Origin of the sequence: Clostridium sp. D33t1_170424_F3, assembly GCF_015667585.1 — a bacterium.
Taxonomy (GTDB): Bacteria; Bacillota; Clostridia; order Oscillospirales; family Acutalibacteraceae; genus Anaeromassilibacillus.
This window is the reverse complement of record NZ_JADPEG010000004.1, coordinates 1-57,025: the sequence shown is the minus strand read 5'-3', so window position 1 is coordinate 57,025 and position 57,025 is coordinate 1. Positions and strand designations below refer to the sequence as shown.

Annotated in this window: 56 protein-coding genes (1 of these 56 cut by a window edge); 35 read left to right on the top strand and 21 right to left on the bottom strand. The window is 53.0% G+C overall.

Annotated features, from left to right (window positions below; translation table 11 throughout):
• A protein-coding gene (locus I4V53_RS03645; RefSeq protein WP_195984037.1) for a glycosyltransferase crosses the window boundary here: on the top strand, positions 1-360 show its final stretch. 897 nt of this gene lie to the left of the window's left edge; 360 of the gene's 1,257 nt are visible here — the last part of the coding sequence; its start codon lies off the left edge, out of view; the stop codon is at positions 358-360.
• 149 nt (positions 361-509) lie between these two features.
• On the opposite strand, the gene I4V53_RS03640 is transcribed toward I4V53_RS03645, so the two are convergent.
• Positions 510-926, bottom strand: coding sequence for an SH3 domain-containing protein (locus I4V53_RS03640; RefSeq protein ID WP_195984036.1), 417 nt, complete (start codon positions 924-926; stop codon positions 510-512).
• A 267-nt stretch (positions 927-1,193) separates the two neighbouring features.
• On the opposite strand from I4V53_RS03640, the gene I4V53_RS03635 reads away from it, so the two are divergent.
• Positions 1,194-1,406 (top strand): hypothetical protein, encoded by a 213-nt coding sequence (locus I4V53_RS03635; protein WP_195984035.1) that lies wholly within the window; start codon positions 1,194-1,196, stop codon positions 1,404-1,406.
• A 61-nt stretch (positions 1,407-1,467) separates the two neighbouring features.
• On the opposite strand, the gene I4V53_RS03630 is transcribed toward I4V53_RS03635, so the two are convergent.
• Complete coding sequence (locus I4V53_RS03630; RefSeq protein WP_195984034.1) at positions 1,468-1,722, bottom strand: hypothetical protein; 255 nt, start codon at positions 1,720-1,722, stop codon at positions 1,468-1,470.
• A gap of 65 nt (positions 1,723-1,787) precedes the next feature.
• On the opposite strand from I4V53_RS03630, the gene I4V53_RS03625 reads away from it, so the two are divergent.
• Positions 1,788-1,961 (top strand): hypothetical protein, encoded by a 174-nt coding sequence (locus tag I4V53_RS03625; RefSeq protein ID WP_195984033.1) that lies wholly within the window; start codon positions 1,788-1,790, stop codon positions 1,959-1,961.
• 87 nt (positions 1,962-2,048) lie between these two features.
• On the opposite strand, the gene I4V53_RS03620 is transcribed toward I4V53_RS03625, so the two are convergent.
• Positions 2,049-2,495, bottom strand: coding sequence for a hypothetical protein (locus I4V53_RS03620; RefSeq protein ID WP_195984032.1), 447 nt, complete (start codon positions 2,493-2,495; stop codon positions 2,049-2,051).
• 451 nt (positions 2,496-2,946) lie between these two features.
• Between I4V53_RS03620 and I4V53_RS03615 the strand changes: the two genes are divergently transcribed.
• The 3 genes from I4V53_RS03615 (at position 2,947) to I4V53_RS03605 (ending at position 5,617) form a co-directional block, all read left to right on the top strand.
• Complete coding sequence (locus tag I4V53_RS03615) at positions 2,947-3,678, top strand: hypothetical protein (protein ID WP_195984031.1); 732 nt, start codon at positions 2,947-2,949, stop codon at positions 3,676-3,678.
• A gap of 215 nt (positions 3,679-3,893) precedes the next feature.
• On the top strand, positions 3,894-4,496 hold the full coding sequence (locus tag I4V53_RS03610; protein WP_195984030.1) for a hypothetical protein: 603 nt from the start codon (positions 3,894-3,896) through the stop codon (positions 4,494-4,496).
• Positions 4,496-5,617, top strand: a complete 1,122-nt coding sequence (locus I4V53_RS03605) for a radical SAM/SPASM domain-containing protein (RefSeq protein ID WP_195984029.1) — start codon at positions 4,496-4,498, stop codon at positions 5,615-5,617. Before I4V53_RS03610 ends, I4V53_RS03605 begins: the two co-directional genes overlap by 1 nt.
• Before the next feature lie 401 nt (positions 5,618-6,018).
• Here the strand turns inward: I4V53_RS03605 and feoB (I4V53_RS03600) are convergent, their stop codons facing one another.
• The 4 genes from feoB (I4V53_RS03600) to I4V53_RS03585 form a co-directional block, all read right to left on the bottom strand.
• Positions 6,019-8,022: a ferrous iron transport protein B gene (gene feoB, locus I4V53_RS03600; RefSeq protein ID WP_195984028.1), complete on the bottom strand. Its 2,004-nt coding sequence runs from the start codon at positions 8,020-8,022 to the stop codon at positions 6,019-6,021.
• Positions 8,019-8,249, bottom strand: coding sequence for a FeoA family protein (locus I4V53_RS03595; RefSeq protein ID WP_195984027.1), 231 nt, complete (start codon positions 8,247-8,249; stop codon positions 8,019-8,021). Before I4V53_RS03595 ends, feoB (I4V53_RS03600) begins: the two co-directional genes overlap by 4 nt.
• A gap of 159 nt (positions 8,250-8,408) precedes the next feature.
• Positions 8,409-9,353 carry an L-lactate dehydrogenase gene (locus I4V53_RS03590; protein WP_195984026.1) on the bottom strand — a complete coding sequence of 315 codons (945 nt, stop codon included), beginning with the start codon at positions 9,351-9,353 and terminating at the stop codon, positions 8,409-8,411.
• Positions 9,354-9,380: 27 nt separating this feature from the next.
• Positions 9,381-10,622, bottom strand: a complete 1,242-nt coding sequence (locus tag I4V53_RS03585) for an aminopeptidase (RefSeq protein ID WP_195984025.1) — start codon at positions 10,620-10,622, stop codon at positions 9,381-9,383.
• Positions 10,623-10,916: 294 nt separating this feature from the next.
• Between I4V53_RS03585 and I4V53_RS03580 the strand changes: the two genes are divergently transcribed.
• The 4 genes from I4V53_RS03580 (at position 10,917) to I4V53_RS03565 (ending at position 14,914) form a co-directional block, all read left to right on the top strand.
• Positions 10,917-11,687: a DeoR/GlpR family DNA-binding transcription regulator gene (locus tag I4V53_RS03580; RefSeq protein WP_195984024.1), complete on the top strand. Its 771-nt coding sequence runs from the start codon at positions 10,917-10,919 to the stop codon at positions 11,685-11,687.
• A complete protein-coding gene (pfkB, locus tag I4V53_RS03575; protein WP_195984023.1) occupies positions 11,684-12,586 on the top strand; it encodes a 1-phosphofructokinase in 903 nt (300 codons plus the stop codon). Before I4V53_RS03580 ends, pfkB begins: the two co-directional genes overlap by 4 nt.
• 33 nt (positions 12,587-12,619) lie before the next feature.
• Positions 12,620-14,539 (top strand): PTS fructose transporter subunit IIABC, encoded by a 1,920-nt coding sequence (locus I4V53_RS03570; RefSeq protein WP_195984022.1) that lies wholly within the window; start codon positions 12,620-12,622, stop codon positions 14,537-14,539.
• A 117-nt stretch (positions 14,540-14,656) separates the two neighbouring features.
• Positions 14,657-14,914 carry an HPr family phosphocarrier protein gene (locus tag I4V53_RS03565; RefSeq protein ID WP_195984021.1) on the top strand — a complete coding sequence of 86 codons (258 nt, stop codon included), beginning with the start codon at positions 14,657-14,659 and terminating at the stop codon, positions 14,912-14,914.
• A gap of 63 nt (positions 14,915-14,977) precedes the next feature.
• Here I4V53_RS03565 and I4V53_RS03560 read toward each other — a convergent pair whose 3' ends face one another.
• Positions 14,978-15,505, bottom strand: coding sequence for a GNAT family N-acetyltransferase (locus I4V53_RS03560; RefSeq protein ID WP_195984020.1), 528 nt, complete (start codon positions 15,503-15,505; stop codon positions 14,978-14,980).
• Positions 15,506-15,614: 109 nt separating this feature from the next.
• Entirely contained in the window at positions 15,615-16,022 is a 408-nt protein-coding gene (locus I4V53_RS03555; RefSeq protein ID WP_195984019.1) for a GNAT family N-acetyltransferase, read from the bottom strand.
• A 174-nt stretch (positions 16,023-16,196) separates the two neighbouring features.
• Between I4V53_RS03555 and I4V53_RS03550 the strand changes: the two genes are divergently transcribed.
• From I4V53_RS03550 to I4V53_RS03470, 17 genes are all read left to right on the top strand, one after another.
• Positions 16,197-17,039: an AIM24 family protein gene (locus I4V53_RS03550; RefSeq protein ID WP_195984018.1), complete on the top strand. Its 843-nt coding sequence runs from the start codon at positions 16,197-16,199 to the stop codon at positions 17,037-17,039.
• A gap of 159 nt (positions 17,040-17,198) precedes the next feature.
• The gene (locus I4V53_RS03545) at positions 17,199-19,556 is read left to right on the top strand and encodes a YceG family protein (protein ID WP_195984017.1); all 2,358 of its coding nucleotides are present in this window, start codon (positions 17,199-17,201) and stop codon (positions 19,554-19,556) included.
• Between the two features lie 3 nt (positions 19,557-19,559).
• Positions 19,560-20,696: a toxic anion resistance protein gene (locus tag I4V53_RS03540; protein ID WP_195984016.1), complete on the top strand. Its 1,137-nt coding sequence runs from the start codon at positions 19,560-19,562 to the stop codon at positions 20,694-20,696.
• Positions 20,697-20,756: 60 nt separating this feature from the next.
• A complete protein-coding gene (locus I4V53_RS03535; RefSeq protein WP_195984015.1) occupies positions 20,757-21,335 on the top strand; it encodes a TerD family protein in 579 nt (192 codons plus the stop codon).
• Between the two features lie 25 nt (positions 21,336-21,360).
• Complete coding sequence (locus tag I4V53_RS03530) at positions 21,361-21,969, top strand: TerD family protein (RefSeq protein WP_195984014.1); 609 nt, start codon at positions 21,361-21,363, stop codon at positions 21,967-21,969.
• Positions 21,970-22,013: 44 nt separating this feature from the next.
• Positions 22,014-22,586, top strand: a complete 573-nt coding sequence (locus I4V53_RS03525) for a TerD family protein (protein WP_195984013.1) — start codon at positions 22,014-22,016, stop codon at positions 22,584-22,586.
• A gap of 84 nt (positions 22,587-22,670) precedes the next feature.
• The gene (locus tag I4V53_RS03520; protein WP_195984012.1) at positions 22,671-23,798 is read left to right on the top strand and encodes an HpcH/HpaI aldolase/citrate lyase family protein; all 1,128 of its coding nucleotides are present in this window, start codon (positions 22,671-22,673) and stop codon (positions 23,796-23,798) included.
• Positions 23,795-25,051 carry a phosphoribosyltransferase domain-containing protein gene (locus tag I4V53_RS03515; protein WP_195984011.1) on the top strand — a complete coding sequence of 419 codons (1,257 nt, stop codon included), beginning with the start codon at positions 23,795-23,797 and terminating at the stop codon, positions 25,049-25,051. Before I4V53_RS03520 ends, I4V53_RS03515 begins: the two co-directional genes overlap by 4 nt.
• Positions 25,048-26,157 carry a cysteine protease StiP family protein gene (locus tag I4V53_RS03510; RefSeq protein WP_195984010.1) on the top strand — a complete coding sequence of 370 codons (1,110 nt, stop codon included), beginning with the start codon at positions 25,048-25,050 and terminating at the stop codon, positions 26,155-26,157. Before I4V53_RS03515 ends, I4V53_RS03510 begins: the two co-directional genes overlap by 4 nt.
• On the top strand, positions 26,154-26,939 hold the full coding sequence (locus I4V53_RS03505) for an HAD family hydrolase (protein WP_195984009.1): 786 nt from the start codon (positions 26,154-26,156) through the stop codon (positions 26,937-26,939). Before I4V53_RS03510 ends, I4V53_RS03505 begins: the two co-directional genes overlap by 4 nt.
• Positions 26,926-29,640 (top strand): calcium-translocating P-type ATPase, PMCA-type, encoded by a 2,715-nt coding sequence (locus I4V53_RS03500; protein ID WP_195984008.1) that lies wholly within the window; start codon positions 26,926-26,928, stop codon positions 29,638-29,640. The genes I4V53_RS03505 and I4V53_RS03500 overlap by 14 nt, the downstream gene beginning before the upstream one ends.
• Before the next feature lie 21 nt (positions 29,641-29,661).
• Entirely contained in the window at positions 29,662-31,002 is a 1,341-nt protein-coding gene (locus tag I4V53_RS03495; protein WP_195984007.1) for a VWA domain-containing protein, read from the top strand.
• Between the two features lie 307 nt (positions 31,003-31,309).
• Positions 31,310-31,996, top strand: coding sequence for a response regulator transcription factor (locus I4V53_RS03490; protein ID WP_195984006.1), 687 nt, complete (start codon positions 31,310-31,312; stop codon positions 31,994-31,996).
• Positions 31,983-32,972: a sensor histidine kinase gene (locus tag I4V53_RS03485; RefSeq protein ID WP_195984005.1), complete on the top strand. Its 990-nt coding sequence runs from the start codon at positions 31,983-31,985 to the stop codon at positions 32,970-32,972. The genes I4V53_RS03490 and I4V53_RS03485 overlap by 14 nt, the downstream gene beginning before the upstream one ends.
• Positions 32,973-33,054: 82 nt before the next feature.
• Positions 33,055-33,744, top strand: a complete 690-nt coding sequence (locus I4V53_RS03480) for an ABC transporter ATP-binding protein (protein ID WP_195984004.1) — start codon at positions 33,055-33,057, stop codon at positions 33,742-33,744.
• Positions 33,741-33,926, top strand: coding sequence for a hypothetical protein (locus I4V53_RS03475; protein WP_195984003.1), 186 nt, complete (start codon positions 33,741-33,743; stop codon positions 33,924-33,926). The genes I4V53_RS03480 and I4V53_RS03475 overlap by 4 nt, the downstream gene beginning before the upstream one ends.
• Complete coding sequence (locus I4V53_RS03470; RefSeq protein ID WP_195984002.1) at positions 33,923-36,499, top strand: ABC transporter permease; 2,577 nt, start codon at positions 33,923-33,925, stop codon at positions 36,497-36,499. Before I4V53_RS03475 ends, I4V53_RS03470 begins: the two co-directional genes overlap by 4 nt.
• A gap of 77 nt (positions 36,500-36,576) precedes the next feature.
• Here I4V53_RS03470 and I4V53_RS03465 read toward each other — a convergent pair whose 3' ends face one another.
• The 4 genes from I4V53_RS03465 to I4V53_RS03450 form a co-directional block, all read right to left on the bottom strand.
• Entirely contained in the window at positions 36,577-37,962 is a 1,386-nt protein-coding gene (locus I4V53_RS03465) for a DHHW family protein (RefSeq protein ID WP_195984001.1), read from the bottom strand.
• 14 nt (positions 37,963-37,976) lie between these two features.
• A complete protein-coding gene (locus I4V53_RS03460; protein ID WP_195984000.1) occupies positions 37,977-39,434 on the bottom strand; it encodes an MBOAT family O-acyltransferase in 1,458 nt (485 codons plus the stop codon).
• Positions 39,435-39,677: 243 nt separating this feature from the next.
• The gene (locus tag I4V53_RS03455; protein ID WP_195983999.1) at positions 39,678-40,289 is read right to left on the bottom strand and encodes an HAD family hydrolase; all 612 of its coding nucleotides are present in this window, start codon (positions 40,287-40,289) and stop codon (positions 39,678-39,680) included.
• Between the two features lie 71 nt (positions 40,290-40,360).
• Positions 40,361-40,789, bottom strand: coding sequence for a metal-dependent transcriptional regulator (locus I4V53_RS03450; protein WP_195983998.1), 429 nt, complete (start codon positions 40,787-40,789; stop codon positions 40,361-40,363).
• A 103-nt stretch (positions 40,790-40,892) separates the two neighbouring features.
• Between I4V53_RS03450 and I4V53_RS03445 the strand changes: the two genes are divergently transcribed.
• The 4 genes from I4V53_RS03445 (at position 40,893) to I4V53_RS03430 (ending at position 46,137) form a co-directional block, all read left to right on the top strand.
• Complete coding sequence (locus tag I4V53_RS03445) at positions 40,893-41,129, top strand: FeoA family protein (RefSeq protein WP_050697511.1); 237 nt, start codon at positions 40,893-40,895, stop codon at positions 41,127-41,129.
• A gap of 84 nt (positions 41,130-41,213) precedes the next feature.
• Positions 41,214-43,361, top strand: a complete 2,148-nt coding sequence (feoB, locus tag I4V53_RS03440) for a ferrous iron transport protein B (RefSeq protein ID WP_195983997.1) — start codon at positions 41,214-41,216, stop codon at positions 43,359-43,361.
• A 264-nt stretch (positions 43,362-43,625) separates the two neighbouring features.
• Positions 43,626-45,047, top strand: coding sequence for an NAD(P)/FAD-dependent oxidoreductase (locus I4V53_RS03435; RefSeq protein ID WP_195983996.1), 1,422 nt, complete (start codon positions 43,626-43,628; stop codon positions 45,045-45,047).
• A gap of 76 nt (positions 45,048-45,123) precedes the next feature.
• Entirely contained in the window at positions 45,124-46,137 is a 1,014-nt protein-coding gene (locus tag I4V53_RS03430) for a hypothetical protein (protein ID WP_195983995.1), read from the top strand.
• A gap of 82 nt (positions 46,138-46,219) precedes the next feature.
• Here I4V53_RS03430 and I4V53_RS03425 read toward each other — a convergent pair whose 3' ends face one another.
• The 3 genes from I4V53_RS03425 to I4V53_RS03415 form a co-directional block, all read right to left on the bottom strand.
• Positions 46,220-46,954, bottom strand: a complete 735-nt coding sequence (locus tag I4V53_RS03425; RefSeq protein ID WP_195983994.1) for an SGNH/GDSL hydrolase family protein — start codon at positions 46,952-46,954, stop codon at positions 46,220-46,222.
• A gap of 371 nt (positions 46,955-47,325) precedes the next feature.
• The gene (locus I4V53_RS03420; RefSeq protein ID WP_353616466.1) at positions 47,326-48,714 is read right to left on the bottom strand and encodes an MATE family efflux transporter; all 1,389 of its coding nucleotides are present in this window, start codon (positions 48,712-48,714) and stop codon (positions 47,326-47,328) included.
• Between the two features lie 125 nt (positions 48,715-48,839).
• Positions 48,840-49,274: a YaiI/YqxD family protein gene (locus tag I4V53_RS03415; protein WP_195983993.1), complete on the bottom strand. Its 435-nt coding sequence runs from the start codon at positions 49,272-49,274 to the stop codon at positions 48,840-48,842.
• Positions 49,275-49,423: 149 nt separating this feature from the next.
• On the opposite strand from I4V53_RS03415, the gene I4V53_RS03410 reads away from it, so the two are divergent.
• A complete protein-coding gene (locus I4V53_RS03410; protein ID WP_195983992.1) occupies positions 49,424-50,455 on the top strand; it encodes a threonine aldolase family protein in 1,032 nt (343 codons plus the stop codon).
• A gap of 113 nt (positions 50,456-50,568) precedes the next feature.
• Complete coding sequence (locus I4V53_RS03405; RefSeq protein ID WP_195983991.1) at positions 50,569-51,318, top strand: hypothetical protein; 750 nt, start codon at positions 50,569-50,571, stop codon at positions 51,316-51,318.
• Positions 51,319-51,360: 42 nt separating this feature from the next.
• Here the strand turns inward: I4V53_RS03405 and I4V53_RS03400 are convergent, their stop codons facing one another.
• The 5 genes from I4V53_RS03400 to mnmL form a co-directional block, all read right to left on the bottom strand.
• Positions 51,361-52,524, bottom strand: a complete 1,164-nt coding sequence (locus I4V53_RS03400; RefSeq protein WP_286167010.1) for an alanyl-tRNA editing protein — start codon at positions 52,522-52,524, stop codon at positions 51,361-51,363.
• 20 nt (positions 52,525-52,544) lie between these two features.
• Positions 52,545-53,105: a hydrolase gene (locus I4V53_RS03395; protein WP_195983990.1), complete on the bottom strand. Its 561-nt coding sequence runs from the start codon at positions 53,103-53,105 to the stop codon at positions 52,545-52,547.
• A 19-nt stretch (positions 53,106-53,124) separates the two neighbouring features.
• A complete protein-coding gene (locus tag I4V53_RS03390) occupies positions 53,125-54,186 on the bottom strand; it encodes an alcohol dehydrogenase (RefSeq protein ID WP_195983989.1) in 1,062 nt (353 codons plus the stop codon).
• Between the two features lie 9 nt (positions 54,187-54,195).
• On the bottom strand, positions 54,196-54,417 hold the full coding sequence (locus I4V53_RS03385) for a DUF1653 domain-containing protein (protein WP_195983988.1): 222 nt from the start codon (positions 54,415-54,417) through the stop codon (positions 54,196-54,198).
• Positions 54,418-54,547: 130 nt separating this feature from the next.
• On the bottom strand, positions 54,548-55,495 hold the full coding sequence (mnmL, locus tag I4V53_RS03380; protein ID WP_195983987.1) for a tRNA modification radical SAM protein MnmL/YtqA: 948 nt from the start codon (positions 55,493-55,495) through the stop codon (positions 54,548-54,550).
• A 145-nt stretch (positions 55,496-55,640) separates the two neighbouring features.
• On the opposite strand from mnmL, the gene I4V53_RS03375 reads away from it, so the two are divergent.
• Positions 55,641-56,408 (top strand): TVP38/TMEM64 family protein, encoded by a 768-nt coding sequence (locus I4V53_RS03375; RefSeq protein ID WP_195983986.1) that lies wholly within the window; start codon positions 55,641-55,643, stop codon positions 56,406-56,408.
• Positions 56,409-56,873 carry a divergent PAP2 family protein gene (locus I4V53_RS03370; protein ID WP_050697491.1) on the top strand — a complete coding sequence of 155 codons (465 nt, stop codon included), beginning with the start codon at positions 56,409-56,411 and terminating at the stop codon, positions 56,871-56,873.
• Positions 56,874-57,025 lie beyond the last annotated feature (152 nt).

Here is a 57,025-nt window from a genome sequence, read left to right as displayed (position 1 = left end):
AGCGTAAAAAATACAGAGCTGATGGCGTATTATCAAACGCAGCCTGTTGACCTTTTTATCAACACCAGCAGTTCGGAGGGACTCCCGGTAAGCATCATGGAGGCGTGTTCCTTTGGCATTCCCAGTATCGCAACAAACGTGGGCGGCACATCGGAGATCATTCGTCAGGACGAAACCGGCTACTTGCTGGACTGCGATTTTTCCCCGAAGGAACTGGCGGACCGGATTCTTTCGTTTTCCCGGACGCCCAAGGCCGAACAGGATGTCATGCGCCAAAACTGCCGCCGCATCTGGCAGGAAAACTTCTGCGGAGAAACCAACTTTACGCATTTCGCCGCCAAAATTCAGCCACACGTATAAAAAGCTGCCGTACCCTTCCGGTTTTTGAATGCACTCCGGTTCACCCCAGCAGAAAAAGATCTTTTGTTACGTTCAAAAATTGATAATCTGATGTTCTTAATCATATGAAATAAAAAATCCCTGGAGAGCGCAACTCTCCAGGGATTTTATCATCCAAAAACAATTGAAAAATAGTCTCTAAAAATATAGCCGTCCTGTCCGTTGTAAGAAATTTTTACCCATTCTTCGGTACTGCCAGCCTTGTCCACATAGTACTTATCCGACTGCTGAGCGCGTCCGATCACCTCGTTGTCCTGTCCCGGGCCGCTTCTTACATTGGCATAGCTTCCTTCCACAATATTGACCACCTGCCCAATACAGATTGGTACGGCAGGCAGCGGCGGAGGCGTTTGATTTAAATTGACTTCTACCGGCCCGGACGATTCCGGTTCCGAGGATTCCGGCTGCTCCGATACCTCGGAGGAGCTTGTTCCGGAAGAAGTGCCGTTGTCTTCTTCCGGCTTGCCAAAACATCCGGAAAGCAGCAACAAACTCAGTGCCATTATCACACAAAGGAATTTCTTCATGAAATCCCTCCCCATTTTAATTTTTATCATGATTCCATAAAGAGGCGCAACAACCACCACAACGGAACCATGTTCACTCAGGCGTCAAAATTTTTAATTTTGGTTCCGTCCTTTTGTGAGGTTATTATACCACTTATTTCCGTCCAAGTGCAACAGGATTTATGGATAAATTTCTCATATACTGCTCTTCCGCCATCTTTTTTGATATTTTGCACAGATACGCAGACAATATAAAGAAAAAACACAATGGCAGAAAGGAAGATTGCTATGGATTTAAATCCGGCTGATCTCAACAATATCTGTGAAGCGCTGGAACAAATGGAATTCCGGTGCGCAAGAAACCTCCATTTGATTGAGGAGTTGATCCAAACGACCGGCGACCGAAACGCGCGCCTGGAGCAGGAGCTGCTGCAAAAAAGTCTGGAACGTTACCAAACCACCTTATTCAAAGTAAAGGCCCTGCAAAAAGATTTTGCATAACTGTAATTTCTATTGTCACAACAAACATGCCATGCATAAAATAGAAATAAGAACAGACCCGTCAGTCCTCTTCTGCGCATGCGTTCGCCAACGGCTCCAGCTTCGCCGTCCTGTTTTGAGCATCCCTGCGGGTATCCTGCAACAGGTCCGCGTCATCCGGCAAATTTCCCCAAACCGAATATCTGCCGTCTTCCTGTATAACCACTTCCAGTTCCGTGTACTTTTCATATGTGTGCGGACAGAAGTCCTCTTCCTCTCCAAACAGGATACGGGCGGCGGCAACCCGCTTTTCGCCTCGGAAAAACAAACGCTTCATTTGACTGCTCCTTTCCAATGCAAACTCGAACATACTGAATTTTTATAACGCCAGGAGGTGTGGATATGGTTGTCAAGATGAACATCTATCACTGCATGAATCCGGAGGAAAATTCCAGCCCGCAATGGATGCGCCGGCCCAAGATTGCCGCGCCGCAGCAGGACGATCTGGTAAAGCAGTTCAAAGAATCCCCCGATTCTTTCTTCCCCAGTATGATTCCTCCCGCACGTCCGGAATAAACGCTTGTCCTATACCGCCCTAAGACAGGGCGGTACTTTTTTTGTAAAAAAATAGAGAGCCGTCCAGCTCTCTTTTATAAATGGAGCTTACTGCTCCTTAGAAGAGTAAAAGAATGTCGTACCGTCAACCACCTTGCACCATGCAGAACGTTCCAGCACATCCAGCACATCGTTGCGTTTGACCTTGCCGCCGACCGCCTTCGTTACCTCCGCCATACGAATCAACCGGTCTGGATTATGCTCAAAGAAATCCCTCAGCTGCGCTTCCAGATTCGCCGCCGGCGCGCTGTTTTTTTGTGCCTGTGCCTGATTGACCTTTCGGCTGATTAAAAACGCGTCCGTATGCTGCTTGACATACATCAGGAACATCGTCTTAATCCGGCTGACCAACCGGGGCGGCAGACCTTCCGCGGCAGCCAGCTGATCGAATTTGCACCGCGCCAAATCCGCCATGACCTTGTAATGATGCCGCTCACAGTAGATCAAAAACGGCCGGTATACCTCTCCGCAATAGACACTCTCAATCTCGTCCACAATAACAACCCTTTCCTGTTATGAGTTTAACAAGTCAGTATTATACAGGATTTAGGAAAAATCTTCAAGCCCTGTTTCTGCCGCCGGCACGAACTTTTTCTTCAAAAAAGTCCGATTCAATACGCTTTTTTCCGGACAAACCATCTGAAACCGGTAGCCGCCCTTTTACCAGTTCCCCTTTAAAAAGCACCTGCATCCCGCTTGTTTTTATCCCTGTTAAAATTATTATGTGAAATATTTTGTCTTAATATTGCTATAATCCCAAAAAGTGGTATGCTTTTCTTAAAGATATAATTTTTCCCGACAGACATACAGAAAACATCCCTATATTCAGCTGCAATCGAATTGTAAACTCCGTTTGATCCTCTCTATGGTCTGTGTATTGTTTCACAAAACAACCATATTTTCTTAAAAAGGAAAGCAAATGAACCGTCTGGGAAAGGAGCAAATCATGGATAAGGAAATGCAACTTGCTGCCGTGAAAGCGTATGGCAAACCCGAATATCCTGTCAAAGAAGAAGTTCTGCATTCCCCCGACCTGTTAAAAGCATTGCCAAAACGTTGGCATGCAAAGCCCGTTATCTGCATCCTGCTCGCTTTTACCGCTGCCAGCGGACTTTGCGCCTGTTCGGAGATTCAGCGGCCCAATACAGCGGCTCCCATCTTTGCGCATGGCGACGGGCGCGGCGCCTATGGATGCGTAAGCGTCGCCGCGCCGGTGTTTCTCTCGGAAGAGGAAGCCGCTCAGGTTATCCGCGAGGAAGCGCTGCTGCAAGGCGTGGATTTTTCCGGAACAAAATCCATTTATGGAGAGTTTCCCGCAACCAGCCTCTACAGCTTCCTGGAAGAGGAATCGGACCCCGGCACCTGGAAAGGCACCCTGGAGCTGGACGGGTATGATGAAGCCCTGGGAATCGGCTTTGAATACGTTTCCAAACAGGACGTAATCGACTGGCTAAAGGATGACAAAGCCTTGGCAAGTGTGGAGAGCTACGACATAAAAGGGACGGCGGAACGGCTGGCCGACGCCGTCGATAACATCGCTGTATTTTATGACCCCACCGCCGCTGAAGACTTCGACGGTAGTCTGAGCCGAACGGAGCTAAAAAAACAAATAAAGGAACAGCTGCGCGAGCAGGTCCGCGACTTTCTCTCCTGGCTTGCGGGGGAAGGGCTCATCTGAAAAAGGCCCTAAAGAAAATTACCGAAAAGGAGAACGCTATGGATCAGGAAATAAAAATAACAGCTGTAAGGTCATACCGCATCCCCGAATATCCTGTTAAGGAAGAGGCGGTAAACTCTCCCGACTTGCTGAAATCACTGCCTAAGCATTGGCGTACAAAACCCGCAATCTGTTTAGCGCTGGCCTTTACGATTTCAAGCGGGCTTTGCGCCTGTATGAATCGCAGCGAGGGACCGGGACTGCAAATTCCGATCTTTGAACACGGCGCCGGACGCGGTTCCTACGGGTGCGACAGCGTTGCTTCCCCCATATATCTATCCGAAGAGGAAGCCGCCCAGGTCATCCGTGAGGAAGCGCTGCTGCAGGGTGTGGATTTTTCCGGAAACAAGTCCATACACGGAGAGTTCCCCGCAACCAACCTCTACAGTTTTATCGAGGGGCACGTCGTTCCCGGCACCTGGAAGGGCGACCTGAAACTGGATGGATACGATCCGCATCTGGGCATCGGTTTTGAATATATCTCCGAACAGGATGTCAGCGCCTGGTTGGAGAACCGCAATCCCGTCGCCACGGTTGCCTGCTATGATATGAAGGGAACGGCAGAGCGAATGGCCGATATGGTGTCAGACGTTGCCGTGTTTTACGATCCCACCGCCGATTTTGGAGATTTTGATTGGAGCCAAATAGGAGCGGAAACCGAAACGTATCAGGCATACCTCGCGCAATTTGAAGAGGAACAAAAAGAAAAAATGAAGGAACAGCTGCGCGAGCAGGTCCGCGACTTCCTCTCCTGGCTTGCGGGAGAAGGGGTGATCTGATGCATTTTACACTTCATCTTACCGACGCATGCAATCTTGCCTGCCGCTACTGCTATGTAAATCAGAATACACACTACATGAGCGAAGAGGTCGCGCGTGCGGCCGTCAACCTGGCGGCCGGAACAGGGGATCATTGCGGCATCATTTTTTTCGGCGGCGAACCACTTTTGTGCCGGGAACGAATCGTCCAGACAATCCGCTATGCGGAAGGTCTGCAAAAGGACGGAAAAGGCCCTTTTCATTACAAGATCACCACAAACGGCACGCTTCTTGACGAACGCTTTTTGCGCTACTCGGCGGAGCATGAGGTATTCATCGCACTGTCTCACGATGGGATACAGCCCGCCCATGATTTAAACCGCATTCGTCCGGATGGGACGGGCACATTCGCCGATTTGGAGGCAAGGGCAAAGCTGCTTCTTAAATACCGCCCGTATGCGCCGGTCATGATGACAGTACCGCCAAACGCCGTGTCTTATTACCTTGAAGGCGTGGAATACCTTTACAGCCTTGGGTTTCGCTATCTGATCTGCACCATCGACTACGCGGGCGCATGGACCAGAGACACGCTGGAGGAATTGGAACGTCAATACCAATTGCTCGCCAAATGGTATAAAGAAAAAACACTCGCAGAAGAAAAATTCTATCTTTCTCCTTTTGAAGTGAAAATCTCTTCGTGGATTCACCGGACACACTATCGCGCCGAGCGCTGCGAGCTTGGAAAAAAGCAGATTTCCGTCGCACCGGACGGAAACCTCTATCCATGCGTGCAATTTGTAGGCGAAGAAGCGTACTGCATCGGCAATGTCTTCAGCGGAATCGACGAGACGCGCAGACAAAATCTCTATCTGCTCAATGAAGAGGAGCGCGAACCCTGTTCCGGCTGCGCAATTCGGAACCGCTGCAACCACCATTGCGCCTGCCTGAACAAACAGGCCACCGGCAGCTTTCAAACCGTTTCCCCGGTCCTTTGCGCCCATGAGCGTATTTTGACGCCTATCGCGGACCGGCTTGCGGAAAAACTGTATAAAAAGCGGGCCGCTATGTTTATCCAAAAGCAATACAATGATATGTTTCCCTTGTTGTCCCTTGCGGAAGACAAATTGTTTTATACAAAATAAGCTGAGTTTTTCCGATTCCTGAAATTATCCGGTTAACCCGGTATAAACGATTTTTGTTACGATCAAAGGTGGAAAATCTAGGATTATTTTGATGCAATAGAATAGCGACACGGATATGAGCGCATAAATATAAAAAAACGGCACAGCTTTTACACCGTGCTGCAATCCATCTGACAAATACATTTAAAAAGCCCGGCTCGAAGGCCGGGCTTTTCCAGTTTACTTTGAAAGCGTATGCTTTTCGCAGCTTTTACAGGCTTCCTTTTTTGCGCAGCCTTCACAGCCGGAACAGCCGCCGCAGGAACCTCTGTGCCGCCACGAATACCGCGCCGCAAAGAAAGCCGCTGCGAATAAAACCGCCAGAATACCATAATCCAAAACCTGCATAAACAAATCCTTTCTTACACAAACAGGGAACCAATCTGATAGACAAGGAACGCCGCAGCCCATGCGACCGCCGATTGGAAAAAGGCGACTGCCAGCGCCGCTTTTCCGCTGTTCATCTCCCGGCGCACCGCGCTGACCGCCGCCACACAGGGCGTGTAAAGCAGCGTAAAAACGAGGAACGACAACGCCGCCAGCGGAGAAAAGATTCCCGCCAGTGCGACGGGCAGATTCGCCGTGTTGGTGCCCGTGAGGACTGCAAAAGTGCTTACGACCGCTTCCTTGGCGGTAAAACCTGTCAGCAATGCGGTGGAAGCCCGCCAATCACCAAAGCCGAGCGGCGCGAAAACCGGCGCGATAAACCGGCCGATGCCGGCCAGCATGCCGGCATCTCCATCCGTCACCGGATTGAGCCGAGTGTCAAAGCTCTGCAGGAACCAAATGATGATGGTCGCCACAAAGATCACCGTAAAGGCACGGGTTAAAAAATCCTTTGCCTTATCCCACAGCAGCATACAGACGCTTTTAGGGCTGGGCAGCCGGTAATTGGGCAGTTCCATTACAAACGGGACCGGCTTCCCATGAAACAGCGTCCCTTTGAGAATCAGGCCGCTGACGATCCCCATCAGCATCCCGAACACATACAGGCCGATCATCACCAGCGCGCGGTACTTGGGGAAAAACGCCATGGTGAACATGCCGTAGATCGGCAGCTTGGCGGAACAGCTCATAAACGGCGTCAGTAAAATAGTCATTTTGCGGTCGCGCTCGCTGGAGAGGGTTCGGGTCGCCATGATGGCGGGCACCGAACAGCCGAAGCCGATCAGCATCGGCACAAAGCTGCGCCCGGAAAGCCCGATTTTACGCAGCAGCTTGTCCATCACAAAGGCGACGCGCGCCATATAACCGCTGTCCTCCAGGATGGAGAGAAAGAAAAACAAAACGACAATTGTCGGCAAGAACGAAAGGACGCTGCCGACGCCGGCAAACACGCCGTCGATCAGCAGAGAATGCACCACCGGATTGATCCCGTAAGCAATCAGCGCCGTGCTGACGGCATCGGTCACAAGCGCGATCCCCTCTGAAAGCAGATCGCTGAGAAACGCGCCAATCACACCGAAGGTCAGCCAGAAAATAACCATCATAATCGCCAGGAATATGGGAATCGCCAGATATTTATGCGTGAGGAAATTGTCAATCCGCACGCTGCGGGCATGCTCTTTGCTCTCTCCGCTTTTGACTACGGAATCCGCGCACAGGCGGTCGATGAAGGTATACCGCATATCGGCCAGCGCCGCTTCGCGGTCCGTGCCCAGTTCCTGCTCCATCTCCGTGACGCTGTGCTCCACCATGTCCTTTTCGTTTTCAGAAAGCTGCAATTTCTCCAGCATCGGCGTATCGCCTTCCACCAGCTTCGTCGCCGCAAAGCGCGGCGGTACATGGATGCGGTCCGCGTGGTCTTCCACCAGATGTGCGATGGAGTGGATGGCTCTATGTACCGCACCGGAGCAGAAATCCTGCCTTCGGGGCCGCTGCCTGTGGCGCGCGGTCTTGACGGCAATCTCGATCAGCTCGTCGATGCCTTCGTTTTTGCTGGCGGAGATCGGCACCACCGGCACGCCCAGCTCGCTCTGTAGATCGGCAATTTTAATGGTGCCGCCGTTGGCACGCACTTCGTCCATCATGTTCAGCGCGATTACCATCGGGATATTCAGCTCGATCAGCTGCATGCTCAGATAGAGGTTTCGCTCGATATTGGTCGCGTCAACGATATTGATAATGCCGTCCGGATTCTGGTTTAACAGAAAATCCCGCGTGACAATCTCCTCATTTGTGTACGGCGAAAGGGAGTAAATACCCGGAAGGTCCACGACGGTATCATCCTTATAGCCGCGGATCACGCCCTCCTTGCTCTCCACCGTGACGCCCGGAAAATTCCCCACGTGCTGGTTGGAACCGGTCAGCTGGTTGAACAGCGTTGTTTTTCCGCAATTCTGGTTGCCCGCCAACGCAAACATCATAGCGATTCTTCCTCCACTTCTATGTTCCTTGCATCGTCGGCGCGAAGCGTTAATTCATAGCCGCGCAGGTGCAGTTCGATCGGGTCTCCCATCGGCGCCACCTTGCGCACCATGACCTCTGTGTGAGGCGTCAGCCCCATATCCAACAGACGGCGGCGCAGCGCGCCCTGCCCGTTAACCGCTACAATTTTCGTCCTGTGGCCGATCTTTACTTCGTCAAGCGTCATTTCCCAAAATCCCCTTCCTCAAAGCCGCCGAAAAGTTAGCCTATGCTATCTATCGGTATTATAGACCTGCCCCCATATTTTGTCAAGAACAAGTTAGCCTTTGCAAACAAAAATCCCCTCTCAGAAAGATACTGAGAGGGGATTGCAAATATGACTGGATTACAGTTCCATTCCATCCAGAACCTTGCGCAGCGCCTCCGCCGAGGCCATCAGCTTGCGCTGCTCCAATCCGCTGAGCGGAATATCCAGCACCGTCTCCGCGCCGTTGCGCCCCACCACGGTGGGCACGCCCATACAGACGTCTCCCAGTCCGTAATGGCCGCAGATCAGGCTGGAAACCGGCAGAATGGAGTGCTCGTCGCGCACAATGCTCTCGCAGATGCGCCGCACCGCCATAGCGATGCCGTAATAGGTAGCGCCCTTCTTTTCGATGATCTCATAGGCGCTGTCGCGTACATCGGTATAGATGCGCTCCATCGCCTCCATGTGGTTGTAGTGGCCGCGCAGCTCGCAGAAGTGATTCAGGTCCACGCCGGAGACATTCGCGCTGCTCCATACGGCCAGCTCGCTGTCGCCGTGTTCGCCGATGATAAACGCATGGATGCTGCGGCTGTCCACATGCAGATGTTCTCCCAGCAGGTATTTCAGCCGCGCCGTATCCAGCACCGTACCGGAGCCGATGACCCGGTTCGCCGGGAATCCGGAAAGCTTCAGGGTCACATAGGTAAGGATGTCTACCGGATTGGAAACCACCAGCAGGATACCTTCCGTATTGCGCTTAACAATCTCCGGGATGATACTTTTAAAGATCTCCACATTTTTATTGACCAGATCGATGCGGGTTTCATCCGGCTTCTGCGCCGCGCCCGCCGTGATGATAATTAAAAAACAATCCGCCAGATCATCGTAGGTACCGGCATAAACCTTCATCGGCCGCGCAAACGGAAGGCCGTGGTTGAGGTCCATCGCCTCCCCTTCCGCCTTCTCCTGATTGGCGTCGATCAGAACCAGTTCGGAAAACAAACCGCTCTGCACCAGGCTGAAAGCCGACGTTGCGCCGACCGCACCGCAGCCGATCATCGCCGCTTTTTGAATGTTGACCATAATTGTTTCACTCCTTTTTCCTATTCATTATGCCGGAAACGCAAAGTTTCCGTCTTGAAATACCGGTACTTCCCCGCCGTCGGGCAGAATCCCGGCAATCTGCATATCCTCGCTGCCAAACATAAAGTCGCAGTGTTCCTTGGAATAGTTTGCTCCAGCCGACTCCAGCTCTTTCCGATCCATTGATGCGCTGCCCTCGATGTTCTCCGGATAGGACGCGCCCAGCGCCAGATGGCAGGACGCATTTTCATCGAAGAGCGTCGTCAGGAACAGGATGCCGGAACGGGAAATCGGGGAATCATAGGGAACCAGGGCGACCTCGCCCAAATATGCGCTGCCCTCGTCAAACTCCACCAGGTTTTTGAGCACATCCACGCCTTTTTCCGCGCCGTAGTCCACCACCTTGCCATTTTCAAAGGCAAACCAGAAATTTTCAATCATTTTTCCCTGATAGTTCAGCGGCTTCGTGGCATATACTTTTCCGTCCACATGGTATTTATCGGGCGCGGTAAACACCTCTTCCGTAGGCATATTCGGCGCAAAGACCGCGCCGTTGTCCGCTTTGGAGCAGCCTCCCTGCCAGACATGTTTTGGCGCAAGGCCAACGGTCAGATCGGTCCCCTTTCCATTTGCAAAATGCAGCGCACAGAAATGGTATTCATTCAGCCTGCGGCTGTGATCCATCAGGCTTTCCTCATGGGCGCGCCACTCGGCTATCGGGTCGTTATCCTCGGAGATACGAACACCCGTCAGGATCGCTTTCCAAAGCGCGTCGACGGCATCCGCCTCTTCCATTTCCGGAAAAACTTTCTTTGCCCATGCGGCAGTTGGGACCGCAACAATACTCCATTGCCCATGGTTTGCCATGGTATAGGCTTCAAACTTTTCAAAGGCTTGCTCCTGCGCAATGCGCACCGCCTGCAGCTTTTCGCCGGGAATATGTCCCAGCAGGCCGGGCGTACTGGATTTTATGTGCAGGAAACAGCATTTTCGGTCAATGTGGTTCTGCTTCTGCTCCACCCGCCAGGGGGCAATCTCCGTCAGCGTCGCCTGATCCTCATATTCGTAGCGGAGCCGTTCGGCCTGCTCATCCACCCAGTTGACCTGTACTTCTCCCGCACCGGCGCGATATGCTTCTTCTACACACAAACGAGCAAATCTCGCGCAGTCTACAGGGGCGTTTAAAACCATCAGCTGGCCTTTTTGCACATTGACGCCGACGCGCACCGCCAGCTCCGCATATTTTCTCAACAGCTTTTGTGAAATCATTGCAATCTACCTCTTTTCCGCCGCAGGTTTACCTGCTTCATTCCTGCTTATCATATCCGATTTCTGGTAAAAATACAACTGACGCGCAGAAAACTTTGTATATCCGCCGTCTTTTCCGGTCATAATCAGTCATCAGCAAATCATTTTCCGTTATCCTGACCAAAATATCGGCTGCAAAGCAGGGTATCTGCTGTTTTACACAAAGCTCATGACTGATTTTCGTCACTTTTCTGATTGAAATTGATTGACTATGACTGTTTTTGGCTGTATTATAAAGTCAAAGGAAGTGATACCATGCTGACGGAAGAACGGCATGCAGCCATTTTAAAAATGCTGGAGGAAAAAAAGGCGGTCTCCGTGATCGAGCTGACAGAGCTCCTGCATACCTCCGAATCCACTATCCGGCGCGATCTGACCGTACTGCACCGCCTGGGCAGGCTGAATAAGGTGCACGGCGGCGCAACCGCTATCAGCGGCATTTTCAAAGTGACGGAGGACGAAACCGCCGTCAAACACAGCCTTAACGTAGAGGATAAACACAGCATCGCGCAGTACGCTGCGTCCCTGGTCAAAAAGAACGACTTCGTCTTTCTGGACGCCGGCACCACAACGGAACTGATGATCGACTATCTGACAGAACAGAACGCGGTTTACGTGACGAACGGTATCGTCCATGCGCGCAAACTGGCCCAAAAAGGCATGAAAACGCATGTGATCGCCGGAAGCATCAAGGCGGTGACCGAGGCGATCATCGGCACGGAGGCGGTCCACAGCCTGCAGCGGTTCCGCTTCTCGATCGGTTTTTTCGGCACAAACGGCGTCAGTCTGCAGGCCGGCTACACCACGCCGGACATCGATGAAGCGCGCGTCAAAACCGAAGCCATGCTGCACAGCAACCGCTGTTTTGTTTTGGCGGACGCCTCCAAATTCAACCAACTGTTTTCCGTGACCTTTGCGGAGCTGTCCAGCGCGGAGATCATCACCACGACGCTCTCCGAAAAACAATTCGGCACGCGCACCAAGGTCATTGAAACCATCCCCGGAAAGGAGACTCCCTCCACATGATTTACACCGTTACATTTAATCCTTCTCTCGATTACATCGTTCGCCTTCCCTCTTTGGCGCTCGGCGGCGTCAACCGGACGGAAAAAGAGGAGCTCTATCCCGGCGGCAAGGGAATCAACGTCTCCATCATGCTGCGGAATCTCGGCGTTGAAAGTACCGCTTTGGGGTTTATCGCGGGCTTTACCGGGACGGAGATCAGCCGCCTGCTGGACCAAAACGGATGCCGCACCGACTTTATCCGCATTGCGGACGGCTTTTCCCGCATCAATGTGAAGATCAAAGCAGAACAGGAAAGCGAGATCAACGGGCAGGGGCCGCATATATCGCCAGCCGACCTGTCGGCGTTGTATCAAAAGCTGGACCAACTCAACGAAAACGATCTTCTGGTATTGGCGGGCAGCATTCCCAACACGTTGCCGCCGGACGTTTATGAAAAGATTCTGGAGCGTCTCCAAAACAGAAACATCCACGCGGTTGTGGACGCAACCGGGGACCTGTTAAAAAATGTTCTGAAATACCGGCCTTTTCTGATCAAGCCTAACAACCATGAACTGGGCGAGCTCTTCGGCAAAGTACTGGAAACGGACGAAGAACTCATCCTGCACGCCAAAAAGCTGCAGGAACAAGGCGCGCGCAACGTTCTGATCTCCATGGCGGGCAGCGGCGCAATCCTGGTGGATGAGAACGGTTCCATCTGCAAAAGCCTGCCGCCGAGCGGCAAGGTAGCCAATTCCGTTGGCGCGGGCGATTCCATGGTGGCGGGTTTCCTCGCCGGGTATCTGCAGTCCGGCGACTACGGGACCGCTTTTAAAACAGGGCTGGCAGCCGGCAGCGCCTCTGCCTTCCAGGAATGGCTGGCATCCGGAAACGACGTCCGTACCCTTTTACAAACGCTTTGAGGACATTTGTTTATATATGAGGAGGAATACATCATGCGTATCACCGAGCTGTTAAACAAAGACGCGATGGATCTGCACGCCGCACCCAAAAGCAAGGAAGAAGCCATCCATCATCTGGTCGACCTGATGATGAAATCCGGCAATATTCTCGATCGGGAAACCTATGAAGCTTGTGTCTTTAAGCGCGAGACCGCCGGTTCTACCGGCATCGGAGAGGGCGTTGCCATCCCGCACGCCAAAACCAGTGCGGTTAAAAAGGCCGGGCTGAGCGTAATGGTCGCACCGGACGGCGTGGATTTTGACACGCTGGACGGAGAACCCGCACGCCTGTTCTTCCTGATCGCCGCGCCGGACACGGAAGAAAACATCCATCTTGACGTACTGGGCCGGCTGAGCGTCCTTCTGATGGACGACGCGTTCCGCCAAAGCCTGATGGACGCCAAAGACAAAGACGCCTTTTTCCGCCTGATCGACGCGGCGGAAAACAAAAAGCTGGCGGAAACCAGACAAAAGGAAGAAGCGGCAAAGCAGGCCTCATCCGGCGCATACCGCATCCTGGCCGTCACCGCCTGCCCCACCGGCATCGCACACACCTATATGGCGGCGGAAAGCCTGGAGGAGAAGGCCAAGGAGATGGGCGTCGCCATCAAAGTGGAAACCAACGGTTCCGGCGGCAAAAAGAATGTATTGACCCGCGCGGAAATCGCGGCGGCGGACGGCGTCATCATTGCGGCGGACACCAAGGTGGATATGCCCCGTTTTGACGGCAAGCCGGTGATTCAGACCAGGGTTTCGGACGGCATTTCCCGCCCCAAGGAATTGATCGAAACGATTTTAAACGGCAATGCGCCCGTTTACCACGCGGAAGGCGGTAAGCAGGCCGTCACGGAGGAAAGCAAAGAGGGCATCGGCCATCAAATCTACAAGCACCTGATGAACGGCGTCTCCAACATGCTGCCGTTTGTCATCGGCGGCGGCATTCTGATCGCGATCGCCTTCCTGCTCGATACCATCCTGGCTCCCGGCGCGGACCCTGCAAATTTTGGCATGAACTCTCCTGCCGCCGCATTCTTTAAGACGGTCGGCAACGCGGCGTTCGGCTTTATGCTCCCGATCCTCGCGGGCTTTATTGCAAGCAGCATCGCGGACCGTCCGGGACTGGCGGTCGGCTTTGTCGGCGGCGCGCTTGCCAATGCGGGCGGTTCCGGCTTCCTGGGCGCGCTGATCGCGGGTTTCATCGCCGGATACCTGATGCTGGGCCTGGAAAAGCTCTGCGGACGCCTGCCCAAATCGCTGGAGGGCACCAAGCCGGTGCTGATTTACCCGGTTGTCGGCATCCTGGCCATTGGCGCAATCATTACCTTCATTGTGAATCCGCCGGTTTCCATGCTGAACCTCTGGATCAGCAACTCCCTGTCCAGTATGAACGAAGCCAGCGGCATCCTGCTCGGCGCGCTGGTCGGCGGCATGATGAGCGTCGACATGGGCGGCCCGGTCAACAAGGCGGCCTATGTGTTCGGCACGGCTTCCCTGATCAACGCCGCGGGCGATCCGGTCTCCTCCGGCGTCATGGCGGCTGTGATGATCGGCGGCATGGTGCCTCCGCTTGCAATCGCACTGTGCACCACCTTCTTTAAAAATCGTTTCACTGTGAAAGAGCGCCAGACCACGCTGACCAACTATATCATGGGCTTCTCCTTCATCACGGAGGGCGTAATCCCGTTCGCCGCCGCCGACCCGCTGCGCGTCATTCCCTCCTGCGTTGTTGGCTCCGCCGTCGCCGGCGCGCTCTCCATGCTGTTCGGCTGCACACTGCCCGCACCCCACGGCGGTATCTTTGTCTTCGCTGTCGTACAAAACTGGCCCATGTATCTGCTCTCTCTTCTGATCGGCTCCGTAATCGCCATGATTCTGCTGGCAATTCTGAAAAAGCCGGTCAAGGAAACGGCCTGATCTATTGACCGGCCAGAATTTTCCTCCTATAATAAGGATAACCGCATTTCCCTGTGGGGAATTTATAACCGCCCCGGTTCTGCCGGGACGCCATCAAAATGCAAGGAGATAGGAACAATGAAGGAATTTAAGTATGTAATTACCGACAATGAAGGAATCCACGCCAGACCGGCCGGCCTGTTGGTCAAAAAAGCGAAGGAATTTGCAAGCGCCGTCACCCTCAAAAAAGGCGAGCAGTCCGGCGACGCCAAGAAAATCTTCTCCGTCATGGGCCTTGCAGCCAAAAAGGGCGAGGAAATCGTCGTCACCGTCGACGGTGCGGACGAGGATACTGCGGCTCCCGCACTGGAAGCGTTCTTCAAGGAAAATTTATAAGCTGAATTTTCATAGAAGCAATGGGACGGATATGCAATGTGCATATCCGTCCCATTTTTTACACTACAATAATTTTTGGTACAGCTCAAACCGGTTCAGCCCGTAATTCGAACACCCCAGATCCACGGTGTCCACGTAATGAAACCCGCACTTTTTATACAGGCCGATTGCGGGCGTGTTGTTCTCGTAAACGTCCAGTCTTACCGCTTTGGCTTTCTGCTCCACACTGTACCGGACAGCAAACTCTATCAGCGCTTTTCCTACTCCCTTGCCCAGGTACTGTGGATGGACAGCCAAAGTATAGACCACAAAAACCTCTGCATCCTCCAGATGGACATGCCAGTCAGCCTGGGAATACCCTGCCTCCGGCTCATGGCGCAGAATAACCGTCCCAATAATTTGACCGCTGCTTCTGGCTACAAACAAAGTTCCTTCTTCTATTCCATCCTCCGCAGTTTTCCGGACTGGGTAAACGCCCTTGATCCAGCCGGGGAAATTCGTATGGCGGGCCAGGTAATCATTTAAGGCGTCATAGAGCTTTTCCAGCTCGTTCACATCCATCTTTGTTCCTTTTTCAAATAGCAATTTCATTTTATCACTTTTCCTGTTTTAGCATTATGGCAATCACATGTATGCCATATCAAAGCGCTTCTCCATCGGATACAGCCCATCAGCGTCCGCTTCCTTTTCCAGATCCCGATTACCCCAGCTTTTGATAAAAGCCGTGCGCGGTCTGTGAAGCGCAAAGACGCAGGGTCACTGCCCCCACTTCAAGAGCATACGCCTCCCCTGCATTCACAAGCATACTGCCAACCCCTTTTCCATGAAGCTCCGGTGAAACAAAAACCGTCCGCAGCCAGTATTCCCGCTCCTTCTCCCAGGAGGGAAGCACACAGAGCACACCCACCAGAGCAGTTTCGAGCAGCGCGACAAACATCCGCCCCTGTCCAGCCATTGCGCGGACGGCTCCCGGCGTATGCTCCCGCACAAGCCGCTCTACTTCCTCCTCCGGATAGTCCCGGCTGTTGACCTCCCGCAGGTTGCGGTGGATCAGATGCACGATCTCCTCCGCGTCGCCTACTTGAAACCCCCGTATTTGAATGGACATCTGTATCCCCCGTTTCTCTGAATGTGTTTATTATAGGCGGTATTCTTACAAAAGCCAAGTGAAAGCTGTTCACGATATGTAAAATCTTCTGGGTTTCGCTGGCTTTTTGTCGAACAAAGCAGTATACTGCAATTTATAAGGTCTATATATTTCATCATAAAGGAGGGCATTTATATGCCGGTCAGCGCAATTGGCACCAGAGAAAACATTAAAATCATTGACAAAGCCGAATATGGCAATATGCGGGTGGAGGTTATGGAATATCAGCACCTGCTGGGTTCCACCAATACATATGCCGCCATGGACATGTATTTTATGGAAAAGCAGAACATCCGTGCCCGTCAGGTTGCGGTTTATCTGAATAACGATCTGGTCACCGTCGAGCCGGGCGCCATGAGCTATTTCCGAGGGAATCTGGAGATGGTCTCCGGCGTTACAGTGGGCAACGCACTGGGCCGCATGTTCTCCAGCATGGTCACGGGCGAGGGCGTCGCACAGCCGGAATACCGGGGCAGCGGCATGCTGGTGTTGGAGCCCTCCTTTAATCATTTCTTAATTTTACAGCTCGACAAAGAGGAAATCATCGTAGACAAGGGCATGTTTTACTGTGCGCAGGGCAGCGTAACTGTAAAACCCATCATGCAGCGCAATGTTTCCTCCGCCATGGCGGGCGGAGAGGGCCTGTTCCAGATTTCCCTGTCCGGCTCCGGCCTGGTGGTGCTGGAATGCCTGGTCCCATCCTGCGAAATCGATATTGTCGAACTTGAAAACGATACCCTCAAGGTGGACGGCAATTTTGCCGTGCTCCGCACCGGTAATCTGCAGTTTACGGTGGAGCGCTCTGCCAAAACTCTGATTGGCTCCGCTGTCAGCGGGGAAGGCCTCGTCAACGTGTACCGCGGGACCGGTTCTGTCTGGCTGGCGCCCACTATTAAAATCTACAATACAATTTCCCAGGCCCGCGCCATGGGAACCGGCAGCACTCACGCAATGAACATGAACACCAGCCGCAGCTGATAAAAATGTATAATTTGTTAACTTTTCTTACTTTTTAGTGACAAACATGCGCTCTTGTTGAGATTTTTGTCTTTTTGTAGTATAATTTTTAACAAAATCACCTTTGCAAAAACCTGAGCGGCCCCTTCCTGGGCGCTGCATACTGGAGAGTATCACAAAATGACTGGACCCGACCCACTTCAAATCTTTTTTCTCGATCTGGATAAACGCACCCCGCCCCGCCCGCTGTTTTACCGTATCATTGGAAGGGATAAAGAGGGCGCAATTGATCGCTTTATCGACCGCTACCGTACGGAAGCCACACGGGAGGGTCTGTATTTTCATACCCCTCTGTCCAATCCGCCGGAAGCGCAGATCCAGAAATTTTACGACACCATCGGAACGAACTTTACTCCAACACCGCAGCTTGCCGTCCGGCATTTGACCGTCTGGATGGGGCAGCTCCGCCCGGCACAGCGCGAAAAAGTCGCACATGCGATGGGAGCAACTTTGGAAGCCCTGCGCAAGCAGAACCACGCAAACGATACGATTATCCGCAACACCTATATCAAGCTGATGTGTTGGATGCGTGAAACCTGCAGCCGCGTCCTGATGCATTTTTCTGACCAATTGGCCCCGAAGGTTCTCTATGAGGGAACCATTTCCAAATATGAAGTGTATTTGCTGCATCTGCTGCACCTTGCGGGCTGCGACGTCGTGTTTTTAAACTGGACATCGGATGAAACCTATTTAAAGGCTGACCCACATTCGGCGTTTTCCACTCCTGTTTACAATGAAGTCCGTACGGAACCGGCAAAAGCGGTTCCTTCGCCCACAGCCAGACCCATTCCAGCACCGGTTCCAAGCGCAGTTCCGGTCCGGCCCCGGGTATCTCTGACGCGGCCCGGCGCCGCTCCGTCAACCGGCGCCGGAAATCTGCGCAGCAGCCTGCAGGGGATGGGGCAAACAGTCAACATCAACGGCTGGGCCAAGGACGCGGACCCATTTGAAGCGGTGCTTCTGCCCAACAGCCGGCGTTCCACAGCACAGCCGCCCGCTCTGTGCAATCTGTTCGTTTTCACTTTGGGCGCGCAATCGCGCGAAGAATACCGGAATCGGCTGTTTTCCCTGAAAAACCGTCTGGCATCCAGCGGTAAGACCTGGGGACTGGTGGAAAACCGTATCCCCCCGCCCACCAACGAGGAAATCGCCCTGTTCCGCGACTGCAACCGCAGCTTGACCGCCGAGGCGTTGGCGGAACAGCTGGCTTCCCGGCTTTCACTGCCGTGCGGAAAACTGCCAACCATGCTGGCGCAGCGGGCGTTCCTGTCCGCCATGGACCGTCTGAATGAAAAGGACGCTGGAAAATTATACAATCAGGGCGTTCGCCTTGCCTGCTGGATGCGGCGCTACGGAGAAAAATTGTTCGCCGGCTACCGGGCGGAGCTGCAGCCCGTTTTCCTGTATTATGGAACCATAAACATACACGAACTGACGCTCCTGTGGGCGATGGCTGCCATGGGAACCGACGTGCTTTACTTCTGCCCCGATCTGTCCGTCCAGGCGACACTGGGGACCAATCCGCTGATTCAGGACGCAAGGACCATCGTACTGCCCAATACCCTTCCGGTGGAGCCTTTCCCTCAGCACGAGGAACGGGTGCGGGCCGCAACGGTCGCTTACAAGGCCTCCCGGGAGCTGGACCAGATTCTCTATACGGACACCGGGATGTTCCGCAACCGACAGTTTACCCGTTCCGTGCCGGTCACGTTGAAAACGACCATCGACGAAGTCGGCATCCTGTGGAAGGAGCAGGCGCAGTTCCGCCCCTGCTTTGAAACGGAGAGCGGGACTGTAAAGGTGCCGAACATCTTTGCTAAAATCTGCGGCGTCGACGGCGGCGATATGGAATCGTACTGGGACCGCATCCAGGACATGATCACGGACAAAACCTTCCTTGTGGACCGCATTCCCTTTTTCAGCCAGCTTTGCGGCACAAAAGCAGCCAGTCCGGATCGGCTGCGGCAGTTTGTGCACAACGGCAAAATCGACCCCGCACAGCTCAAGCGCGCCAGCATTTATCAATATGCTTATTTGCCTGAGGATACCCAGGATTATATATTGGAAAAAATCCAGATGATGATCGACTGCGACATTTTGAAAAGCCCCGGAAAGGACCTCCCTATCGCCGCTCTGGCGGTACTGCTGAACCTGAACCAGGCGTTGCTGCAGGCAATTCAGGCCTTTGATTTTACGCAGCACATCCCCAAGCTGATGATCATCGATACCACGGAAAACGTATTTTCCCTGGAGGACTGTATTCTGACCGCGTTTTTAAATCTGGTCGGCTTTGACATCGCCGTCTTTACCCCGACCGGATACCGGAATCTGGAAACCCATATCAACGAAGACAGCTTTGAAATTTACCAGGCGGGCGATTTTGTCTTCCATCAGACGGCGCCCGATTTTAAAAACAGAAAGCGGGCCGGCGGTTCCTCCGCATGGCTCAGCAAATTATTTGGGAAAGGCAGGAATTAATGTATGGGATTGCAATATCAGCCGACGCGCGCCGCACAGCCGGCCGCAGCCGCAACGGAGGCCGCTGAGCCAAAGGAAATCGAGGTGTACGACGTATCCGTGCAGCGCAAGGAGATGGCGGAAAAGCTGGTCAACTCCAAAGAGGTGGACGATCTGGTTTCCACCATCTGCATCAACGAGCCGCAGACCATTGTCACCTTTGGCGCCAAGGCCGCGGAGGAAATCGCCAAATGCTCCGACACCATCCTGAACAGCGTCAACATGGCGCAGATCAACGACGCGGGCACCATGCTGACCACACTCGGCAATATCATGGATAAATTTGATATTCAGGAAATCGCCGCCGACGAAAAACGCGGCCTGTTCTCCAAGTTTTTCAACAACATCCAAAAACAGATCGAGCAGATTCTCGCCAAATACCACACCATGGGCGAAGAGGTGGACAAAATCTATATCCAGCTCAAGCAGTACGAAGTGGAAATTATGGAATCCAATAAGAAGCTGCAGGCCATGTTTGAGGCCAACGTTGGTTATTATCAGGAGCTTGTCAAGTATATTCTGGCCGGCGAACAGGGTTTGAAGGAAATTGACCAGTATCTCGGCCAACTGCGCGCCGATTATGAAAAGACGCAGGACAGCATGCTGCAACTCGACCTGAACGCCATGGAACAGGCCAAAATCATCCTGGAGCAGCGCGTGCAGGACCTGCGCATTGCGGAAAATGTGGCGATGCAGTCCATCCCCATGATCCAGTCCATGCAGTTCGGCAACCTGAATCTGATCCGCAAAATCAACTCCGCCTTTATCATCACCCTGCCGGTATTCAAGCAGGCATTGACGCAGGCGGTCCTGCTGAAGCGGCAGAAGATTCAGGCGGACGCCATGCAGGCGCTGGACGAGCGCACCAATGAGATGCTGTTGAAAAATGCGCAGAATACCGCGGACCAATCCAAGCTGACCGCACAGCTCGCCTCCTCCAGCTCCATCAAGGTGGAAACGCTGGAAAAAACCTGGCAGACCATCGTCAACGGCATCGAAGAAACCCGCCGGATTCAGGAGCAGGCCAGCGCAAAGCGTCAGGAAGACGCCAAAAAGCTGGAGGCAATGAAAGAGGATTTTCGCAGCAAAATCCATATGTAACGACGTAAGCAACAGCAGACGCTGTTTGCATATAAAAAACAATGAAAAGAGGACAAACATATGCCTATCAATCTTTCCAAGGGTCAAAAAGTCGATCTTACCAAAGGCAACGCCGGTCTGGACAAAATCCTGGCGGGATTGGGCTGGGACACCAATAAATACGACGGCGGCAGCGAATTCGATCTGGATGTTTCCGTCTTCTTGACGGACGCACAGGGCCGTGTGGCAAAGGATACCGATTTTATTTTCTACAATAACACGCAGGATGCGGCCGGCAGCGTGATTTACGGCGGTGACAACCGCACCGGCGAGGGCGAAGGCGATGACGAAACCGTCAACATCATCCTGAGCAAGGTCCCGGCGGATATTCAGAAGATTTCTTTTACCGTTACGATCCACGAGGCAGACGAGCGCGGCCAGAACTTCGGCCAGGTGCAGAACGCTTACATCCGTGTGGTAGATACGGCCAAAAACGAAGAGCTGCTCCGCTATGATCTGGGTGAGGATTATTCCATTGAGACCGCGATTGTCGTCGCGGAAATTTACCGCCACGGCGGCGAGTGGAAATTTGCAGCGGTCGGTTCCGGCTTCCAGGGCGGTCTTGCGGCGCTGTGCCGTAACTTCGGACTGGACGTCTAAATTTTTACAGAAAGAATGTGACAATATGGCAATCTCTCTCCAAAAGGGCCAAAAGATCGATCTGACCAAAAAAGACGGCAGCCAGCTCACCAACCTGATGGTTGGACTCGGCTGGAAGGAAGTGCAGCAGGGCGGCGGCTTCATGGGTCTCTTTAAAGCAAAGCAGGATGTGGATATCGACGCATCCGTGCTGATGCTCGGCGCGGACGGCAAACTCCATGCAAATGAAAACATCATCTACTTCGGCAACAAAGATCATTCCACCGGCTGCGTCCATCACTGCGGCGACAACCTGGTGGGCGGCAAAATGGGCGGTATGGACGATTCTGAGCAGGTCCTGATCGATCTGGCGCGCGTCCCCGCGCAGATTGAACGCATCGTGTTCGTAGTCAACATCTATGACTGCGTCCGCCGCAAACAGCATTTCGGCATGGTGGAAAACGCCTATATCCGCATTGTAGACAAAGGCTCCAACGAAACCATCGCCAGCTACAACCTGACGGAGGACTACTCTGGCAAAACCGCCATGACGGTGGGAGAAATCTACCGCCACAACGGCCAATGGAAATTCAATGCGATCGGCCAGGCCTCCTACGAAGGCGGGCTGGGTGAACTCGTGAAAAAGTACTCATAAGCGCATTCAAAACGCATCATTTTATATAAGGGAGGACATGTAACATGCCTATCAATCTTTCCAAAGGACAAAAAATCAGCCTTAGCAAAGAAGCGCCGAACCTGAAAGTCGCGTTGGTCGGTCTGGGATGGGATACCAAACAGTACGACGGCGGCGCGGATTTCGACCTGGACGCATCCATATTCCTGCTGGACGCCAGCGGCAAATGCGCGCACGATACGGACTTCATCTTTTACAATAACCTGTCCAGCAGCGGCGTGACCCACTCCGGCGATAACCGCACCGGCGAGGGCGAAGGCGACGATGAAGCCATCACCATCGAGTTCGACAAGGTTCCACAGTCCGTGGAACGCATCGCGGTCACCGTCACGATCTATGACGCGCCGGCGCGCGGCCAGAACTTTGGACAGGTACAGAACGCCTACGTCCGCCTCTTGGATGTAGACAGCGGTACCGAGCTGCTTCGCTACGACCTGGGAGAAGACTATTCCACCGAAACGGCTATCGTCTTCGCGGAAATTTACCGCTACAACGGCGAGTGGAAGTTCTCCGCCGTGGGTTCCGGCTTTAACGGCGGCTTGGAAGCACTTTGTAAAAAATACGGCCTGGACGTATAAGCAGGCCCATCTTGATTTGGTCAGGCCCGTATGCCATATGGTGTGCGGGCCGCCATTTGTAACCGGAGGAATCAAAATCAGCCCATGCAGTATTTTCAATTTTTAACAGAGGAAGAAAAGGCTTCTCTTTTCTTCCGCAACCCAAAACCATTCAGCCGCTCCTCTTCCCGTGAAGAGCTGCGCCGCGCGCTGGGACCGCTTTTGTATATGCCATCCACAGGCACCCGTATTGCGGAAACCATCCTGTCCGGCAAAATCAGGGGGCTGGTCTCCGCGGCGATCTGTCTGGAGGACTCCGTGGGCGACGTGGACCGCGCTTTCTGCATCCACAATGTGATGGAGCAGGTGGACCAGATCGCGGCGGCCCTGAAGGACGGAACGATTTTACAGGACGATCTTCCCCTCCTGTTTATCCGGATACGGGATTACGCCATGCTGGAGGAAATGCAGGACTTCTTTATCCGCCGGTCTGACGTAGTGACCGGTGTGATCCTGCCCAAGGTAACGGCCGCCAACCTGCGCGAATACCTGCCCCGGATTGAGGAAATTAACTGGCGCAGCGAGCACACAGTCTATGCGCTGCCCATTCTGGAATCAGAGGAAATTATCACCTCCACCCATCGCATGCGCCTGTTGAATACCCTGCGCGAGCGCATGGATCCGTATTATTCCTATATTCTAAACATCCGCATCGGCGCGACCGATTTCAGCGGGCTGTTCGGGATTCGCCGGCAGCCGGATACGCCTGTTTACTCCATTGCCGCCGTCAGCGGCTGCATCGGGGACATTGTACGCACCTTCGGTCTGCGGGACCGCTATACCATCAGCGCGCCGGTCTGGGAGTATTTCGGCGATCCGGGACAAACGCCGCTTCCCAGGGAAATTCAGGGCCTGCTGCAGGAATGCTCGCTGGATTTACAGAACGGCCTGATGGGAAAAGCGGCCATTCACCCCACACAGCTTCTTCCCATACAGGCGCTGCACGCCGTCCCGTATGAGGCATTTCAGGACGCGTCCGGCATCCTCGCGGAAAACAGCGCCAGCAAAGGCGTCCTTTCCAGTGAGGCGGGAAACAAAATGAATGAGTTGAAGCCGCACGAGCGCTGGGCGGTTAAAACATTGGCGCGCGCGCATCTTTACGGCGTATACCGCAAAGATAAAACGAACGCCGACCTGATACAACTCGCTTATCACGGAGAAATGAACGTATGACCAAAACGTATTCCATTGCAAATGCCCTTCGTCTCACTTTATCTTTTGACGCCATCCGGTTCGGACTCGACCCGGACGCCTTATTTTTCCCGGCGGTGCGCCGGAACCAGAAACGCGGTTTCCTGTTCGTCAGCAAGGTGTTGGGAAAACATCTGGCAATCCGGCCCGCCGCCCTGTGTGCGGCGGCAAAACTGCTGGCCTGTGCCGATACCGGCATTGTACCGGATGCTTTGTACACAGACGCGGTCAACCAAACCACGGAACCCTCGTTTCCGTCGCTTTATCATTCCGTCGTCTCCAGCCGGACGGCTGTTCCGGAAAGCACGCTGTTTATCGGCTTTGCTGAAACGGCTACCGGATTGGCGCAAGCGGTCGCCAATTGCTTCGACGGGGATTTCTGCTATGCTTCCACCACCCGCATGGAGATACCTGGAATGCGTTCCCTGCAATTTCAGGAGGCGCATTCCCACGCGTCAGAGCATTTCCTCTATCTGGACCGGATTGCGGATTTTATGAAGCGCTGCCGGCGCGTCGTTTTGATTGACGACGAGCTGACCACCGGGAATACCGCCCTGAATCTGATCCGGGAGCTGCACCGGGTATACGGCACCCAAAAATACGCCATCTATACGCTCCTGGACTGGAGTACGCCGGAACAGCGCCGGGAATTGGAACAGGAACTGCACATTTCCATTGAGGTTGTCTCTCTGGTCAAAGGACGTATTTTAGATGTGGAAAGTGCACAGCCTGATTTTGAACCAGAAGAATACAGCGACAATACCGGAACGGATTACCACGCCGTCCGTGCAGGCGCGCTGCTCTCCTGTCCTTCCGGCGCTTTTTCTCCCGGCCGTACCGTCTTTACCGGAACAGAACTGCACCGGCAAGCGGAATACAGCCAGCAGCTCGCGTCTGCCCTGTGCATTTCTCCGGAACGGACGCTGTTCCTCGGCACTGGGGAATGCATCTACGCGCCCATGCTGCTTGCGGGGTTCTGCGGCGGGCAGTCCTTCCACTCCACCACGCAAAGCCCTGTGATTCCGCTGGAAGGTTCCGCCATTGTAAGCGGCGCGCATTTCCATGCGCCCGACTGCTGCAGCGCAACCGGTTATGTATACAACATCCCGGCGGGCGCCTTTGAACAGGCGGTCATTTTCTCAGAACAGGAGACACAGCAGGCAGACGGACTCCGGCAGCTTACCGCGTTTTTAAACAGCCGCGGCATCCGGAAAGTGACGGTGGTCAGCCTATGAACATCGGGTTGCAGCCTCCCGGCAGCTTCCGTCCGGACGATGTGGTTCTTCTGTTAAAAGACGTCACCGGTCTGGTGGAGGAGCGGGACGTCACTGTCCGGGAAAAGGAAATCCAGGCGGGCCGGCACTATTCCGAGGACCTGCCGATCGAACAGGTCCCCAGCGAAGCATATCTCAAAGTTTTCCATGATCTGATGGAAACCGGCTGCCGCCGGGTCGCCTTATATACCGGCGCGCTGACGCGTCTGGTCCTCTCCCGGTACCCCAATCCGGTTTTTATTTCACTGGTGCGGGCCGGCGTTCCCTGCGGCGTATTGATGCGCCGCTATGCGCTCCGGGAGCTGGGACGCGATATTCCCCACTATGGGATCAGTATCATCCGCGGCAAGGGGTTCGATCAGAACGCCCTGCGCGAGATTCTCCGGCATCATTCCGGCGCGCAACTTGTCTTTGTGGACGGCTGGACTGGCAAGGGCATGATCGCCGCCCAGCTACAAGAATCCTGTGAAGCCTTTAACCGGGAAAATCACACGGCTGTGAAGCCCATTCTCGCGGTGCTGGCGGACCCGGCGCACTGCACCGATCTGTACGCCACGCGCGAGGATTTCATCAATCCCTCCTGCTGTCTGAACAGTACGATCTGCGGGCTCATCAGCCGCACCGTGCATAATCCCCGCATCATTGCTCCAAACGATTTTCACGGCGTTCGCGTGTACCATGAGTTTTCCGGAATAGACCTGACGCAATTCTATCTGGATTCCATCACGGCGCAATTTGTTCCTTTGCGGCAGGAAATCCTTTCTCTGTATGAACGGCGGTTCGCCGAAGATCGGACGCCGGATTGGTCCGGCATGCGGGCGGTTCGGCAAATCGGGGAAGCGTTCGGGATTCCCGATATCAACCGGATCAAACCCAGCATTGGGGAAACGACGCGCGTTTTGCTGCGGCGGGTTCCGGACCGCATTCTGGTGCAAAGCCTCCATCATCCAGACCTTGTCCATATCCGCCTGCTGGCGCAGGAAAAGGGCGTTCCGGTTGCAGAATACCGCGACATGCCCTATCTGTGCTGCGGGCTGATTTCCAACCAGAAAGGGGCGGACGTATGATCTTCTGTGCCGATCTGGACGGAACCCTGCTGTTCTCTCAGCGCCGGATCACGCCGGAACCGCCTGTTACCGCGGTCGAGTTCCGTTACGGGGAACCGTTCGGTTTCATGACGGAGCGCGCCTGCCGGGCCCTGCGGGAGATTCAAAAGCAGTCCGCTTTTTTCATCAATACCCTGCGGGGCGAAGAACAGGCCAAGCGGGTACAGTTTTTCGGGGACGGCGGCTGTGCCTATCTCAGCACGCAGAACGGCCTGTACCTCTATCGGGACGGCGTTCTGGATCCGGTTTGGGCACAGAAGGTGAAACAGACGGTCCGCAGCCTCCCGCAGGACCTGTCCAGCGGCATTCAAACGGTCCTGCATGAGCAGGGCGGTATTGAATGCCTGTCCAAACAATACGAGTATCTGGCGGTCTTTTTTGTGGATGCGGACGCGTTTGACGAACCTGTATACAAACAGCTGCAACGGCATTTTGCCGCGCGCGGCTGGGAGTTTTACCGCCAGCGCAAAAAACTTTACCTCTCCCCCCTTGCGATTGACAAGGGATCTGTTTTACAATATGTGCGCGCCTGCTGCGGGCAGGACCGGGCGATCGGATTTGGCGATTCCTATTTCGACCTGCCCATGTTGTCCCGCTGCGATGCGCGCTACGCCCTGCGCGGCTGCGAGCTGGATGGAACCGACTGGGGGTTCCCCATCACCTTTTCCCATTCCCCCGCACAGGCGGGCACGGAAGAAATATTATCTGAAATTGTACAGGAGTTAAAAAATGTTAAAGCATGAATTGAAAGCACTGACCGAACAAGAGGCCGAGGAAAGCCGGAAGAAGTACGGCAGCAATATGCTGACCCCGCCGGAGCAAACCTCCTTCTGGGCCGCGCTGTGGGACAACTTCCGCGGCGACGCGCTCATTCGTATCCTCACTGTAGCGCTCATCATCACATTGATTTTCGCTTTTCTGGGACTCGGCGACTGGCTGGAGGCGGTCGGCATCGCCATTGCCGTCGTCCTCGCCACCACGGTATCTACATACAGCGAATATTCCAATAATCAGCTCTTTCAAAAGCTTCAGGACGAGTATTCCAGAATCGTATGCAAGGTTTTCCGCAAGCGGGAAGGCTCCGTGCAGATATGCGACATCCAGACGGACAACATCGTCACCGGCGACTATGTTCTTTTGCAGGCGGGCGATAAAGTCCCGGCGGACGGCGTCATCGTGGACGGGTTCATCAAAGTTAACCAGGCCAGCCTGAACGGCGAAAGCGAAGAGGCCTCCAAGCGTCCGGCGGACGAAGATTTTGTGTTCAACCCGGAGGAAATCGATTTCTTAAACGAGCACAAGCTCTACAGAGGCTCCGTCGTCACCAGCGGAGAGGCGATCATGCTGGTCAAATGCGTGGGCGACCAATCGCAGTTTGGCCGTCTGGCGCAGGAACTGAAGGAAGAGGACGACCGCGAATCCCCGTTGAAGCTGAAGCTGGGCAAGGTTGCGGACGCGATCTCCAAATTCGGCTACATCGGCGGCACACTGATCGCCGTCGCGTTTATGATTAACTGCATTTTCTTTAACCCGACCCTGCTCCCTGGTGCGGAAACCTATCTTTCCGCCGCCAACCTGATGCAGATTTTCCGCGATCTGGTCTCTTCAATCACATTGGCCATCGTCATCATCGTGGTTGCCGTTCCGGAGGGACTGCCCATGATGATCGCACTGGTATCCGGCCTCAACATGAAAAAACTCCTGAAAGACAATATTCTGATCCGTAAAATCGACGGCGCAGAGACGGCGGGCAGCCTGAATATCCTGTTCTCCGACAAAACCGGCACCATCACCAAGGGCGCTTTGCAGGTCGTCAACTATTTTTCCGCGGAAGACAGGGAGTACAACAGCTTCAACGATATTCCGGAGAAAATGCAGAAGATGCTGCTGGTCAACATCTGCGGAAATACCAATGCGGTCTGCCTGGTCAACAACGGCAAATTGCAGGTTACCGGCGGCAATATCACAGAGCGCGCCCTGCACGAGTTTGTCGGCATACAGGGTACGCTAGATTATGAAGCGGCAAAGCTGGAAACCGGCGAATCCCTCATGTTTAACAGCGCCAACAAGTATTCCGCCAACGAGATCAAAGGGCCTTTTAACCGCGCTGTCATCAAGGGCGCGCCGGAAAAGCTCCTGAAGAACTGCAAATATTATTACGATGAAAACATGGAGGTGCAGCCGCTGACCGACGCCATCCGCACCCGGCTGGATGAGCGCATGGCGGTGCTCGCCAACAAGGCGATGCGCGTCCTCGCGTTCGCCACCTCCGCAAACCCGATCGGCGAGCACCTCCTGGAGGACCTGACGTTTGTCGGTATCGTCGGTATCCGCGACGAGCTTCGCCCGGAAGCGGTGGAAGCCATCCGCACGGCCAAAAAGGCCGGCATTCAGGTGGTCATGGTCACCGGCGACAAAAAAGAAACCGCCGCCGCCATCGCCCGCGACGCCAAACTGATCGAAACCGGCGACGATATCGCATTGACCAGCGACGATCTGAACGCCATGAGCGACGATGAGTTAAAAAAGATCATGCCCCGCCTGCGCGTGGTCGCCCGTGCGCTGCCGACGGACAAGAGCCGTCTGGTGCGTGTTTCTCAGGAACTCAACCTGGTGGTCGGCATGACCGGCGACGGCGTCAACGACGCGCCCGCGCTCAAAAAGGCGGACGTCGGCTTTGCGATGGGCTCCGGCACGGAGGTTTCCAAAGAGGCCGCGGATATCACCATTCTGGATGACAACTTCAATTCCCTTGTTAAAACAGTTCTGTATGGCCGTACGATCTACAACAACATCCGCAAGTTTATTGTATTCCAGCTTACCATCAACGTCAGCGCCGTATTAATCGCCTTCATTGGCCCGTTCATCGGCCTTGGCACTCCCCTGTCCGTCACACAGATGCTCTGGGTCAACATTGTCATGGATACGCTGGCCGCTCTGGCGCTCGGCGGAGAACCGCCGCTTACCCGTTATATGGACGAGCGGCCCAAGCGCAGGGATGAATCCATCATCAGTAAGAACATGTGGTCTTCTATTCTGACGGTCGGCGCATATCTGACCGCCGCCAGTCTTCTGTTCCTGCTGCACCCGTTCTTCCGCTCCCTGTTCCGTCTGGACGGGCCGGAAATCTATCCCGGCATGGATATGTACTTTATGACCGGATTCTTCTGCTTCTACGTACTGAGCGCCATGCTCAACGGCTTCAACGCGCGCACGGATAAAGTCAACATCTTCGAACACATTGGGGAAAACCGCAATTTTATCTACGTTATGCTCCTGATTACCGTAGTGCAGGTTTTGATGACCTTCATCGGCGGCCCGATTCTGCGCACCGCGCCGCTGACGATCTCCGAATGGGGCTGGGTCGTTCTGTTCTCCCTTGCGATTCTGCCGATCGGCACCCTTCGCAAACTGATCTTTCCCATGAGGGAAAAACACCAGTAAAGAAAGAGAGGCTTTGCAGGCATGCTTGAAATGAAACGGGGCCAGAAGGATTCCATCTCTAAGCTGTGCGGCGGTCTTTCTTTGACGGTGGAGCTCTTTCACAAATCTCCAATGGAAATTGACTGCTCCTGCTTTGGCCTGGACGGCGCCGGAAAACTGGCGGACGATCAATACTTTATTTTTTATAACCACAAGGAATCCCCGGAGCAGGCGGTCTGCCTGCTTCCTCCGGCGCTGGACGGCGCCGTGCGGTTTGTTGTGCGGCTGGATCAGCTTCCAGCCAAGATCGACCGCCTGTCTTTTACCTGCGCCATCGACGGCGTCAACTGCATGCGGGAGCTGACGCAGGGCTTTGCGCGGCTGAAGGCCGGGGAAACCGAATGCGCGCGGTACCGCTACAGCGGTGCGGAATTCTCCGGCGAGCGCGCGCTGGTTATCTGTGAAATCTACCGGAAAAACGGCGATTGGCGCATCAGCGCGGTGGGCCGCGGCTTTAACGGCGGGCTCAAGGCACTGATTGAAAGCTACGGCGGCATTGTGACGAAGGAAGCCCGTTCCCCGGCTCCAGCCGCTCCGGTTCCCGCCCCTTCGGGCGACGTCACCGTCACCAGCCTGATTCCGCCGGACGTTGTCAAACGGATGAACGAACTGACGGAGCGCGCAAAAAGGGAAAACGACTACCTGCTGCCCCTGTACCGCAGTCTGTATGCGGGCATTAACCTGTTGCCGCAGTCTGTCAGCCAGCCTGTTCGTGTGGTGATGGCGGCAGACAACTCCGGTTCCATGTTCGATATGTACCGCAACGGGCGCGTACAGCGCATCATCGATAAATTCTTTGCCTTCGCGTCCGTTCTGCACCCCTCGTGCAGCATGGACTTCTGGGCGTTTGCGGCAAAAAGCCGCCAGTTTGAGTCTGTCACCATGGACAACGTCCGCACCTATTCCTTCGACACCGGCGGCGGATTTGAACGCTGGATGAGCATGCTGAACTACCAGTACAACAACGAGCCGGAAGCGATGCGGGATATCATGATGATTTACGGCGGCAGAAATGCGCCGACGGTCGTTCTGTTCCTCACCGACGGCCGTCTCAGCTCCGATTGGGAGATTGAAGAGATCCTGATTAAAACCTCCCGCTACCCGATCTTCTGGCAGTTTGTCGGCGTCCACGGCGAGGAATACGGCATCCTAGAGCATCTGGAGGAAATTGACGGCCGCCACTGCAACAACGCCAGTTTTTTCCGTGTCAACGACATCGACGATATTACGGACAGCGCTTTATACAGCCGTCTGCTGGTCGCTATGTGCCACTGGATGGAGGAAGCCTCCCGCAAGCGGCTTTGGGAACAGCAAACCTTATAAAATTTGCGCGCATGAAAAATAACGCCGGGTGGATGCAATGCAGCCGCCGCGGCGTTGTTTTTTTGTATCATCCAAAAGGAAAGGGACAATCTTCCGGTCTCCCCCGCTTGTGTATTTCTGTCAGAAAAAATATAATAGAGTGATGGAAATCGTTATATGGATGACACTGTACAGAATTGGGAACTGACAGACAGAACCTGCCCATTATTTTTCCAGACGGATAAAGGGCGCTAAAACCGGGAAATACGTCCATCGATCTGGCAGATGACAAATATAAAACTGTTGAAACAAAGGAGGAGACGCCCGCATGAAACGAATCTTTCTGGTTGAAGACGATCAGGCGATTGCCAAAAATCTCATACTGCTGCTCCGCTCGGAGGGGTTTGCCGTCACCCATGCCTATACGCGCAGCGAAGCCCTTGCCGCGCTTTCCAGCAGTCCTTTTGACTTGGCACTGGTGGATATTTCCCTGCCGGATGGAAACGGCTTTACTGTTTGTACGGAAATCAAAGCCGCCAGGGATATTCCCGTTATCTTTCTGACGGCTTCCGGCGATGAATCAAGCGTTGTTACCGGCCTGAACATGGGCGCGGACGACTACATCACCAAGCCTTTTCGCCCGCGCGAATTGATTGCGAGAATCGGAAGCGCCCTGCGGAAAAGCGGACATTCCGGATCGGCCTTTGAAATCCACGGGCTCCAGGTCGATACTGCGAGCGGCATTGTGAAAAAAAACGGCGACGAGGTGTTCCTTTCGGCATTGGAATACCGGCTGCTTTTGATGTTCGTGAACAATCCCAAGAGCATCATCACCAGAAGCCGGCTGCTTGACGAATTGTGGGACGCGGCGGGCGAATTTGTCAACGACAACACGCTGACCGTGTATGTCAAACGGCTTCGGGAAAAGATAGAAGACAACCCGGCTAACCCGCAAATCATCCTGACGGTTCGCGGTACGGGGTATCGATTGGGGGACGGGTATGCTTCGGAATAAAGAGGTTCGGCAGTTTGCCGTTTTGTTCTGTTTCATAGCGGCTGTCTCCATCACGCTGGGATTCATCGTCCACACAGCAGCGGGAATCCTTGCCCTCGCTTCCTCTGCCGCTTTCGGCGCCGCATTTTTTGCGTTCACCAAAGCCCGGTACAAAAGTATCGCGCGGATTTCCAATCAAATCGATCTGGTGCTTCACCATGCCGACCGTCTGTATATCGGCGAATCGGACGAGGGCGAACTTTCCATTCTGAACAGCGAAATCACCAAAATGACGCTGCGGATCCGGGAGCAGAACGACGCGCTGAAAAAGGAAAAAGAGCATCTTGCCGACTCGCTGGCCGATATCGCCCATCAGCTCCGCACGCCCCTCACGTCCGCGAATCTCATCCTTTCCCTGCTGGAGCATACTTCTGACGAAAACGAGCGGAAAGCCTTTTTGCGGGAAACGGAAGAATTGCTTGTGCGGATGGATTGGCTGCTCACCTCTTTGCTGAAATTGTCGCGCCTGGATGCGGGTATCGTGGTGTTCCAAAGGGAACCGGTCGATGTAAACAATCTGCTGCGTGCCGCCCTGCGTCCGCTTTTGATCCCTATGGAACTGCACAACGTTGCCGTACAGATGGATGCGCCGGAGGGAACCGCGATCTGCGGCGATTTCGGCTGGCTTTCGGAGGCCGTTCAGAACATCCTGAAAAATTGCATGGAAAGCGTAGGCGACAACGGGAGGATTGAAATGGTCTGTACAGATAACCCGCTGTTTACCGAGCTTGCGATCCATGACAGCGGCGCAGGCTTCAAACAAGAAGATTTACCCAACCTGTTCAACAGATTCTACCGGGGAAAAAGCGCGAATGCAACGGGATACGGGATTGGACTGGCTCTCTGCAAGAGAATTGTCGTCCGACAGGGTGGAACGATTACCGCAAAAAACCATCCAAAAGGCGGCGCGCTGTTCGTCATCCGTTTCCCAAAGTGACAGATCTCTCACCTGAAAGTCACCGGGATGTAAGCGGGACGCTCTATTATATAGGTAATCCATCAGGAAAGGGGCTCGTATAATGGAGCTTTTACGAATTGAAAATCTATGCAAGGTCTATGGCAAGGGAGAAAACAGAGTAACCGCTCTTGACCGCGTTTCGCTTACCATCGAAAAAGGGGAATTTACCGCGATCATCGGTTCTTCCGGCTCCGGCAAATCCACCCTGCTTCATATGGTCGGCGGCGTGGATGTGCCGACAAGCGGAAAGGTGTATTTGGACGGACAGGACGTGTACGCTCAAAGCAATGAAAAACTGGCTGTTTTTCGCAGACGGCAGGTCGGACTGATTTACCAGTTCCATAATCTCATTCCGACCCTGAATGTGGTGGAGAACATCACCCTGCCGATTTTGATGGACCGGCGGAAAGTCAACGAGGAACGGCTGAATGACCTGTTGGAGCTGCTCGGCCTGAAAGACCGCAGAACGCATTTACCCAATCAGCTTTCAGGCGGCCAGCAGCAGCGCGTCGCAATCGGGCGCGCTTTGATGAACGCGCCGGCGGTTATGCTGGCAGATGAACCTACCGGCAGTTTGGACAGCCGCAACGGACAGGAAATCATCCGTTTATTGAAAGAAAGCAATCAAAAATACGGGCAGACCCTGCTTCTTGTCACCCATGACGAAAACATTGCCCTGCAGGCGAACCGCATCATCACAATTGCGGACGGAAAAGTAGTGCGGGACGAGAGGCAGGTGGCGCATCCATGAGCAGTTTCCATCATACGGTTCTGAAGAACGCAGTAAAAAGCCGCATCCCAACAGTGGCTGGGATTTTCTTCTCCGCCGCCATGCTTGCGGCGTTCGTTCACTTTCTCCTGATTGCATATGACAATCCTCCCGCCTTTTTTTCGGGCGGCAGCGCCGTATGGAACACGGAGGTGCGGCCATGAATATACTTCACAAAGTGACTCTGCAAAGCATGAAAAAAAACCGAACCCGGACCATTGTTACAATCATCGGCGTGATTTTGTCCGCAGCGATGATTACCGCCGTCGCTACCTTTGGCACTTCTCTGCTCAATTTTCTGGTAAACGGTTCCATTGCAAAATACGGCGGCTGGCATGTGGCCTTTCCGGATATGGAGGCTTCTGTTGTACAGGAACAAATGCAGGACGATGCGGTCGCAGGCGCTGCATCGTTTGAGAACATCGGCTATGCTGTGCTTGAAGGCGGAAACAGTCCTGAAAAACCCTATCTTTTTCTCGCCGGGTTTAACGACAAAACGTTTGACACTTTGCCCGTGACCCTGATCTCCGGCAGATTACCGGCGAACGGCAGAGAAGTTCTGGTCCCTTCCCACGTGGCAATCAAAAGCGGCGTTCGATTGAAAATAGGCGATACGCTTTCTCTTGCGGTAGGGAGCCGCATGGACAAAGGCAAGACGCTCAATCAACACGACCCTTACCGTTCCGGAAAAGAATCACTTGTGCCAAAAGAAGAGGAAACCTATACGGTCGTCGGAATCTGTGAACGTCCTGGCTTTGAGGAGCATTCCGCGCCGGGATATACCCTGATTACAAAAGCAGAAGCGGAAAACCAGACGGACAGCTTCAGCCTGTTTGTCACGCTGAACAACCCGCGCCAGGTAAAGGCTTATGCAAATCGTGTGGCCACAGCAGGGACGTATTTCCTGAATGACAATGTGCTGCGCTTCATGGGGATTTCAGACGATCAGCTGTTTAACATGTTTTTGTATGTGGTTGGCGGCATTCTGGTTGCCATTATCATGATCGGTTCGATCTTTCTGATTTACAACTCGTTCAACATTTCGATGAATGAACGCATGCGCCAGTTTGGAATTCTCTCATCGGTGGGCGCCACAGTAAAACAGCTGCGGAATTCGGTGCTTTTTGAGGGGCTTTGCATCGGCGCGGTCGGCATCCCAATCGGCGTACTGGTGGGAATAGGCAGTACCGGACTTGTCATTCCGCTTGTTGCCGGAAATTTCGGCAACATTGTCCCCACTGCCGTCCCTTTAACCTTATCGGTATTTCCTCCGGCAATCGTCGCAGCTGCGGTGGTCAGCCTGATAACCATTTTCATTTCAGCCTACATTCCGGCCAGAAAAGCCGCAAAAACGCCTGTAATGGAGTGTATTCGCCAGACAAACGAAATCAAAATAGAGTCGAAAGCCATCAAGACGTCCAAGCTTGCGCAGCGCGTCTACGGTTTGGAAGGAACTCTTGCACTTAAAAATTTTAAAAGGAACAAGAAGCGCTATCGCAGCATTGTATTGTCTCTCACGTTAAGCGTCGTACTGTTTGTTTCGGGAAGCGCTTTTGGGACAACGTTGGAACGGCTTTCCGAACGTATGATGATGGACATCGACTACGATCTCCTTTTTTACACGGAGGACATGGACATCCATGAAGAACTGCCGCTCTATGACAGACTGAAAACCGCAGGCGGGGTTTACGAAAGCACGTATCAGGCGGTTTTAGGCTATTCCTGCGCGGTGAACACGGACGATTTTTCAGACCGGTACCGGGAATATGCGGGGTATGCCGCGCCGGGCGAAATGGTCCAGCTGCCAATTGACCTTCAATTTATTGAGGACAACGAATATCTGCGCTTTCTCAATGAACTGGGCTTGCCTGCGGAAGAATACACCGGGCAAAATGCCAAAATGTTTGCCGTTGCCAAAAAGCGGACGGCCGGAACAGACGGGCCGAGCGAGATATTCGATCTCTTCGCGCAACGTTCCGGAACATTCCAGGTCTCTCCCAAAACAGGCGACGGACCCATGCCGGAACAGGGGCAAACAATCAACCTTACATTTGTTGATACGTATCCGATCGATCCACCCCCGGAGAAAACGACGGAATCCGGGAAAAACCCAACTGTTTTCATGGTGGTGGCGCCCTATTCACTCATAGAGAAATTTGAAGCCCCGGAAGTGCACACAAAAATCGGCCTGTCCTTTCGCTCAAAAACCCCTTCGCAGTCAGAGACAGAAATGGAAGCAATGATTCAGGAAAACGGGAACACGTCCGCCTATACCCTGTACAATATACACGCAACGCTTGAGCAAAACCGCAGTATGACATTTGTAATCGATGTTTTTACCTATATTTTCGTCATCATGATCTCATTGATCGCGGTTGCCAATGTGTTTAATACCATTTCTACAAACATCCGGCTGCGCAGACGGGAGCTTGCCATGCTCCGCTCTGTTGGGATGTCCGACCGCTCATTCAATAAAATGATGAATTTTGAGTGCGCCTTCTATGGTATGAGAACGCTGTTGTTTGGACTTCCCATCGCGGGAATCTCCTCGTGGCTGATCTACAAGGGGATCGTGAGCGTGGAAAAACTTGATAATTTCGCCTATCTATTCCCCTGGGGCAGTATGGCAATCAGTGTGTTCAGTGTGCTTTTTATCGTGTTTATTACGATGTTGTACGCCATTGATAAAATCAAAAAGGAAAATATCATCGACGCGCTCCGGGACGATATGACCTGACGCAAAATGCGATTTGACCACATAACAAAACTGGCGCATCGTCAAAAGACAATGCGCCAGTTTGTTTTATATCCGGTTTATGGGATTAAGCTGTCCATTTTACCAATCAGGGAAGCGTTCCTGGTGGCGGAAACGTTGTTCAGAAACAGAACATTTTGAATGCCCTGCGCTTTCACAAAGTCCGGGATATTGCCTTTCCAATAGCGGTAATCAATGACATGAACCGTCTGATACTGCGACGCAAGGAACGGAACAAATGCGTTTCCGTAGGATTCCTTGATGATCAGGCAGGAGGACCCGTCTGTGATATCCGCGTTTTTAATAATCGTATAAGGATTGTCTCCACCGATAAAGGTGCTGTATTTGGATGAGGCCGCCCAGCTGGAAACATCGGAAATCAACGGCCAATCGTACTCGCTCCCCTTTTTATCCGTAAAGGTCATGGAAATATCCCCCGGCGGAACGTAGGCTGTTACGGTATCCGGATTCTTGGTGAGCGCCGGGTTCTTTTTGGTATCCGAGTAAAAAGCGCCCAGGAAGCCGGGGAAATCCTTCGCTTCATATTGGGAAAGCTCCAGCGGCGTAAAGCCGGTCAGCTTTGCAAATTCGCTGTATGCATAGTAAGCGCCCAGGGCGGTCCAATGATGGTCCGTCCGGTAATAGATATATTCGTCCGCGTGCGCCTTTAAACTGTCATATACGTTAACGCTGTGTACCTGCGGAGAAAGGGAGCCGTACATATACTGAATAGCGTCCTTTTGGGAAGAGGTGTTGAGCCCCTGACGGAAGCTTTCGGGCAAAATGATATCCATGCTGGTGGGAACGACCATGTCGTACACCTTGGCTGTGCCGTCCAGCTTCTGTGCGGCCCGGTTGAGCAGGCCGATATATTGATCTGCGGTTTCGCGGTTGAAATTGTAATATTCATAGCCGCTGTCTCCCACAATCAATACCGCGCCCAGGCTCTGCGTCACCTCGCCGGTCACGTCGATCTCCGGTGCGGGAGGCGGCGTTTCAGAGGAACCGGAGAAAGACGGTTCCGATTCGGCGGACGGTTCGCTGGAAGGAGATTCAGAGACGGAACTTTCCGGCGCGGAGGGCGGGCTGACAGGTGCAGACGGAATGGCGTCCCCCTCTTCGACGTTGCCGCTGACCTGCACCGGCTGGATGCCGTAAAGCTGCTTGATATAGCTGTTTGCGGTAATAAAGGTATCCCGGAAGGGAAATGTATCAGAAAACCACAGGTCGATGTTGCTGAAATAACTGCCGTCAAACAGGGATTGAACGCTGAATGCCGGGAACTGTGTCAGGTCGCGCTTTTCAAAGTCGGAGTAGGACGGGCGGAGCGGCAAAATAAAGGAAGTGACGAAGAAGACAGCCAACGTCAGCAGAAAAGCAATGATGCGTTCCTCCTGATGATTTTTATACCGTTCCCGGCGCATGATTTTTGGTTGATGTTTCATCGATAGCCTCTCTTTTAAAACTGAAAATACAGGAATGGATTGTAGCTGTTACCCACAAGCGCAGCGGTGGAAAGCAGCAGCAAAACCGGCGGCACAAAAATCTGCACGAAGTTGTACGTCCTGACAGTGGAAAGACGGCCGGATAATTGTTCGCCCAGATATTTCACCGCGGGGGTGGAAGCGATTACTGCGGCAATCAGGAAGAACAGATAGTTCAGGAAAATGGTGCCGGATTCAAAATTGGACAGAGGGTTTCCGTTCATTCCAAACATTCCGCCAAGGACGGTGAAAAACAGAACCGGCTGTTTAAAACGGAAAATTGCCCAGCCAAAATACACAATGACCAACAGATAAATATGGGAAAACACGGCAGGGATACGGTTTAAAATCTTTTGCAGGAAAAGCCGCTCAATGGCAATGAAGACGAAGAAATACAATCCCCACAGCACAAAATTCCAGCTTGCCCCGTGCCAAAGCCCGGTCAGGAACCAGACGATGAACAGGTTGGCAATCGTACGGGGAACGCCCTGCCGGTTGCCGCCCAGCGGGATATACACATAGTCCCGGAAAAAAGAGCCGAGGGAAATGTGCCAGCGCCGCCAGAATTCGGACACGGAACGGGACAAATAGGGATAGTCAAAGTTTTCCTTGTAGTGAAAACCGATCATCAGCCCCATGCCGATCGCCATATCGGAATAAGCGGAGAAGTCCAGATAAATCTGCAGCATAAAGGCAAGTACGCCCAGCCATAAGGAAAGAACAGGACGCGCCTGTAAGACAGTGACGTTCTGCGCCAGGGAAGCCGCACTGGAAGCAGCCGCATCAGAGAGCAGCAGCGTGTCGGCCAAAAGACCGCAGGTGTTGGCCAGCAGCGCCTTTTTGGCGAGGCCTGTGCAAAAGCGGCTGACGCCCCGGTTAATTTCCTCTCGGCTGGCAGAGCGGTTCAATATCTCACGGTTGACGTCCTGATACCGCACAATTGGGCCCGCGATGCATTGATGGAACAGGCTGACATACATCAGCAGGAGCCAGAATTTGTCCTGCGCGTCCACCTCGCCGCGGTAGACGTCCACCACATAGGAAATCAGCTGGAAGGTATAGAAGGAAATGCCGATGGGCAGCGCGATCTGCGGAATGACAGAAGGAAAGCCAGTGAGTTGGTGCAGCATATCCGCAAAAAACCCCGTATACTTGAAAGTGCCCAACAGGCCGAGACTGACCACCAGCGCGCCGATCAGTGCCAGCTTTGCCGCGGGCCGGCCGCGGTTCCGCTGAATGGCCAGAGAAAACAGCCAGTCGGCAAAAGCCATGCCGACGAGCAGCAGTACATAAACCGGTTCTCCCCAGGCGTAAAAGAACAGGGAAAAAATCAACATGATAATGTTTTTAGCCCGGGTGGATTTTGCCAGTGTGTAGCAAAGCAGGTTAAGCGGCAGGAAGACAAATAGAAAGAATAAATTGGAAAAGACCATGTACGCAAACCTCAACTTATTATGAAATGGAATCTTATGGATAACACAAGAATAGACGTCTGAAACTTGCAAAAAGACGAACACTTCGAGTAAAAAATACAAATATTTTCCGAAACCAGGATGTAATCGAGTCCGTTTGTTATTCTATCATACTTTTGGCCGATTAGAACACCGCGAATACACATTTATCAAATAAAAATGGAACGATGCCACACGCTTTTGCAGCATCGTCCCATTTTATTTTTATTGGAAGGCTACGCCCGATTTCAAAAGAGCGGCAATCAGGTGGTCCGTATCCATTCGATAGCAATAACCGGACATCCCGCATTGCTGCGCCGCCTGAACGTTCTCCAGCCGGTCGTCTATAAAATAACATTCCTCCGGCTGCAGACGATAGCGGCTGCACAGCAGCTGGTAAATCGCAGGCGAAGGCTTGACCATCTTTTCGTCCGCTGAGACAAGATAGCCGTCCAGCAGCGGAAAAACGGGAATTCGTTCTTTATACAGATGAAAGCTGTAAGCCGCGTTAGAAAGGATGTAGATGGAATATCCGGCGCGCTTCAGCTGGCGGGCCAGCTCGTTCATTCCCTGAATGGGTTCTATGAAGTCAAACCAGTGCAGGAACAGTTCTTTTGCGGCGGAATGCATGGCTTCCGGCAGCCGTGCGCACACGCTTGCAAGGGCGGCTTCCGGTTCCACGATTCCCTCGTCAAGCTTCAACCATTCGGGGCCCGAAAAAAGTTCCCTGTAAACCAGCTGTACCTCCGCTTCGTCTGAGAAAAACCTTCTTGCGTAAGATAGCGGCTGGTAATCAATCAAAACATTCCCCATATCAAAAACGATATTGCGTATCATGAAGACTCTCCTTTCACATTGCGGATTGTCTCCATTATACAGTTCCTCTCCGGAAAAGGAAAGGGAAATCTCTATTTGCCGGCTTCCATCTGCTCCACCAGAACAGCTATGTTCCGTATAGTGCGTTCGTCAATAAAATGCTCGATGCGCTCCACCTGTTCCAGCTCGCTTTCTGTGTGATTCAGCAGGCATAAAAAGCGGTTGAGCAGGCCGTGGCGGTACAGCAGGTATTTGCCGAGCGCCAAGCCGGGTTCCGTGGGACTGATGCAGCCGTATTTTTCCGCGTCAACAAGCCCGAGTTCCTTTAAATGGTCCGACATTTTGGACGCGGAGGATGGTTTTACATTTAAATGCTGCGCCAACAAATGGACGCGGGTGTATCCCTCGTCCTCGCACAGGCGGCAGATCATTTCCAGGTAGTCCTCCATGGCGGCTGTCAGCTGGTTCTGTGCCGCCAGCTCGTAGCCCTTTTGTGTGTGAAAATCCGAAAAACTGCTCATTCTCAGCCCTCCCAAGGGGAACACATCGTCCCATATCGCATATATTAGCAGCAGGAAAGAAAGTTTCCCCGTCCTAAATACTTATTTTGAGGAGATCATTTTTATGAATCAGATATATTCTCTTACCAGCCTGAAAGAAGGAGAACGCGCACGCGTATCCACCCTGTTGTCCAACGGAAGCATGCGCAGAAGATTGCAGGATATCGGCCTGATTGAAGGAACCGAAGTGGAATGCGTACAGAAGAGCCCGGCGGGTGATCCGGTAGCTTATATGATCCGCGGCGCGCTGATTGCTCTGCGCTCCGAAGATTCCGCCAACGTTCTTGTCGCCTGCCGCTAAACCGTCGTTTATATTTGTTTTTATAGCCGGGAGGCGGGGCGCAATGCGTTTCGCTTCCCATATTTTTAGATAGAGGTGATTCATTTGGGATTGACCAGCGGTTCAACAGGAATCAAAGCGGTAGATATGGGATTGATCGTCAAAAAACAGACCGAGGACGATAAAGTGATCGCCCTTGCGGGGAATCCAAATGTAGGAAAAAGCACGGTGTTTAATGCATTGACAGGAATGAATCAACATACAGGAAACTGGCCCGGAAAGACCGTCACGAACGCACAGGGATATTGTACATACAATGACAGACATTTTGTCATGGTGGATATCCCCGGCTGCTATTCCCTGATGGCGCATTCCGCGGAGGAAGAGGTGGCACGCGACTTTGTCTGCTTTGGAAATCCCGACGCGGTGGTCGTGGTGTGTGACGCCACCTGCCTGGAACGCAACATGAACCTTGTGCTGCAGACGGTTGAGATTACGCCCAACGTCGTGGTGTGCGTCAACCTGATGGATGAGGCGGAGCGCAAAGGCATCCGGCTCGATCTGGACCAGGTGTCGAAGCGGCTGGGAGTGCCTGTGGTCCCCGCGGCGGCAAGAAGCGGAAAAGGACTGGATGAACTGATGCAGGCGGTCTGCGACCGGTTGGACGAAGAGGAAAAAGGAGAGACCATTCAAATCCGGTACATCCGTCCAATAGAGGATGCGATCGCCACCCTGCAGCCTGCGGTGGAAAACGTCTGCGGAGAAGCCGTCAACGCGCGCTGGCTGGCGCTCAAGCTGCTGGATTACGACGCGTCGCTGATCCATGCGTTAAACGAATCGCTTGGTTTTGACGTCACTGAAAATACGCTGATTCAGGAAAAACTGGAGGAAGCAAAGCAAATCATTCAAAGCCGGGGCATCTCTCTGGAGGAACTGCGCGACAAGATTGTTTCGTGTATCGTCCTCACTGCAGAGGATATCTGCAACGACGTGGTACATCAGGAACGCACCAAGCGGGAGATTCGGGACCGGAAGATTGACCGCATCCTGACCAGCAAATGGACCGGGTTTCCCATTATGCTGCTGCTGCTGGGCGTCATCTTCTGGCTGACCATCACGGGGGCCAACTATCCCTCACAGCTGCTCTCTGACGGCCTGTTCTGGATTCAGGACCGTTTGATGGACCTGTTTATTATGATGGGTGCGCCGGTCTGGCTGCGCAGTATGCTGGTGGAGGGCGTCTACCGTGTGCTGGCATGGGTGGTATCCGTTATGCTGCCGCCCATGGCGATTTTCTTCCCGCTCTTTACCCTGCTGGAAGACCTGGGTTATCTGCCGCGTGTGGCGTTTAACCTGGATAAGTATTTTAAAAAGGCGCGCGCCTGCGGAAAACAGGCGCTGACCATGTGCATGGGCTTTGGCTGCAACGCGGCGGGCATTGTTGGGTGCCGGATCATCGACTCCCCGCGCGAGCGCCTTATCGCCATGATCACCAACAACTTTGTTCCCTGCAACGGCAGATATCCCACATTGATCGCCATCATCACAATGTTCTTTATCGGTACGGCGGGGATGGGCGCTTCCTTCCTTTCCACCCTGATTTTGACAGGCGTGATTGTCCTCGGTATTGTGATGACTTTTCTGGTGTCCCGTCTGTTGTCGGCAACCATTCTGAAGGGCGTCCCCTCTTCCTTTACCCTGGAGCTGCCGCCGTATCGCCGTCCGCAGATTGGGAAGGTGATCGTTCGCTCCATCTTTGACCGGACGCTGTTTGTTCTGGGGAGAGCGGCGGCAGTGGCCGCGCCCGCCGGACTGATCATCTGGGTTATGGCAAATGTAACTGTGGGAGATGCCAGCCTGCTTGCTCATTGCGCCGCGTTTCTGGATCCCTTTGCACAGCTGATTGGTTTGGACGGCGTGATTCTGTTAGCCTTTATTCTGGGCTTCCCAGCAAATGAAATCGTCGTTCCGATTATCATCATGGCCTATATGGCAACGGGAAGCCTGACCGATATGAGCGACCTGACGCAGCTGCATACGCTGCTGGTCAACAACGGCTGGACCTGGCTGACCGCCGTCTGCACGATGCTGTTCTCCCTGATGCACTGGCCGTGCTCTACAACCTGCATGACCATCAAAAAAGAGACGCAAAGCCTGAAATGGACGCTGATCTCCTTCGCGGTTCCCACGGGAATCGGAATCATCGTCTGCTTCCTTGTGGCAAGCGCCGCCCGCCTGTTTGGTCTCGCATAAAAAACAAGCCGTTACCAAAACAGATACACCTTAACAATATCGCGTAAAACCGTACGCCGAAAATGAGAATAAGGGTCTCTGTCAAAGATGTGATTTTTGACAGAGACCCTTTTTATGGAATCGGTAAATACTGTAAGAAAATTATTAACTTTTATATATTTTTTGTAAAAATACTCTTAAAACGCTTGACAGGGACAAAAAGCATGGTATAATACGATTGTTTTGCCTGAAACCTACGACGACAAGAAATGAGGATTATCAATTATGTATGATTATGACCTGATCATAATTGGAGCGGGTCCGGCCGGCATTTTTACCGCACTGGAAATGAATAAACTGGCGCCGGAAAAAAAAGTCCTGGTGGTGGATTCCGGCAGCAGCATCGACCACCGCGCCTGTCCGGCGCGCACCAGCGGCCAGTGCGCCCACTGCAAAACGTGCAGCATTATGAATGGTTGGGCCGGCGCCGGCGCATTTTCAGACGGCAAACTCTCCCTCTGCGAGGAGGTTGGCGGGAATGTAACGGATTACCTGCCGGTAGACGAGGTGCGCGCGTTGATTCAGTACGCGGATGAAATTTACCTGCAATTCGGCGCGCCAAAAAAAATCTACGGAAAAAGCGATAAATTTGCCGAGCAGATTTCCTATCAGGCGCATAAAGAAAATATCAAGCTGATCCCCTGTCCGGTTCGCCACATGGGAACAGAATACTCGTTTGAGGTTCTGCGCGCTATGTACGATTATCTTTCTGCCTGCCCCAGCTTCACCTTTATGGAACACACCACGGCAGACACCATCCTGGTGGAGAATGGAAAAGCGCAGGGTGCGTGGCTGGTCGACCGGAAGGGAGAACGCACCCTGGTGCGTGCGCCGTACGTCATTGCGGCGCCCGGCCGCGGCGGCGCGGAGTGGCTGCATGGAATCGCGCAGCAGAACGGCCTTTCCACCACCAACAACGCGGTGGACATCGGCGTCCGCGTGGAGGTCCCCAACGCGGTGATGGATCATCTGACAAAAAATCTCTACGAGGCAAAGCTGGTCTATTATTCCGACACCTTCGAGAACAAGGTGCGCACTTTCTGTATGAATCCGGGCGGCATTGTCAGTGAGGAGCACTACGACACGCCGGAGGGCGGCATTGCGGTGGTCAACGGACATTCCTACGCGGATGAGGACAAGCGCACGGAAAACACCAACTTCGCCATGCTGGTTTCCACGACCTTTACAGAGCCCTTTAATCAGCCGATCGAATACGGCCGCTATATCGCACAGCTCGGCAACATGCTGACAGGCGGCGGCATCATGGTGCAGCGCTTGGGCGACCTGCTTTTGGGCCGCCGCACCGACCTGGGCCGCCTGAAAAAATCCACCACGGTGCCAACGCTGAAAAACGCGGTGCCGGGCGATCTCTCCTTTGTGCTGCCGCACCGTCACCTGACCAGTATCGTGGAGTCCATGCGGGCGTTCGATAAGCTTGCGCCCGGACTATATTCGAAAAATACGCTGCTCTATGGCGTAGAGGTAAAATTCTACTCCTCCAAGGTCGCTGTTAAAAATAACTTTGAGACGGAGATTGACCAGTTGTACGCTATTGGGGACGGCGCGGGTATCACGCGCGGCCTGATGCAGGCCTCCGTAACCGGTGTTGTGGTCGCTCGGGATATCGCCGCAAAAATGAACAAATAAGAAGCATGAAATCCCTTTTCCCGCAATATAATAGGAAGTGGAAACGCTGCCTGTTGATAGGGAAAGGGGATTTTTTATGCGAAATCAAGTGTTGCATTATTTTATGGATACGAACAGTTCACGCGGAGCGGTGGGCTTTTACGACTCAAATTTTCATCCGCTGCAGCATACGATACAGCTGCATGCATATCCTCCGGCACTGCTGGCAAATCTTTTGAGCGGGATCTGCAGCCGTGCGGAGGAAGAAAAGCTGGATGTGGAGTGCATCCACAACTGCCTGGATAACTCTCTGGAAGGCATTATTGTGCCGGAACTTTCCGCCGGCGTCATCAACATTCCCTCCTACCGGGAATATAACGCTTTGAACCTGCTGGAGGATCACAATATCAGGCAGGTCTTGGAGGCGCTGGAACAATCCCACCAATTTTTCCGTGCGGCGCTGAAGGTGCATGACGCGTGGGAAAAGGTGTATATTGATCAGATGGACTTTGCAGCTGCCAATCAGTTGACCGAGAATACCATTGACCGCCTGATCGGGGACCAACGCCTGGAAAAGCAGGGCACAGAGGTCCATCGCTTTTTCGGCGCGGCAACGATCAACGGCGCCTTTGACCATATCGCCAATATCACCCAATGTCTGGGCAAACGGTATTTTATCAAGGGCCGCCCGGGCACCGGTAAATCGACCTTCCTGAAAAAAATCGCACAAAAAGCGGTGGAGGCGGGTTTCCGCGTGGAAATCTACCACTGTGCATTTGATCCGCAGAGTCTGGATATGATCGTGCTGAGAGAACTGGATTTCTGCCTGTTTGACAGCACGTCCCCGCATGAATATTTCCCGTCTCTTCCCACAGACGAAGTGATTGACATCTATGAGGCGGCGGTAACACCCGGCACGGATGAAGCAAATGCGGAGGCTCTGGCAGACTTTGCAAAGGGCTATAAGACAGAGGTTGCGAAAGCCACAGAGAAGCTCCGGCTGGCAAAGGAATTGTATGACCGGTTCCAGCAGACGCATTTGTCGCGCATCAGCGAGGAAGCACTCAGAAATGTTTCCGCACGAATTGAAAACGAGATTTTCCGGAAATAACAAATAAAGGGCAGGCACTCGTAGGGTGCCTGCCCTTTATGCAAGAAAGAGGGAGTCCTTATACACTTATTATATGCGCGGGTTATCCGCATGCCAAAGTTTTGGATACAGCGTGGATGTGTACGACGTTGTTTTCTTCCTGTTCCGCAATAAAGTCCTCAATGGCCTTTGCGATGATCGCATGCCCTTTTTCGTTGGGGTGGATTCCATCGTCGCAGATACAGGACTGGTAGTTCACCATTTCCAGAAAACGGGTGGTAATGTCGATCAGCGGCACGTTCTCCGTCTGCGCGATACGGCAGACCGCCATATTATACATCTCATGCCAACGGTAAATGTGTTCCTTGTCCCCCAGAAACTGCAGAATTCGACCGGCGTCCAGTCCCTGGGAAATCCAGTCGAAGTACCGCTGTGCGTCGATCGGCGGAAGGGAAAGAAGCACCGGATGTCCACCGTTTGTGCGGATGGTGCGGATCATTTCCGTGTAGGAGCGCTCGAATTCGTCGAGCGGCGTTTTACAGCGGTGCGGCGCGGCAGGATCCTTTGCGACCTCCGCCCAGTCAAAATCGCAGTCGTTGCCGCCAAACTCCAGCACAATGTAATCGTATTGGGAAACGCTGCCCAAATGTTTTTTTAAGAGCTCCAACCCCTTGGAAACGGTGCAGCCAAATTTGGAATAGTTGGTTACCGCGATTTCGAATCCGCTCTGCAGCCGGTTGACAAAGCTGTCCTTCAAAAGTGTGTATTTATTTTTCATGTTGTCGAGGATGACACCTTTTGCCACGGAATCCCCATAAATGCAGGCTGTATCTGCCATACTTGACACCTCCGTAAATCATCTAGTTTTTAACACTATATATTATAGTTGTAACAATGTCAATACATACAGGATAAAATTATTATCTTGTTAACATTATTTTATGTTTTGAAAGGAAAAACATACATAAAAATTTGAAAATACATTGACTGACAAAACGGTATTGTTTATTTTAGTAAAATAGCATCGTTTCCATCGTGCCTGTTTTCAATTTTGCAAGTCATCAAAGAGGTTACAGGTCATGCGTCCTCCCGGCTATAAGGAATCATGATTTTGTTCTTCTCCATACATCGAAAGAGCTGTCCGGAAAAGCAGGGACAAAGAAAAGGTTGTATCAAAAACTTGTGTTTTGATACAACCTCTTTATTGTTTTAACTTGACGCTGAAAGCGTTTTAGGCGGTTGGTTCTTAGCAAGAATCCTTCGGAATTCGCACAGAAAAACAATCCCCGTTGCGGACGCCGCCAGAAAATCGGCGATCGGCTCCGCGATGAAAACTCCCAATACCGGATTGGCGAAGAATTGCGGCAGAATCAGAATCAGTGGAATCAGCAAAATGACTTTTCGCAAAAGCGCCAGAAACAGTGACGTTTTCGCCTGCCCAATGGACACAAACGTCTGTTGACAGGAAGATTGAATCCCCAACATAAACCCTGCCGCCATGTAAATGCGCAGTGCCCAGGATGTAAATTCCGCAAGCTCCGATTCCGGCGTGAACAATCGCACAAATACATGCGGAAACAGCATCAATGCCAGCCAAAAAACCGTGGAAAAAATCAGGCAGCAGATAAAGAGCAAATGAAACACCTCTTTCACGCGGTCATTTTTCTTTGCTCCAAAATTAAAACTGGCAATCGGCTGCGCGCCCTGCGCAAGTCCCATCAGCGGCATGAACGCCACCTGCATGACGCTGCTGCAGATGGTCATAGCGCCCACCGCCAAGTCTCCGCCGTAGCGCTGCAGCGAAGAATTCAGCACAATATTGACCGCGCTCTCCGTTCCCTGCATGATAAACGGAGATAATCCTAATGCCAATACCGGCAGAATGACCTTTGCCTCCAACTTCAAATACTTTTGACGGATACGTAAAATCGTTCGCTTCCCGAACAGAAAGCGCAACACCCAAATGGAAGAAACCGCCTGCGAGAGAATCGTAGCAAACGCCGCGCCCTGCACGCCCATCTCAAACACAAAAATGAAGATTGGGTCAAGGACAATATTTAACACAGCGCCGATCACAACCGTCATCATACTGGTTTTGGCAAAGCCCTGCGTGGTAATAAAGCTGTTCAACCCCAAGGCCATCTGTACAAAAATTGTCCCACTGACATAGATGGTCATATAGTCCATCGCATAGGGCAGCGTATCGCCGCTTGCACCGAACATCAGCAAAAGCGGTCTCTGAAAGAGCAGAAACACAGCTGTCAGAACAATGGAAATGCCGATCAGACTGACAAAACAGTTGCTCATGATCTTTTCCGCTCCGTCGTTGTCCCCCTCTCCCATCTTAATGGAAGCGCGCGGCCCGCCGCCCATGCCGATCAGAGAGCTGAACGCCGCGATTAACATGATGATCGGAAATGTAACGCCCACGCCGGTCAGAGCCTTTGCACCGATTTCCGGAATATGCCCGATATAGATGCGGTCTACAATATTGTACAGCGCATTGATAATCTGCGCCGTGATGGCAGGCAGCGCCAATTTAAACAGTAAGCCGCCAATCCGGTCCTCGCCCAGATTGCTTGCCATTTTTTGTGCCAAGAAAAGCATCTCCTTTATTTGTTTGATTACATTAAGGAATCTCCAAATTTTCCACTTCTGAGCGCAACAAAAAATCCTTTTCTGACAAGTCAATCAGAACGCACTCAGGGACTGGGAAAATCCAGTTATTTTTCATCCAAAAGCTGTACCAGCGCCGCCTCAAACGCTTCGTCGTCCTGTCTGGTTCGCTTTTTTGCGCCGGCGGTTCTTCCGCCCGCCCGGCGGACCTTCTGTCCCAAATGGCGCTCAAAAAGCAATTGGTCCATATTTCCGTTGTCATAGCGCATCCCATTTTGATTCATGGCCCGCGCGCCTCTGCCCAGCGCCATTGCGGCAACACCGTAGTCCTGCGTCACCACAAGGTCCCCCGGCTGCAACAGGTTCGCCAGGCGGATGTCCGCGCTGTCCCGCCCTTTATCCACCGTGATCACCGTGCTGTAGCCGTCATTCCATACATGGCTGGTATCCAGCAGCATGACGACCGGCAATCTTCTCTTTTTTGCCTGCCGCACAATGATCTCCTTCACCGGACAGGCGTCTGCATCCACTAAAATCTGCATCTGTCTTTCTCACCGCCTAAACTATTTTCGTATCTTAACTATTATATAGCAAACCATTCCAAATGGAAAGACGCCGGACGCCTTCTTTTCTCCGATAAAATGTGCTATACTGATTTTAATAAATCTTTTGGAAAAGGACGGGAATCGGATTGAAGTACAGCTTTAAAAACGACTACAGCGAGGGTGCGCATCCAAAGCTTCTGGAAGCCTTACACGCGGCAGGCTCCAAACAAAACGAGGGATACGGAAACGATGTTCATTGCAAAAATGCCGCCGACCGTATCCGGCAGGAAGCCGGACGGCCGGACATCGACGTACATTTTCTGGAGGGCGGCACACAGGTAAATCTTACCGCCATGACCGCTTTTCTGCGCCCGCACGAGGCGGCAATCGCGGCGGATACGGGACACATCGCCGGGCACGAAAGCGGCTCCATTGAGGCGACAGGCCATAAGGTGTGCACCGCTCCGGGAAGAGAAGGAAAACTGACGCCGGAGGCAATTACAGGCGTATTGGCCGCACATCCGGACGAGCATATGGTCAAGCCCAGGCTGGTGTACATCTCTGATTCAACGGAGCTTGGCACCGTCTATTCCAAAGCGGAGCTGCAGGCATTAAGCGCCTGCTGTAAAGAACATAATTTATATCTCTTTTTGGACGGCGCGCGTCTGGGCTGCGCGCTCTGCGCCAGCGACTTAACCCTGCCGGACATCGCCGCTCTGACGGACGCCTTTTACATCGGCGGAACCAAAAACGGCGCGCTGTTTGGAGAAGCGTTGGTCATTTGCAACGATGCATTGAAACCGGATTTCCGTTACATTTTAAAACAGCGCGGCGGCATGTTGGCAAAAGGCCTTGCGCTCGGCGCGCAGTTTGAAGCGCTGTTTACAGACGGCCTCTATTATACGCTTGCGGAGCACGCCAACCAAATGGCAGAACTCCTCAAAGATGGCTTCCGGGCTGAGAACCTGCCGTTTCTGGCGGATTCCCCCACCAATCAGCTTTTCCCTGTTCTTCCAAACGCGTTGATTGCATCCCTTGCACAGGACTACGCCTTCGAAGTCCGGGAAGCCGTCGACGCGGACCACACCGCAATCCGTCTGGTTACCTCCTGGGCCACGCCGGAGGAAGCCGTGCGGGAATTTGTGCGCAACCTGCACCTCTGCGTACAGGCTCTATGAGAATTGGCAACAAGACTGTAACAATAATTCACAAAATGTTTCTTTCTTTTTTGGACGAAAAGCGTTAGAATAGATGCGGTTTAAGTGATACGTCCTAAAAGGAGGAATACAATATGATGAAAAAAGCGATGGCATTATTCATGGCGGCTGTGTTGGCTGTTGCAGCCTGTGCCTGCACCAATACGCCTGAGGAATCTTCCTCTTCTTCCAGCGAAACATCGTCTTCCACAGTCAGCAATGTGCCACAGACGCTCACGTTTGACGGTATAGACTTTTCTTTCACCATTCCCGCCCGCTGGAGCAAGGAAAATTATACGGTCAAAGTAACCAAGGACGCCGTCATGGACGGACAGGAAGTGGAATACAACAAGGTTGATTTCCTCTTTAAAGGAAATACCGACCTTCCGCTGCTCTCCTTATGGGCGGCTCCCAAGGCCTGGTGGGACGATCAGGTCTCCGTTGGCGCGGCTTTGCCCATCCTGCTACAGGAACAGGGCGACACTGTTTACCTGGCCGTGCTGCCGGAAGACCCAACGGTGCCGGATGAGGAACAGGAGCTGTATCAATCCATGGCCATTTCCGCAGACGAGGTAAAGGACGGCTTTACCGTGACAGCTTCTCCCTCTTCTTCCAAAACGGAAAGTTCCTATATGGAAGGCATTTTGGAGGACGGCACCATCAATACCATTACCATCAAAACGGACGACGGAAAAGAATTGTTCTTTGATAAAGAGGGAGCGGAAGTAAACGCGCCGGACGGCCTGATCATCGGCGACCGGCTGCGCGTTTATTACAGCGGCTCCATCGAGGGAACGGATACGTCCGGCGTTGTTGTTTCCAAAATCGAAAAAGTTTCTCAATAAATCTGTATCTCAATAAAAAAGGAGCGGCAAGCCGCTCCTTTTTTATTTGCCGTATAATTGTATCCATTGCTCCAAGGCTTCCCGGCTTCCCTGCAGAGATCCCTGCACCAGCTCCGGCGTGCCGCCGCCTCTTCCGGAAAAGGCCTGGTTTAAAGCCTTGCCCATCGGCCGCACGTCCTCTTTACCGGCAATAGCATACTTCCACCCCTGCCGCTCATCTCCGGAAAAAACGGCGGCCAGCGACACATGCTCACAAAGCATTAAGCAAAACGTGCGAAGGTCGGCCGGTGAAAGACCTTCTTCAAACACACAGGCTCTTTTCTCTCCCTCTGACAAGGAAGCCGCTTTTTGCGCAAAAATTTGCGCACGCATTTGCCCCACCTGTTGTTTGAAAGCGTCGCGGTCCGCCAGCAGCCGTTCCACTGCGGAAACCACCTCTTCCGGTTTTGCGGAAAGCAAATTGGAAATGGCCGCCACATGCTTTGTCTTTTCGTCGTAATCCTCCAACGCACGGCTCCCCAATTGAAGCGTGACGCGCACACCGCCCTTGTAGCGCTGGAAACCAACCACCTTGATGACGCCGACCTCCCCCGTCCGGGCGGTATGCAGACCGCAGCATGCACAACTGTCGTATCCCGGAACCGTTACAATCCGCACTTCACCGTCCAGCTCCTTTTTGCTGCGGTAGGGGATATCTTTTAATTCTTCTCTGCTCGGGCACGCCGCCAAAACCGGAAGATCCGCATAAACCGCCTCGTTTGCCAGCCGTTCAATGTTCCGTAATTGCTCCGCGGAAAGTTCGCCGTTGAAATCGACCGTGACCGCCTTTGCCCCCATGTGGAATCCCACATTGTCCAGTTGGTAAAGCCGGTTGGTGACGCCGGAAAAAATATGCTCGCCGGTATGCTGCTGCATCAGCAGGAAGCGGTGTGCCCAATCAATTTTCCCCTGCACATCCACGCCGATTTCCAGAGGGCCGTCCGTCGTATGCAGAATTTCCCCATTTTTTTCCTGCACATCCAGCACCTTGACATTGCCTAAAAGACCGGTATCGGCCGGTTGCCCGCCGCCCTCCGGATAAAAAATGGTGCGGTCCAGTGTGACGGCATACCCCTGCTTGCACGGAGTACATCCCGTCACTTTTGCCGTGAATTCCTTTTGATACGGATCGGCGTAATACAGCCTCTCCGTCATCGTCTGCTCCATGGATATTCCCTCCGCTTTTTTCATTCTGTTTCCTGAATCAGGCTGCGCATGGCTAAAATGGTCTTTCCCATCAGGTCTTCCAGCGTCCAGCCAAGCATGTCCGCGCCCGCCTGGATCACTTCACGAGAACAGCCCGCCGCAAAGCTCGGCGTTTTAAATTTCTTCTTTACCGACTTCACTTCCAGATCGGACACACTTTTGGAGGGCCGCATCAGCGCGACCGCGCCGATCAGACCGGTCAGCTCGTCCGTCGCATACAAAACCTTTTCCATGATATGCTCCGGCTTAATGTCCACCACAGGATAAGCATGGCTTGCCGTAGCGCGGATGATCTGTTCGTCAATATCATTTTCCCGCATGATTTCCTGACTTTTCACACAGTGCTGTTCCGGGAACTGCTCATAATCCAGGTCGTGCAACAGTCCGACGACTTTCCAGAAGTCTACGCGCTCCGGGTCCAGCTCCTGCGCAAACCAGCCCATGACGCCGGAGACAATTTGGGCGTGCTTTAAATGAAAATCCTCCCGATTATATTGTTCCAACAACGCTTGCGCTTCTTCCAGGGTCGGTATTTTACTCAAGGTATTTCATCCTTTCCTTTTAAATATGATGAACAGGCGGCGTAACCGCCCATTTGATACATCCGTCCAATTTATTTGCAAAAACTCGATAGCCCTCCGATATTTCTTCCAGCGGCGCGCGGTGTGTAATCAGGAAATCGGTGTTTAGCTTTCCGCAGGCAATCAGCTCCATCAACCGGTCGCAATGGACCGCATCCACGCCGCCGGTCTTGAAAATCAGATTTTTCCCATACATCTGGTGCAGCGGAAGCGATTGCGCCTCTTCATACATGGCAACCAAAGCGACCACCGCGTTGGGTCTTGCAATCTGCCAAGCCAGCTGGAACGTATTGTCCCCGCCCGCCGCTTCTATGACCGCGTCCGCGCCCCGTCCGTTGGTCAAGGCCCGAATGCATGCCGCCGCATCTTCTCTGGAGGGATTAACGGTCTGTGTTGCAATCCCCTGTTGTCTTGCGAGCTGCAAACGGGCTTCGTCAATATCCAAAAGAACGATTTTACCCGCGCCGAACAGCTTTGCACACATGGCAGCGCAAAGCCCCACCGGACCCGCGCCGATCACCGCTACCGTATCCCCCGGCTGGATTTCCGCCAGCTCCGCGCCAAAATAGCCGCTGGAAAGGATGTCGCCCAGAAAGAGCGCGTTCTCGTCGGTTACAGGATCGGGAATATACGTCAGGCCCATGTCCGCATACGGAACGCGCACATACTCCGCCTGACATCCGTCGATCCGGCATCCCAACTCCCAGCCGCCGTGCATACAGTTGTTGATAAATCCTTGCCGGCAGAACCAGCAGTCCCCACAGAATGTGATGCAGTTGGCGGCGACACGTTCGCCCGTCTTCCTGTGTCTCACGCCGGCCCCGACCGAAACAATTTCCCCTACAAACTCATGCCCCAATACGGTATGCGGCACTGCCCGCGGCACCGCGCCGTGCAGGATATGCAGATCGCTTGTGCAGATGGTGGAAAGCGTCACTTTGACAATTGCGTCCTCCGGCTGCTGAATTTGGGGAATCGGGCGTTCCTCCAGAGAAAGTTTTCCGGTTCCATGATATACTGCAGCCAACATGGTAGGTTTCATTTCATCCCTCTATTCTCCAATATAGGTAAAGCGTTTGCCCGAATATCCATCGCGTTCCACGATTTCCTCCCACATGGCGGCGGGGCGTACCCAGATTCCGTGTTCTCCATATAAAGCCTGGTAGACCACCATCCACTCCTGTGTTTCTGAATGCCGCGCCAAATACAGCACCTGGTATTCGCCGCCCTTAAAATGCCGGTACCGCCCCAGGCGTATTGGTAATTCCTGCATCAACGTATCATCTTCCTTCAAAAATCACTCTATTTGTGTATTTTTCGCTCCTGTTTCCATTGGCCTTGCAGGAGTTTTTTGCTTTTCTTTTCCAGTCTGCTTGACTTTTTGCCCGAACCCTCGTACACTTTTAAATGAACGCCTCTTGAAAGCGGGTCCCCTGGCAGGTTTCCCGGCGCGCAAGTTCCCGGTCAATCCCGCCGAGCACCGCGATTTTATCGACGCTCCAAAGCGGCGCGAGAAGCATGGCGCGTTCCCCGTCGCCTGTCACCCGTTCCACAACGGTTTGCGGCGGAAGCAGTTCCAACTGGGAACAAACCGTCTGTATATATGCGTCGCGCGTCATAGGTTCTATTTTTCCGGCAGCCAAGTCTGCCGCAAGCGGCGTTTCCTTTAAGATATGAAGCAAATGAATTTTCACAGCGTCGGGCCGCAGCAGGCCAACAACACGCGCTGTTTCCAGCATCATCCCGGTGTCTTCCCCCGGCAAACCATTGATCAGATGAACACAGAGGCGTATGCCATGCTTTTGGAGCGCTTCACAGGCATTGAGAAATTCGGGATAGGTATGTCCCCGGTTGATGCGCTCTGCGGTACAGTCGTGAACCGTTTGCAGTCCGAGCTCCACTGTCAGATAGGTGCGGCGGGACAATTCCTGTAAATACGAAATGGTCTCCGGCTCCAGAGCATCCGCCCTGGTGGCAACACTCAAACCGCATACCCCCGGTACCGCCAGCGCATCTTCAAACAGGCGGCGCAAAACCGGGAGCGGCGCATAGGTGTTGGTATGTGCCTGAAAATAGGCGATTACCGGCGCGTCCTTCCATTTTTTATGGATACGCTCCTGTTCTTTTCGTATTTGTTCCGGTACGCTGAGCAGCGGGCCATGTGTAAACGCGCCGCTGCCGCTTTGGCAATATGTACAGCCTCCCGTCCCTTTGGTTCCGTCCAAATTGGGACAGGTCATTCCAGCATCGATAACCGCTTTGAAAACACGCCGGCCAAACACCTCTTTCAGATGATAGGCAAGCGTGTGATATCGTTTATTATCATCCGCGTAGGGAAACGGATTCTCCATAACTGCCCTTCTTTTTTCTGCGGCGTATTTCTATTTCGACAAAGAAAATCATTGTAAGATTTCTTTAAGAAATAGATGCGCAGACTTGTAAGATTTTACTTGTAGAATAACACGCAGAACAAAAAAGTGCAAGGGGCGTTATGATATGACAAAAGAAGAACAACTTTGTTTCAGCAAGACCACCCACCGTTCTGCGAAAACAACCGGCAAACCGGTCAACGATCCGGCATACCTGCATCGGACAAGGCTGGTCAGCCTGTTTTCTATCATCGTTTTTCTGGTTCTTTCCGTTGCTTTTGCTGCAACCGCGGGGCAGAAAATGATCGAATTTATTTCCGACGGAAAAGCGTTTCAACAATGGGTGGAACAGCAGGGGGTTTTGGGTCCACTGGCTCTGATCGGCATTATGACTTTACAGGTGGTTGTCGCCATCATCCCCGGCGAGGTCGTGGAAATTGGCGCAGGCTATGCCTTTGGCGCAGTAGAGGGTATGTTCCTCTGCCTGATTGGCGCAGCAATTGGTTCCGCCATAATCTATGGATTTACCAAATGGTTTGGTATTCGCATGGTCGAAGCCTTTGTCTCCCGGGAAAAAATCCGGTCCCTTCAATTTTTACAGGACGCCAGCAGGCTGAACCTGCTGATCTTTATCCTGTTCTTCATTCCAGGCTCTCCCAAAGACCTATTAACGTACCTGATCGGCCTGACGCCGATGAAGCTCAGAACCTTCCTGATCCTCTCCAGCATTGCCAGGATTCCGTCCGTCATTACCTCCACCATCGGAGGGGAGGCGCTCGGTGCGCAAAACTTTTCGTTTGCTGTACTGGTCTTTGTTGTGACGGGAGTGATCAGTGCGGCAGGCTTGTTGCTCTATCGAAGAATCACCTTACAGAAACAGAAAGAAGGAAAATAAATGAATTGGCAGCTCCTGATCAGCAACCGAATCATTAATGTTGGGTTCATCTCCTGGATGCTTTCCCAGCTGATTAAAACAGGGATTTACCTTCTGCAAAACCGGAAATTCAACATTAAACGGCTGTCTGAATCGGGTGGAATGCCAAGCGCACATTCCGCGTTGGGCTGTTCTGTCGCCATTGCGACCGTACAGGAAATGGGTTTTGTTTCCCCCATGTCCGCGATTGTATTGACGTTTGCGGCGGTCATCATGTACGACGCGATGGGCGTGCGGCGAGCTGCCGGAGAACAGGCGAAGGCCATTAATCAGATTACGGATTATCTGGAAGAAAACGATTCCTCCGGAAAAGCCGCCTCTTTGAGAGAATCCATTGGCACATTGGAAATCTCTTTGGGGCATACGCCCTTCGAGGTTCTCTGCGGGGCGTTGCTCGGTATCTGCGTGGCGCTGCTTTCAGCTTAAGAACACAAAAAAGTCAGGACCCCCGGCAAAGCCGGGGGCTTGGGAAAGCCCTAGAAGGGCATGATACAGACAACGCCCCTGAAGGGGCCACGAATGGGTCGGCCAACTGCATTGCTGACTCATGGCGGGCCCCTAAAGGGGCATTACTTTTT

What these genes read in the sequence shown, in the direction of transcription:
- I4V53_RS03500 (WP_195984008.1), top strand. Translation starts at nt 26,926, where the DNA reads ATGTTAAAGCATGAATTGAAAGCACTGACCGAACAAGAGGCCGAGGAA.
- I4V53_RS03485 (WP_195984005.1), top strand. Translation starts at nt 31,983, where the DNA reads ATGCTTCGGAATAAAGAGGTTCGGCAGTTTGCCGTTTTGTTCTGTTTC.
- I4V53_RS03640 (WP_195984036.1), bottom strand. Translation starts at nt 926, where the DNA reads ATGAAGAAATTCCTTTGTGTGATAATGGCACTGAGTTTGTTGCTGCTT.
- I4V53_RS03470 (WP_195984002.1), top strand. Translation starts at nt 33,923, where the DNA reads ATGAATATACTTCACAAAGTGACTCTGCAAAGCATGAAAAAAAACCGA.
- I4V53_RS03525 (WP_195984013.1), top strand. Translation starts at nt 22,014, where the DNA reads ATGCCTATCAATCTTTCCAAAGGACAAAAAATCAGCCTTAGCAAAGAA.
- I4V53_RS03580 (WP_195984024.1), top strand. Translation starts at nt 10,917, where the DNA reads ATGCTGACGGAAGAACGGCATGCAGCCATTTTAAAAATGCTGGAGGAA.
- I4V53_RS03390 (WP_195983989.1), bottom strand. Translation starts at nt 54,186, where the DNA reads ATGAAACCTACCATGTTGGCTGCAGTATATCATGGAACCGGAAAACTT.
- I4V53_RS03545 (WP_195984017.1), top strand. Translation starts at nt 17,199, where the DNA reads ATGACTGGACCCGACCCACTTCAAATCTTTTTTCTCGATCTGGATAAA.
- I4V53_RS03385 (WP_195983988.1), bottom strand. Translation starts at nt 54,417, where the DNA reads ATGCAGGAATTACCAATACGCCTGGGGCGGTACCGGCATTTTAAGGGC.
- I4V53_RS03560 (WP_195984020.1), bottom strand. Translation starts at nt 15,505, where the DNA reads ATGAAATTGCTATTTGAAAAAGGAACAAAGATGGATGTGAACGAGCTG.
- I4V53_RS03550 (WP_195984018.1), top strand. Translation starts at nt 16,197, where the DNA reads ATGCCGGTCAGCGCAATTGGCACCAGAGAAAACATTAAAATCATTGAC.
- I4V53_RS03480 (WP_195984004.1), top strand. Translation starts at nt 33,055, where the DNA reads ATGGAGCTTTTACGAATTGAAAATCTATGCAAGGTCTATGGCAAGGGA.
- I4V53_RS03635 (WP_195984035.1), top strand. Translation starts at nt 1,194, where the DNA reads ATGGATTTAAATCCGGCTGATCTCAACAATATCTGTGAAGCGCTGGAA.
- I4V53_RS03515 (WP_195984011.1), top strand. Translation starts at nt 23,795, where the DNA reads ATGACCAAAACGTATTCCATTGCAAATGCCCTTCGTCTCACTTTATCT.
- mnmL (WP_195983987.1), bottom strand. Translation starts at nt 55,495, where the DNA reads ATGGAGAATCCGTTTCCCTACGCGGATGATAATAAACGATATCACACG.
- I4V53_RS03475 (WP_195984003.1), top strand. Translation starts at nt 33,741, where the DNA reads ATGAGCAGTTTCCATCATACGGTTCTGAAGAACGCAGTAAAAAGCCGC.
- I4V53_RS03530 (WP_195984014.1), top strand. Translation starts at nt 21,361, where the DNA reads ATGGCAATCTCTCTCCAAAAGGGCCAAAAGATCGATCTGACCAAAAAA.
- I4V53_RS03625 (WP_195984033.1), top strand. Translation starts at nt 1,788, where the DNA reads ATGGTTGTCAAGATGAACATCTATCACTGCATGAATCCGGAGGAAAAT.
- I4V53_RS03465 (WP_195984001.1), bottom strand. Translation starts at nt 37,962, where the DNA reads ATGAAACATCAACCAAAAATCATGCGCCGGGAACGGTATAAAAATCAT.
- feoB (WP_195984028.1), bottom strand. Translation starts at nt 8,022, where the DNA reads ATGATGTTTGCGTTGGCGGGCAACCAGAATTGCGGAAAAACAACGCTG.
- I4V53_RS03535 (WP_195984015.1), top strand. Translation starts at nt 20,757, where the DNA reads ATGCCTATCAATCTTTCCAAGGGTCAAAAAGTCGATCTTACCAAAGGC.
- I4V53_RS03430 (WP_195983995.1), top strand. Translation starts at nt 45,124, where the DNA reads ATGCGAAATCAAGTGTTGCATTATTTTATGGATACGAACAGTTCACGC.
- I4V53_RS03460 (WP_195984000.1), bottom strand. Translation starts at nt 39,434, where the DNA reads ATGGTCTTTTCCAATTTATTCTTTCTATTTGTCTTCCTGCCGCTTAAC.
- I4V53_RS03490 (WP_195984006.1), top strand. Translation starts at nt 31,310, where the DNA reads ATGAAACGAATCTTTCTGGTTGAAGACGATCAGGCGATTGCCAAAAAT.
- I4V53_RS03615 (WP_195984031.1), top strand. Translation starts at nt 2,947, where the DNA reads ATGGATAAGGAAATGCAACTTGCTGCCGTGAAAGCGTATGGCAAACCC.
- I4V53_RS03435 (WP_195983996.1), top strand. Translation starts at nt 43,626, where the DNA reads ATGTATGATTATGACCTGATCATAATTGGAGCGGGTCCGGCCGGCATT.
- I4V53_RS03520 (WP_195984012.1), top strand. Translation starts at nt 22,671, where the DNA reads ATGCAGTATTTTCAATTTTTAACAGAGGAAGAAAAGGCTTCTCTTTTC.
- I4V53_RS03495 (WP_195984007.1), top strand. Translation starts at nt 29,662, where the DNA reads ATGCTTGAAATGAAACGGGGCCAGAAGGATTCCATCTCTAAGCTGTGC.
- I4V53_RS03445 (WP_050697511.1), top strand. Translation starts at nt 40,893, where the DNA reads ATGAATCAGATATATTCTCTTACCAGCCTGAAAGAAGGAGAACGCGCA.
- pfkB (WP_195984023.1), top strand. Translation starts at nt 11,684, where the DNA reads ATGATTTACACCGTTACATTTAATCCTTCTCTCGATTACATCGTTCGC.
- I4V53_RS03595 (WP_195984027.1), bottom strand. Translation starts at nt 8,249, where the DNA reads ATGACGCTTGACGAAGTAAAGATCGGCCACAGGACGAAAATTGTAGCG.
- I4V53_RS03630 (WP_195984034.1), bottom strand. Translation starts at nt 1,722, where the DNA reads ATGAAGCGTTTGTTTTTCCGAGGCGAAAAGCGGGTTGCCGCCGCCCGT.
- I4V53_RS03425 (WP_195983994.1), bottom strand. Translation starts at nt 46,954, where the DNA reads ATGGCAGATACAGCCTGCATTTATGGGGATTCCGTGGCAAAAGGTGTC.
- I4V53_RS03570 (WP_195984022.1), top strand. Translation starts at nt 12,620, where the DNA reads ATGCGTATCACCGAGCTGTTAAACAAAGACGCGATGGATCTGCACGCC.
- I4V53_RS03510 (WP_195984010.1), top strand. Translation starts at nt 25,048, where the DNA reads ATGAACATCGGGTTGCAGCCTCCCGGCAGCTTCCGTCCGGACGATGTG.
- I4V53_RS03450 (WP_195983998.1), bottom strand. Translation starts at nt 40,789, where the DNA reads ATGAGCAGTTTTTCGGATTTTCACACACAAAAGGGCTACGAGCTGGCG.
- I4V53_RS03585 (WP_195984025.1), bottom strand. Translation starts at nt 10,622, where the DNA reads ATGATTTCACAAAAGCTGTTGAGAAAATATGCGGAGCTGGCGGTGCGC.
- I4V53_RS03370 (WP_050697491.1), top strand. Translation starts at nt 56,409, where the DNA reads ATGAATTGGCAGCTCCTGATCAGCAACCGAATCATTAATGTTGGGTTC.
- I4V53_RS03555 (WP_195984019.1), bottom strand. Translation starts at nt 16,022, where the DNA reads ATGTCCATTCAAATACGGGGGTTTCAAGTAGGCGACGCGGAGGAGATC.
- I4V53_RS03415 (WP_195983993.1), bottom strand. Translation starts at nt 49,274, where the DNA reads ATGCAGATTTTAGTGGATGCAGACGCCTGTCCGGTGAAGGAGATCATT.
- I4V53_RS03405 (WP_195983991.1), top strand. Translation starts at nt 50,569, where the DNA reads ATGATGAAAAAAGCGATGGCATTATTCATGGCGGCTGTGTTGGCTGTT.
- I4V53_RS03605 (WP_195984029.1), top strand. Translation starts at nt 4,496, where the DNA reads ATGCATTTTACACTTCATCTTACCGACGCATGCAATCTTGCCTGCCGC.
- I4V53_RS03455 (WP_195983999.1), bottom strand. Translation starts at nt 40,289, where the DNA reads ATGATACGCAATATCGTTTTTGATATGGGGAATGTTTTGATTGATTAC.
- I4V53_RS03540 (WP_195984016.1), top strand. Translation starts at nt 19,560, where the DNA reads ATGGGATTGCAATATCAGCCGACGCGCGCCGCACAGCCGGCCGCAGCC.
- I4V53_RS03375 (WP_195983986.1), top strand. Translation starts at nt 55,641, where the DNA reads ATGACAAAAGAAGAACAACTTTGTTTCAGCAAGACCACCCACCGTTCT.
- I4V53_RS03610 (WP_195984030.1), top strand. Translation starts at nt 3,894, where the DNA reads ATGAATCGCAGCGAGGGACCGGGACTGCAAATTCCGATCTTTGAACAC.
- I4V53_RS03590 (WP_195984026.1), bottom strand. Translation starts at nt 9,353, where the DNA reads ATGGTCAACATTCAAAAAGCGGCGATGATCGGCTGCGGTGCGGTCGGC.
- I4V53_RS03505 (WP_195984009.1), top strand. Translation starts at nt 26,154, where the DNA reads ATGATCTTCTGTGCCGATCTGGACGGAACCCTGCTGTTCTCTCAGCGC.
- I4V53_RS03400 (WP_286167010.1), bottom strand. Translation starts at nt 52,524, where the DNA reads ATGGAGCAGACGATGACGGAGAGGCTGTATTACGCCGATCCGTATCAA.
- I4V53_RS03565 (WP_195984021.1), top strand. Translation starts at nt 14,657, where the DNA reads ATGAAGGAATTTAAGTATGTAATTACCGACAATGAAGGAATCCACGCC.